53 protein-coding genes (2 of these 53 only partly in view) are annotated in these 57,671 nt (G+C 49.3%); 19 read left to right on the forward strand and 34 right to left on the reverse strand.

What is annotated here, in order from left to right:
• The 4 genes in view from VN23_RS20915 to VN23_RS20930 are tightly spaced (at most 8 nt apart) and all read left to right on the forward strand, a layout consistent with a single transcriptional unit that may run on beyond the window.
• Positions 1-1,130, forward strand: partial view of an efflux transporter outer membrane subunit gene (locus tag VN23_RS20915; protein ID WP_046350351.1) — the 3' portion only. It extends 316 nt beyond the left edge of the window; 1,130 of the gene's 1,446 nt are visible here — the last part of the coding sequence; its start codon lies off the left edge, out of view; the stop codon is at positions 1,128-1,130.
• Positions 1,127-2,200 (forward strand): HlyD family secretion protein, encoded by a 1,074-nt coding sequence (locus tag VN23_RS20920; RefSeq protein WP_046350350.1) that lies wholly within the window; start codon positions 1,127-1,129, stop codon positions 2,198-2,200. Before VN23_RS20915 ends, VN23_RS20920 begins: the two co-directional genes overlap by 4 nt.
• Entirely contained in the window at positions 2,197-5,139 is a 2,943-nt protein-coding gene (rbbA, locus tag VN23_RS20925) for a ribosome-associated ATPase/putative transporter RbbA (protein ID WP_046350349.1), read from the forward strand. Before VN23_RS20920 ends, rbbA begins: the two co-directional genes overlap by 4 nt.
• 8 nt (positions 5,140-5,147) lie before the next feature.
• Entirely contained in the window at positions 5,148-6,284 is a 1,137-nt protein-coding gene (locus VN23_RS20930) for an ABC transporter permease (RefSeq protein ID WP_046350348.1), read from the forward strand.
• A 38-nt stretch (positions 6,285-6,322) separates the two neighbouring features.
• On the opposite strand, the gene VN23_RS20935 is transcribed toward VN23_RS20930, so the two are convergent.
• The 10 genes from VN23_RS20935 to VN23_RS20980 all read right to left on the reverse strand — a co-directional run bounded on the left by VN23_RS20935 (position 6,323) and on the right by VN23_RS20980 (position 14,792).
• Positions 6,323-6,811, reverse strand: coding sequence for a DoxX family protein (locus VN23_RS20935; protein ID WP_197432980.1), 489 nt, complete (start codon positions 6,809-6,811; stop codon positions 6,323-6,325).
• Positions 6,812-6,877: 66 nt separating this feature from the next.
• On the reverse strand, positions 6,878-7,600 hold the full coding sequence (locus VN23_RS20940) for an HvfC/BufC N-terminal domain-containing protein (RefSeq protein ID WP_052746407.1): 723 nt from the start codon (positions 7,598-7,600) through the stop codon (positions 6,878-6,880).
• A complete protein-coding gene (gene bufB, locus VN23_RS20945) occupies positions 7,597-8,433 on the reverse strand; it encodes an MNIO family bufferin maturase (RefSeq protein WP_046350347.1) in 837 nt (278 codons plus the stop codon). Before bufB ends, VN23_RS20940 begins: the two co-directional genes overlap by 4 nt.
• Positions 8,434-8,445: 12 nt before the next feature.
• The gene (locus VN23_RS20950; RefSeq protein WP_046350346.1) at positions 8,446-8,712 is read right to left on the reverse strand and encodes a BufA1 family periplasmic bufferin-type metallophore; all 267 of its coding nucleotides are present in this window, start codon (positions 8,710-8,712) and stop codon (positions 8,446-8,448) included.
• 138 nt (positions 8,713-8,850) lie between these two features.
• On the reverse strand, positions 8,851-9,027 hold the full coding sequence (locus tag VN23_RS22495; RefSeq protein ID WP_082752872.1) for a zf-HC2 domain-containing protein: 177 nt from the start codon (positions 9,025-9,027) through the stop codon (positions 8,851-8,853).
• Positions 9,024-9,590 (reverse strand): sigma-70 family RNA polymerase sigma factor, encoded by a 567-nt coding sequence (locus tag VN23_RS20955; protein ID WP_046350345.1) that lies wholly within the window; start codon positions 9,588-9,590, stop codon positions 9,024-9,026. The genes VN23_RS22495 and VN23_RS20955 overlap by 4 nt, the downstream gene beginning before the upstream one ends.
• A 228-nt stretch (positions 9,591-9,818) precedes the next feature.
• On the reverse strand, positions 9,819-10,664 hold the full coding sequence (locus VN23_RS20965; protein ID WP_046350343.1) for a 23S rRNA (adenine(2030)-N(6))-methyltransferase RlmJ: 846 nt from the start codon (positions 10,662-10,664) through the stop codon (positions 9,819-9,821).
• Positions 10,665-10,949: 285 nt separating this feature from the next.
• Positions 10,950-12,074, reverse strand: coding sequence for a glycosyltransferase (locus VN23_RS20970; protein ID WP_046350342.1), 1,125 nt, complete (start codon positions 12,072-12,074; stop codon positions 10,950-10,952).
• Between the two features lie 157 nt (positions 12,075-12,231).
• Positions 12,232-13,269, reverse strand: coding sequence for a glycosyltransferase family 2 protein (locus tag VN23_RS20975; RefSeq protein ID WP_052746406.1), 1,038 nt, complete (start codon positions 13,267-13,269; stop codon positions 12,232-12,234).
• A gap of 212 nt (positions 13,270-13,481) precedes the next feature.
• A complete protein-coding gene (locus VN23_RS20980; RefSeq protein ID WP_046350341.1) occupies positions 13,482-14,792 on the reverse strand; it encodes a flippase in 1,311 nt (436 codons plus the stop codon).
• 317 nt (positions 14,793-15,109) lie between these two features.
• Between VN23_RS20980 and VN23_RS20985 the strand changes: the two genes are divergently transcribed.
• Positions 15,110-16,801, forward strand: a complete 1,692-nt coding sequence (locus tag VN23_RS20985) for a DUF2813 domain-containing protein (protein ID WP_046350340.1) — start codon at positions 15,110-15,112, stop codon at positions 16,799-16,801.
• 162 nt (positions 16,802-16,963) lie between these two features.
• Here the strand turns inward: VN23_RS20985 and VN23_RS20990 are convergent, their stop codons facing one another.
• The 4 genes from VN23_RS20990 to lptF all read right to left on the reverse strand — a co-directional run bounded on the left by VN23_RS20990 (position 16,964) and on the right by lptF (position 22,224).
• Positions 16,964-18,721 (reverse strand): ATP-binding protein, encoded by a 1,758-nt coding sequence (locus tag VN23_RS20990; protein ID WP_197432981.1) that lies wholly within the window; start codon positions 18,719-18,721, stop codon positions 16,964-16,966.
• Between the two features lie 276 nt (positions 18,722-18,997).
• Complete coding sequence (gene galE / locus VN23_RS20995) at positions 18,998-20,008, reverse strand: UDP-glucose 4-epimerase GalE (protein ID WP_046350339.1); 1,011 nt, start codon at positions 20,006-20,008, stop codon at positions 18,998-19,000.
• A gap of 76 nt (positions 20,009-20,084) precedes the next feature.
• Positions 20,085-21,164 (reverse strand): LPS export ABC transporter permease LptG, encoded by a 1,080-nt coding sequence (gene lptG / locus VN23_RS21000; RefSeq protein WP_046350338.1) that lies wholly within the window; start codon positions 21,162-21,164, stop codon positions 20,085-20,087.
• 1 nt (position 21,165) lies between these two features.
• Positions 21,166-22,224 (reverse strand): LPS export ABC transporter permease LptF, encoded by a 1,059-nt coding sequence (gene lptF, locus VN23_RS21005; protein WP_046350586.1) that lies wholly within the window; start codon positions 22,222-22,224, stop codon positions 21,166-21,168.
• Between the two features lie 83 nt (positions 22,225-22,307).
• Between lptF and VN23_RS21010 the strand changes: the two genes are divergently transcribed.
• From VN23_RS21010 to VN23_RS22010, 3 genes are all read left to right on the forward strand, one after another.
• Positions 22,308-23,777: a leucyl aminopeptidase gene (locus VN23_RS21010; RefSeq protein ID WP_046350337.1), complete on the forward strand. Its 1,470-nt coding sequence runs from the start codon at positions 22,308-22,310 to the stop codon at positions 23,775-23,777.
• A gap of 109 nt (positions 23,778-23,886) precedes the next feature.
• Positions 23,887-24,312 carry a DNA polymerase III subunit chi gene (locus VN23_RS21015; protein WP_046350336.1) on the forward strand — a complete coding sequence of 142 codons (426 nt, stop codon included), beginning with the start codon at positions 23,887-23,889 and terminating at the stop codon, positions 24,310-24,312.
• Complete coding sequence (locus tag VN23_RS22010; protein ID WP_046350335.1) at positions 24,309-25,109, forward strand: hypothetical protein; 801 nt, start codon at positions 24,309-24,311, stop codon at positions 25,107-25,109. Before VN23_RS21015 ends, VN23_RS22010 begins: the two co-directional genes overlap by 4 nt.
• A gap of 103 nt (positions 25,110-25,212) precedes the next feature.
• On the opposite strand, the gene VN23_RS21025 is transcribed toward VN23_RS22010, so the two are convergent.
• A complete protein-coding gene (locus VN23_RS21025) occupies positions 25,213-25,983 on the reverse strand; it encodes an SDR family oxidoreductase (RefSeq protein WP_046350334.1) in 771 nt (256 codons plus the stop codon).
• Positions 25,984-26,120: 137 nt separating this feature from the next.
• Between VN23_RS21025 and VN23_RS21030 the strand changes: the two genes are divergently transcribed.
• Positions 26,121-27,035 (forward strand): LysR family transcriptional regulator, encoded by a 915-nt coding sequence (locus VN23_RS21030; protein WP_046350333.1) that lies wholly within the window; start codon positions 26,121-26,123, stop codon positions 27,033-27,035.
• A gap of 33 nt (positions 27,036-27,068) precedes the next feature.
• On the opposite strand, the gene VN23_RS21035 is transcribed toward VN23_RS21030, so the two are convergent.
• The 6 genes from VN23_RS21035 to VN23_RS21060 all read right to left on the reverse strand — a co-directional run bounded on the left by VN23_RS21035 (position 27,069) and on the right by VN23_RS21060 (position 34,796).
• Entirely contained in the window at positions 27,069-29,330 is a 2,262-nt protein-coding gene (locus tag VN23_RS21035; RefSeq protein ID WP_046350332.1) for a TonB-dependent receptor domain-containing protein, read from the reverse strand.
• A gap of 84 nt (positions 29,331-29,414) precedes the next feature.
• A complete protein-coding gene (locus VN23_RS21040; protein ID WP_082752875.1) occupies positions 29,415-31,535 on the reverse strand; it encodes a S9 family peptidase in 2,121 nt (706 codons plus the stop codon).
• A 52-nt stretch (positions 31,536-31,587) separates the two neighbouring features.
• The gene (locus VN23_RS21045) at positions 31,588-32,355 is read right to left on the reverse strand and encodes an energy transducer TonB (RefSeq protein WP_046350331.1); all 768 of its coding nucleotides are present in this window, start codon (positions 32,353-32,355) and stop codon (positions 31,588-31,590) included.
• Complete coding sequence (gene exbD, locus VN23_RS21050; protein ID WP_046350330.1) at positions 32,355-32,771, reverse strand: TonB system transport protein ExbD; 417 nt, start codon at positions 32,769-32,771, stop codon at positions 32,355-32,357. Before exbD ends, VN23_RS21045 begins: the two co-directional genes overlap by 1 nt.
• Before the next feature lie 3 nt (positions 32,772-32,774).
• Positions 32,775-33,602 (reverse strand): tonB-system energizer ExbB, encoded by an 828-nt coding sequence (gene exbB / locus VN23_RS21055; RefSeq protein ID WP_052746404.1) that lies wholly within the window; start codon positions 33,600-33,602, stop codon positions 32,775-32,777.
• A 315-nt stretch (positions 33,603-33,917) separates the two neighbouring features.
• Entirely contained in the window at positions 33,918-34,796 is an 879-nt protein-coding gene (locus VN23_RS21060; RefSeq protein ID WP_046350329.1) for a ChaN family lipoprotein, read from the reverse strand.
• A gap of 366 nt (positions 34,797-35,162) precedes the next feature.
• Between VN23_RS21060 and VN23_RS21065 the strand changes: the two genes are divergently transcribed.
• The 5 genes from VN23_RS21065 (at position 35,163) to VN23_RS21085 (ending at position 42,594) form a co-directional block, all read left to right on the forward strand.
• Positions 35,163-37,985: a valine--tRNA ligase gene (locus VN23_RS21065; RefSeq protein WP_046350328.1), complete on the forward strand. Its 2,823-nt coding sequence runs from the start codon at positions 35,163-35,165 to the stop codon at positions 37,983-37,985.
• 87 nt (positions 37,986-38,072) lie between these two features.
• Entirely contained in the window at positions 38,073-38,534 is a 462-nt protein-coding gene (locus tag VN23_RS21070) for a DUF1456 family protein (RefSeq protein ID WP_046350327.1), read from the forward strand.
• Between the two features lie 468 nt (positions 38,535-39,002).
• On the forward strand, positions 39,003-39,851 hold the full coding sequence (locus tag VN23_RS21075; protein ID WP_046350326.1) for a Rossmann-like and DUF2520 domain-containing protein: 849 nt from the start codon (positions 39,003-39,005) through the stop codon (positions 39,849-39,851).
• A gap of 189 nt (positions 39,852-40,040) precedes the next feature.
• Positions 40,041-41,660 (forward strand): methyl-accepting chemotaxis protein, encoded by a 1,620-nt coding sequence (locus VN23_RS21080; RefSeq protein ID WP_046350325.1) that lies wholly within the window; start codon positions 40,041-40,043, stop codon positions 41,658-41,660.
• A gap of 244 nt (positions 41,661-41,904) precedes the next feature.
• A complete protein-coding gene (locus VN23_RS21085) occupies positions 41,905-42,594 on the forward strand; it encodes a glycine zipper 2TM domain-containing protein (protein ID WP_052746403.1) in 690 nt (229 codons plus the stop codon).
• Between the two features lie 89 nt (positions 42,595-42,683).
• Here VN23_RS21085 and ntrC read toward each other — a convergent pair whose 3' ends face one another.
• The 12 genes from ntrC to VN23_RS21145 form a co-directional block, all read right to left on the reverse strand.
• Positions 42,684-44,090: a nitrogen regulation protein NR(I) gene (ntrC, locus tag VN23_RS21090; RefSeq protein WP_046350324.1), complete on the reverse strand. Its 1,407-nt coding sequence runs from the start codon at positions 44,088-44,090 to the stop codon at positions 42,684-42,686.
• Positions 44,087-45,154, reverse strand: a complete 1,068-nt coding sequence (glnL, locus tag VN23_RS21095; RefSeq protein ID WP_046350323.1) for a nitrogen regulation protein NR(II) — start codon at positions 45,152-45,154, stop codon at positions 44,087-44,089. Before glnL ends, ntrC begins: the two co-directional genes overlap by 4 nt.
• Before the next feature lie 170 nt (positions 45,155-45,324).
• Positions 45,325-45,804 carry a DUF4124 domain-containing protein gene (locus tag VN23_RS21100; RefSeq protein ID WP_046350322.1) on the reverse strand — a complete coding sequence of 160 codons (480 nt, stop codon included), beginning with the start codon at positions 45,802-45,804 and terminating at the stop codon, positions 45,325-45,327.
• Positions 45,805-45,819: 15 nt separating this feature from the next.
• Complete coding sequence (locus VN23_RS21105; RefSeq protein WP_046350321.1) at positions 45,820-46,113, reverse strand: SelT/SelW/SelH family protein; 294 nt, start codon at positions 46,111-46,113, stop codon at positions 45,820-45,822.
• A complete protein-coding gene (locus VN23_RS21110; RefSeq protein ID WP_046350320.1) occupies positions 46,113-46,736 on the reverse strand; it encodes an HAD family hydrolase in 624 nt (207 codons plus the stop codon). The genes VN23_RS21105 and VN23_RS21110 overlap by 1 nt, the downstream gene beginning before the upstream one ends.
• A gap of 162 nt (positions 46,737-46,898) precedes the next feature.
• Positions 46,899-47,354, reverse strand: coding sequence for a GNAT family N-acetyltransferase (locus VN23_RS21115; protein ID WP_046350319.1), 456 nt, complete (start codon positions 47,352-47,354; stop codon positions 46,899-46,901).
• A gap of 6 nt (positions 47,355-47,360) precedes the next feature.
• Positions 47,361-47,765: a DUF6249 domain-containing protein gene (locus VN23_RS21120; protein WP_052746402.1), complete on the reverse strand. Its 405-nt coding sequence runs from the start codon at positions 47,763-47,765 to the stop codon at positions 47,361-47,363.
• 120 nt (positions 47,766-47,885) lie between these two features.
• Complete coding sequence (locus VN23_RS21125; protein WP_052746401.1) at positions 47,886-49,103, reverse strand: hypothetical protein; 1,218 nt, start codon at positions 49,101-49,103, stop codon at positions 47,886-47,888.
• 11 nt (positions 49,104-49,114) lie between these two features.
• A complete protein-coding gene (locus VN23_RS21130) occupies positions 49,115-49,879 on the reverse strand; it encodes a hypothetical protein (protein ID WP_052746400.1) in 765 nt (254 codons plus the stop codon).
• Positions 49,880-49,962: 83 nt separating this feature from the next.
• Positions 49,963-50,499 carry a hypothetical protein gene (locus VN23_RS21135; RefSeq protein ID WP_046350318.1) on the reverse strand — a complete coding sequence of 179 codons (537 nt, stop codon included), beginning with the start codon at positions 50,497-50,499 and terminating at the stop codon, positions 49,963-49,965.
• Positions 50,496-50,783 (reverse strand): DnaJ domain-containing protein, encoded by a 288-nt coding sequence (locus tag VN23_RS21140; RefSeq protein WP_335339386.1) that lies wholly within the window; start codon positions 50,781-50,783, stop codon positions 50,496-50,498. The genes VN23_RS21135 and VN23_RS21140 overlap by 4 nt, the downstream gene beginning before the upstream one ends.
• Positions 50,784-50,982: 199 nt before the next feature.
• Entirely contained in the window at positions 50,983-52,353 is a 1,371-nt protein-coding gene (locus VN23_RS21145) for an MATE family efflux transporter (RefSeq protein WP_046350578.1), read from the reverse strand.
• Between the two features lie 120 nt (positions 52,354-52,473).
• On the opposite strand from VN23_RS21145, the gene VN23_RS21150 reads away from it, so the two are divergent.
• Positions 52,474-53,118, forward strand: coding sequence for a TetR family transcriptional regulator (locus VN23_RS21150; protein ID WP_046350317.1), 645 nt, complete (start codon positions 52,474-52,476; stop codon positions 53,116-53,118).
• Between the two features lie 58 nt (positions 53,119-53,176).
• Here the strand turns inward: VN23_RS21150 and glnA are convergent, their stop codons facing one another.
• The gene (glnA, locus tag VN23_RS21155) at positions 53,177-54,586 is read right to left on the reverse strand and encodes a type I glutamate--ammonia ligase (RefSeq protein WP_046350316.1); all 1,410 of its coding nucleotides are present in this window, start codon (positions 54,584-54,586) and stop codon (positions 53,177-53,179) included.
• Between the two features lie 406 nt (positions 54,587-54,992).
• On the opposite strand from glnA, the gene VN23_RS21160 reads away from it, so the two are divergent.
• From VN23_RS21160 to VN23_RS21175, 4 genes are all read left to right on the forward strand, one after another.
• The gene (locus VN23_RS21160) at positions 54,993-55,445 is read left to right on the forward strand and encodes a rhodanese-like domain-containing protein (RefSeq protein WP_046350315.1); all 453 of its coding nucleotides are present in this window, start codon (positions 54,993-54,995) and stop codon (positions 55,443-55,445) included.
• 63 nt (positions 55,446-55,508) lie between these two features.
• A complete protein-coding gene (aroE, locus tag VN23_RS21165; RefSeq protein ID WP_046350314.1) occupies positions 55,509-56,321 on the forward strand; it encodes a shikimate dehydrogenase in 813 nt (270 codons plus the stop codon).
• Positions 56,321-57,025 (forward strand): monofunctional biosynthetic peptidoglycan transglycosylase, encoded by a 705-nt coding sequence (gene mtgA / locus VN23_RS21170; RefSeq protein WP_231743322.1) that lies wholly within the window; start codon positions 56,321-56,323, stop codon positions 57,023-57,025. The genes aroE and mtgA overlap by 1 nt, the downstream gene beginning before the upstream one ends.
• Before the next feature lie 125 nt (positions 57,026-57,150).
• Positions 57,151-57,671, forward strand: partial view of a tetratricopeptide repeat protein gene (locus VN23_RS21175; protein ID WP_046350313.1) — the 5' portion only. Its footprint extends 520 nt past the window's final position; only the first 521 of its 1,041 coding nucleotides appear in the window; it begins with the start codon at positions 57,151-57,153; the stop codon falls past the right edge of the window.

The raw sequence follows: 57,671 nt of genomic DNA on the forward strand, positions 1-57,671 counted from the left end.
TGGCGGTGGGGGCAGAGGCAGGGCGGGCTCGTAAGCCAGCTGATTTATCGCCCGTCCGCAAGACTTTGCTGGGAAGTCAGTATCAGGTGGGCTTTAGCCTTGCTACTTATGAGCTGGATTTTTGGGGAAGAGTCAGTAGCTTAAATGAGGCGGCCTTGGCGCAATTTCTGGCGAGCGCAGAAGCTAAACAGGCGTTTCAGATCAGCTTAATTGCCTTAGTGAGCAATAGTTATTTGCAAGATTTAGAGCTGGCCGAGCGGGTGTCTTTAGCAGAAAAAACCTTGGCAAGCCGTGAAGAATCGCTTCGAATTATGCAGCGGCGTGTGGATGTGGGCAGCGCTTCTGATTTGGTTTTGCGACAAGCGCAAATACTGATGTTTTCTACCCGTAGCGAGCTGGCCGTCTTAAAGCGCCAGCAGGCCCAAAATACGGCTTTATTGGCCCAGCTTACAGGGCATGCTGATTTACCAAGAACCACTCATTTAGCTTTAGATCAGCAGGGCTTGGAGCGTGAGATTGCGGCCGGATTGCCGAGCGATCTTTTACTCCAGCGCCCAGATTTGCGCGCCGCCGAGCAAAAGCTTAAAGCCAGCCGAGCCAATGTAAAGGCCGCACGCGCTGCTTTTTTCCCTAGCATTACCCTCACAGGCATGGCGGGAATGGCGAGTAGTGATCTGGACAGGCTCTTTAGCTCTGGCCAGCAAATTTGGAGCTTTCTGCCGCAAATCTCTTTGCCGCTATTTGATGCGGGGCTGACTCAGCACAATTTGGATCTGGCCGAGGCACGTAAACATCTGGCGGTGGCCAATTACGAAAGTACCGTGCGCAGTGCTTTTCGTGATGTATCCAATGCCCTAGCGGCTCAGCACTGGCTGACGGTTCAACTGGCGGAGCAAACCGAGCTGGTGAAATTTGAGGCAGAGCGCACACGGCTGGCTGATCTGCGCTATGAGCATGGCGCAATTACCTACTTAGAAGTATTGGATGCCAAACGCGCCTTATTTAGTGCTGAGCAAGCACTGGTACAGCTGCGGCGTGCCCGATTATCCAGCACCGTGGATCTTTATGTGGCCGTGGGTGGTGGACAAGATGAGTTGCTGACGCCTGCTGGCAAAAAGGAAGAAAAATGAAACTGACACTCAAAAATGGCTTGATTGGCGCGGGCGTGGCACTGGTATTGCTGGTGGCTGGGGTTGCAATTTGGTTTTTTGTGCATAAAGACGATGATGAGCCTAAGGACTTTGCCGCCAGTAATGGGCGTCTGGAAGCCACCGAGGTAAATGTAGCCAGCAAGATGGCAGGGCGGGTGCAGGAAATCTTAGTCAAAGAAGGCGATTTGGTGCAGAAAAATGATGTGCTCGCCAAAATGGATATGTCGGCATTGCAAGCGCAGCTGCTGCAGGCAAGGGCAGAGCTAGCCAATGCGATCAGTCGAAAAGATGCTGCCCAGGCGCAAATTGCCCAACGCGATGCGGATGCCGTTACAGCGCAGGCGATATTGCTGCAAAGAAATTCCGAGCTGGATTTGGCAGGAAAAACAGCGGCCAGATCGAAGGCCTTGCTGCTAGAGCGGGCCACTTCGGTGCAAGAAGCCGATAACGATAGCGCTCGGCTCAATAATTCGCGGGCCGCTGTTACCGTGGCAAAAGCGCAGATTGCCACCGCAGATGCAGGCATTCGTGCTGCCCATGCACAGGTGCAGCAGGCAGAGGCAGGGATACTGGCCGCTGATGCCGGAGTGAAGCGTTTAGAAAGTGATTTAGAAGACGGCGTTCTGCGTGCACCACTGGCTGGGCGCGTTCAGTTTAGGGTGGCGCAGCCGGGTGAAGTGGTGGGCAATGGCGGTAATGTGCTTAGCCTGATTGATTTAAGCGATGTGTATATGACGTTTTTCCTGCCGACCAATTTGGCAGGGCGGGTGGCGCTGGGTGCTGATGTGCGCCTAGTGCTCGATGCGGCAAAGCAATATGTGATCCCGGCTAAGGTGTCTTTTGTGGCTGACGTTGCCCAATTCACACCTAAAACGGTAGAAACAGAAAACGAGCGCGAAAAACTAATGTTTCGCATCAAGGCAAGGATCGATCCTGAGCTATTGAAAAAGAATATTCAAAACGTGAAAACGGGCGTGCCGGGCGTAGCTCATGTGCAGTTGAATGCCTCTCAGCCTTGGGTCAAAGAGCTTAAAGTGAACTTGCCATGAGTAAGCCAGCGTCTGATCCGGTGGTGCGTTTAAGCGGCCTCAGCCATCTGTATGGCGAAACTAAGGCTGCCGATGATGTCTGCCTGGATGTGCCAGCGGGCTGCATGGTTGGCTTGATAGGCCCAGATGGTGTGGGCAAATCAACATGGCTGGGGTTGATTGCAGGCGCACGCAAAATTCAGCAGGGCGGTGTAGAAGTATTGGGTGGCGATATGCGCAGCGCCAGCCACAGGCGCAATGTGTGCAGCCGCATTGCCTATATGCCGCAGGGCTTAGGCAAAAATCTTTACCCCACTTTATCGGTCTTTGAAAATATTGATTTCTTTGGCCACCTGTTTGGGCAATCCCGTAGTGAGCGCAAGCAGCGAATTGAAAAATTACTGGCCAGCACCGGCTTAACAGATTTTTCTGATCGCCCTGCACAAAAACTATCGGGCGGGATGAAACAAAAGCTGGGCCTTTGCTGCGCATTAATTCATGACCCCGATTTATTGATTCTGGATGAGCCCACTACCGGTGTCGATCCTTTATCCCGCCGCCAATTTTGGGAGCTAATTACCGAAATCCGTGAGCGTCGCCCCAGTATGAGTGTGATGGTGGCAACGGCGTATATGGAGGAAGCAGAGCAATACGACTGGCTGGTGGCGGTGGATGACGGCAAGGTTTTGGGCACGGGCAGCCCTGCCGAGCTGAAAGAGAAAACGAAGAAATCCACGCTGGAAGAAGCCTTTCTGGCCATGCTGCCAGAAGAAAAACGCCAGGGGCATGAGGCATTAAAAATCCCCCCTCGCCCTGCAGGCATGGACGAGGTTGTGATCGATGCCAAAGGCTTGCAAATGCGCTTTGGTGATTTTATTGCCGTGGATGATGTCACTCTGCAAGTGGAGAAAGGCGAGATTTTTGGTTTTTTGGGCTCGAATGGCTGTGGCAAATCAACCACGATGAAAATGCTCACCGGCCTGCTGCCACCGACCAAAGGCACGGCCAGCTTATTAGGCCAGCCCATAGACGCGAGCAATATCGAAACCCGCCGCCGCGTGGGCTATATGTCGCAGGCTTTCTCGCTGTATAGCGAGCTGACGGTTGAAAAAAACTTAGATTTACACGCCAAATTATTTCATCTGCCTGAGGACGAAGTGGCCGACCGGCTGGCAGAGCTCACCGAGCATTTTGGTTTGAAATCGGTACTCAAGCAGTTTCCGGAAGACTTGCCGCTGGGCATACGTCAGCGCCTGCAGCTGGCCGTTGCGGTATTACACAAACCTGATGTCTTGATTTTGGATGAGCCCACTTCGGGTGTAGACCCCGTGGCGCGCGATCAGTTTTGGGCTTTGATGATCGATCTGGCGCGTAAAGATGGCGTGACGATTTTTATCTCTACCCACTTTATGAATGAGGCACAGCGCTGCGATCGAATCTCGATGATGCACGCAGGCAAGGTGCTCGATAGCGGCAGCCCCGCAGAGTTGGTGGAAAAGCGTAAAGCAGAAAATCTGGAAGAAGCCTTTATTGGCTATCTGGAAGAAGCAACTGAGGCAGATAAAAAAGATAAATCGACAACCGCCACTGAAGCAAAACCTGCGGCAGAGGATAAACCTGCGGCAGAGGATAAACCTGCGACAGCAGATAAACCTGCGACAGAGGATAAACCTGCGACAGAGGATAAACCTGCGACAGCGGATAAACCTGCGACAGAGGATAAACTTGCCACTGAGGGTAAACCTGGCACAGGGGATAAACCCGCAACAGCGGATAAACCTGCAAGCGCTGATGAATCTGCTCCTGCCAAAGATTCCAGCCGTGAGACGCCACCTCGTTTTAGCCTAGGTCGCCTGCTTTGCTATAGCGCGCGTGAATCGCTTGAGCTGCGGCGCGATCCCATCCGCCTGACCATGGCCCTGATTGGCTCTTTGCTGCTGATGCTGGTGATGGGTTACGGAATTAGCATGGATGTGGAAAATCTAAATTTTGCGGTGCTAGATCAAGATCACAGCGAAGCCAGCCAGGATTATGCCTTGCGGATTGCAGGCTCACGCTATTTTATTGAGCGGCCTGCTTTGCAAAATCTTGAAGAAATCAGCGAAAGGATACGATCGGGCGAGCTGGCATTGGCGATTAATATTCCCCCCAATTTTGGCCGTGATTTAGCCAATGGTGCGAAGCCGGAAGTGGGCGTGTGGATCGATGGCGCAATGCCCATGCGGGCCGAAACGGTAAAAGGCTATGTGCAAGCGATGCATTTAAACACGCTAAGTGATTGGGCGCTGAGCGTCACAGGGCAAGCACCTAAAGCCCTGGCTGATATTCAGGTGCGTTTTCTTTACAACCCAGAGCTACGCAGCTTGGTGGCGATGGTGCCTAAGGTGATTCCGCTGATGCTGGTGTTTATTCCGGCGATGCTAATGGCGCTGGGCGTGGTCAGGGAAAAAGAATTAGGCTCAATTATGAATGTTTATACCACCCCGGTGACCAAGCTGGAATTCCTATTAGGCAAGCAATTGCCCTATATCTTTTTATCGCTGATTAGTTTTATTTTCATGTTTCTATTAGCGATTACGCTATTTAAAGTGCCATTTACAGGCAGCTTTATAACCCTGCTGGTAGCTACTTTTTTATATGTAACTGCCGCAACAGGTTTGGGCTTATTGGCGTCAACCATGACGAATAGTCAGGTTGCAGCGATTGCGGTGGCAACGATAGGCACGATGATTCCGGCGATTCAATACTCCGGCATGATCGATCCTATTTCTTCATTACAAGGCTTGGGCGCATGGGTCGGGAAGATTTATCCAACTTCATATTATTTAACGATCAGCAGCGGCACTTTTTCCAAGGGGCTTGGATTTACTGAATTAAGCAGTGCATTCTTTTCATTAATGCTCATTATTCCAGCGCTCACGTTGGCTTCTGTATTGCTATTGAAAAAGCAGGGGAAATAGGTGAAGGAATGAATAAATTAAATACACATCTGAGTAATATTTTTCACCTGGGGCTAAAAGAGTTTCGCAGCTTGTTTCATGATATTGCCATGTTGGTGATGATTGCCTTTATGTTTACGGCCTCGATTTATTTAGATGCCCGTGCCAAGCCCGATTCGCTTAATCATGCTGCAATTGCCGTGGTGGATGAAGATCAATCGCAATTATCGCGGCGTTTAATAGATGCTATGCAGCCGCCTTATTTCAGGCCTCCTATTTTGCTTTCTTTGGATGAAGTCGATCAGGGGCTGGATTCGGGCAGAGATACCTTTGTTTTAAATATTCCCCCTAATTTTCAACGTGATGTGATGGCGGGGCGAATTCCTGCGCTGCAATTAAATGTAGATGCCACCCGGCAAAGTCAGGCGCTGATAGGCTCGGCCTATATTCAGAAAATTCTAAATGATGAGGCTAAAAACTTTGCATTAAGAGATAAGCCAGGTGCATCCATTCTGCCTGCCGAGCAGGTGATTCATGTCTTGTCTAATCCCAATTTGCATTCGGCGTGGTTTGGCAGCATCACCGCGATTATTAATAATGTCACCCTGTTATCTATTATTTTAAGCGGGGCCGCGCTGATTCGTGAGCGCGAGCATGGCACTATCGAGCATTTATTGGTGATGCCTATTACCCCGCTTGAAATCATGCTTTCTAAAGTGTGGTCGATGGCGGCGGTGGTGCTGATTGCCTCTATTTTTGCCTTGCAGATTATGGTGAAAGGCGTGCTGGATGTAACGGTCAATGGCTCGGGTCTATTATTTGCGCTGGGCACGCTGCTTTATTTATTTGCCACTTCGTCTATCGGCATTTTTATGGGCACACTGGCGCGCACCATGCCGCAATTTGGTTTACTGGCGATTTTAGTGCTGCTGCCGCTGCAAATGTTATCCGGTGCAGTCACCCCGCGTGAAAGCATGCCAGAAATGGTGCAATGGATTATGTCGTTTACGCCTACCGTGCACTTTGTGTCTTTATCGCAGGCTATTTTATTTAGGGCTGCGAATCTCAATGTGGTCTGGCCGCAGATGTTGGCGATTGTGGCGATTGCTGCCGTTTTCTTTATGCTGGCCCATCATCGCCTGCGTCAATCGATAGGCTCGATGTAGTTGGGTGCAGCCCGCTCTGAAGCGGGCTGCGTTAACACTTACAATTGGCCGGAGTTTGATGGTTTAATTTGGCACGCTTGGCAGCGCCGGTTTAGCCATTCATCTACCGACCATTTTCCCGCACCATAAATGGCTACCACAGCTAATAAAGCGCCCCATAAGTAATGATCTTTTACGGCAATAGGCGGCAGAGCAGGGTAAGAAATCACGGCTACGGCATTTAGAATAAATAAACCTACTGCGGCAAACCGGCCTAGTGTGCCGCTGATTAGTAATACAGGCAGAATAAGTTCGCCCCCAGTGGCCATCATTGCAGCTATTTCCGGAGGAATAAGCGGAACTTGGTATTCAAAATTAAACAAAAATAAAGTGCTATCCCAATTTCGTATTTTAGTCAGGCCAGATAAAAAGAACACCTGCGCCAGATAAATGCGTAATCCAAGATTAAATATTGGGCTTAAATGTTGCATGCATAATGATTCGGCACAGCGATAGCCGCCGTAGAGTTGGCATAGTCGTTTTTTCATTGCGATTACCTATTAAATAGCTAGGAATAAAGGGGTATGTAGCATTTTTATGCTGAGGGTGGATGATTAATTAATATTGCAAACCAAGCCACGGTTAAACAATTGAATCAGAATAGGACCGGCATCGTATTCATCATCTGCTGTTGCATGCATGGCACTTTCTATATTTTGGTTTTTTAACAGGCATTCTAAAAATAGCGCATCGCTGGCAGAGATTAATTGCCATTGATCACGCCATACCCATACGTGTTCGCCACCTGCATTTAAATTTGCATCTTTTTCACCGTGGTGCATCATTAATATTTGGTAAATAGGCCACGCTGCAGATTTAACAATAGCGACTGCAGGATGCAGCATAAGGCTTAATTGGCCAAATTGATCCGGTGTATATAAAGCAAGCGTTTCAATTGCGATAAAATTGCAATCCTCACTGTAATGCGCCAGATGAATTGCCCAATCCAGCTTTGCTACATCGCTTAAATAGGGCAAATCGCGTACATGTGGAAAAACGCTTAAGAACTCGGGGAAGCTTTCTCCATCCAGATGTAAATTACCTGAATGCGATTCGCTGTTTTCAACAAATACCCTAGCCATGGCGCTAAAGAATTCTGTTCCGACTAATTCCACTACCGTAGGGTATGTATTGGCAAGATTATTGCTGCGGTTGGCCCATGTATTATTGCGATATACATCTAAAAAAGGTTGGCTGCGGCTTAATACAGATTGTGGTTGATAGTCTGTATTTTTATAAATCTGGCTAAAGTCTTTTAAAGCAGCAAGGTAATTCATGCTATTGCCCCCACACTTTGTGGATGGTTAGCAATCTGTGCTTTTAGCTTGCCGTATTCATCCAGCAGGCAAGAGAGCGGCGGCAGATTAGTATCCCGCTCCAGCAGGACAGGTTTGGGGCCAGTGAACTTGAGGGCATCTTCCAGCAGTTTCCAAACGGCACTGCAAACGGGCGCACCGTGGGTATCAATCACTAAGCCATCGCAATACTCAAAGCCAGCTACATGGATTTCTGCAACTCGGTGTAATGGCAGCCTTGCCAGCTCGGCCCTTGCATCGATGCCATGATTAAGCTGATTTACGTGCATATTGTTTACATCAAGCAAGAGGCCGCAGCCGGTACGGGCGACTAACTCTGCGAGCAGCTCGGCTTCACTGAGCATTTCATCGCTAAAGGCGATATAGCTGGAAACGTTTTCTAACAAGATGATGCGTTTTAAGCGGCTTTGCACCTGATCTATATGGGCGCAAAGGGTGTCAATTGCTCCGGCATAGCGGGGCACAGGCAAGAGATCATTAAACCAGACATCGCCAAAGCGATTCCATGCCAGATGCTCTGAAATGGCCGCGGGCTGAATACGCTCGGCTAACTCTGCCAACTGTGTTAAATGCCGCGCTTCGGGCGGCTCGGCATTGCCAAGGCCTAATCCCACACCGTGCAGGCTGATGGGATAATCACGGCGGATTTTTTCTAAGGTGGCAGGGGCAGCCCCGCCGCCAAAGTAGTTTTCACTATGTACTTCCCACCAAGCCACGTTTGGGCGTGTGGCAAGCACTTCGGCCAAGTGTGGAGACCGAAGTCCTAGGCCTGCTTGAATGGGAAGTGTAGTCATTATGCTGATTCCTTATGCCTTAGGCGCCATCAGTGAGCCTTGCATTTTTTCACATGTGCCTTTTTTTACTGCTTTCCATTCGGCTTTATCCATATCTTTAGCGCTTTGGCCCGCGCAAGCATGGCCATTTGCTGCACAGTCGTTTTGGCCTGCTTTAGCTACGCCATAGCATTTTTCCATTTTCTTCATATCATCAGCACTTGGGGCTGCATTGGCGCTCATTGCTGCGCAGCCAATAACGGCGGCAAGGGCGGAAGATAGCATTAGTGATGTTTTCATGGGTATTGCTCCTTGTTTGGATAGGTTGTCGTGCTTACGGTGATTTTCACCTGCTTACTGAGTCGGGGCAGTGCTTTAAATCTGACAAAATTTTTTAAAAATATTTTGCGAGTGTTTTAGCACAGGCCAGATGCCTGACTATTCCCAGTGTGAAGGTGCACGGGCCGCTTCCCGCATGAAGTGTAGTTGACGATTAAAATTTCGGCAGTTCTTGCACAGCATTAGGTGCAACCGTAAGCGATAGCGTTGGCTAAGGCTGAGAGGACCATCTTGTTGGGCTGATAATAGAATAGAAGCTTGGCGGCAGTTCATCATGGTGAGTTTCCAAACCAGTTTTTTTCTAAACAGAGGCGCAAACTCATTCGGGCACGATAGAGCATGGCTGAACAATTAGTCGCGGTGATCTCTAATTGCTGACAAATTTGCTCAATCTCTAAGCCTAATTCTTCGCGCATGGCAAAGACCATAGCGGTGCGGCGCGGCATAAGTTGGCTGCACCGGGCGTAAACCGCCCAAAATTGTTTGTCTTCCAAGCTGGCATCGGGTTTTTCCCAGCGTCTTGGCGCGTCAGAGCCCCAGTGGCCGGTTTTATTAAACAGCACATCAAAATCGCTGCTGTCTTCTTCCCCTTCGATGCTAGATATCAGCAGGGGATCACGGTAGATACGACGCTGGGTATCGATAATTTTGAATTTTAAAATACCGGTAAGCCAAGTTTTTAAGGACGATTGTCCGCTGTAGGAATCAGGTTTTTCCAGAGCAGCCAGCAGCGTTTCCTGCACGACATCCTCGGCACTGCTGCTGTGTTGTAATTGGAAGAGCGCAAAACGATAGAGGTAATCTCTGAGCGGCTCTAGATCTTCGATACGAATGGCCATGGAGATTGCTCTGCGAGTTTGTGGTTTTGATTATATAGTGCTTGCTTCAATTTTGTAGTGATAATGATTCTTATTTGTTTTTTTGGCTTTATGCCTCTTGGTTAAGGGTTTGCAAAGGCTGATCAGTGTATAGGGTGGGCAAAACGTTTTATCTTGCCCACGCGCGTCCGGCTCAAAAAATGATACGGCAATGATGCGCGGGCACAAAGGCGTGCTCACCCTAAGATATTAAGCTGCTTTCTCTTCCAAAATATACTTCGCGCCCTTGCCTTGCCCGAGTATTTTCACGAGATAAGGCATGGTTTCCCTAAGGGTCGCGGCCAAAGTCCAAGGTGGATTCAAAATAAACATGCCGCTGCCGTGCATGCCAAAACCATCAGCAGAAGGGCTTTGTACGGATAGGGCCACATGCAGCCAGCTATTTACACCCAGTTTTTTTAATTCTTCTGGCAGCTGTTTCGATTCCGCACGTTGTAGCTGAGGATACCAAACTGCATAGGTGCCGGTGGCAAAGCGGCTGAGCGCCTCGTGCAGCATATCGATCACATAGTCGTAATCATTTTTGTCTTCATAAGGCGGATCAATCAGCGTGACACCACGGCGCGGTGGTGGTGGCAGCACGGCTTTAATCCCGGCAAAACCATCGCCAGCAATCACCGCCACACGGCGGCCTGCTTCGGCGAAATTCTCTTTTAGGATTTTGCTATCCGAGCTATGCAGCTCAAACAGGCGCAAGCGATCTGTTGGGCGCAGCAGTTGATCGGCCACATAGGGCGAGCCAGGATAAAGCGTGAGCTTGCCATCAGGATTAAGCGCTTTCACCACATCCACATATTCGGCGATGGATTCAGGCAAATCGTCTCGTTCCCAGAGGCGAGCGATGCCGCTTTCAAACTCGGCATTTTTAGTGGCGTAGCCTTCCCGCAGCGAATAAACCCCCGCGCCAGAATGCGTATCGATATACCAGTAGGATTTATCTTTTTGATTAAAGTACGACAAAATCTGCGTTTGAATATAGTGCTTCAACACATCGGCATGGTTGCCGGCATGAAAAGCGTGGCGGTAGCTAAGCATAACAATCTCTTTTCTTGAAAATTTTTAAAAATATTAAATCTTGAACCACAGAGTAAAAGGAGGCCACAGAGTGCCACAGAGAAAACCTATACCTTGCTTTTTAAATCGCCCATTTCTCCAAAGAGGGGGCAAAGTTTAGCTTGCGAGGTGGCGGGCTAAAACACGCCTTAGGGTTTTCTCTGTGTAACTCTGTGCTCTCGGTGTTCTCTGTGGTGTAAGGTTTTGCATAGGGAGCTCTTCCGCTGAGGTGCACTAACGTCTTGAACTTTTGCTTTCTGTTCTGCCTTATAACTCCCTGTTCTCTGTGTCTACAGACTTTAGCTTTGTCGGTGATGAAGCAAGGCAAAGCCTCATCCATTGTTGCAGGATCTGCTCGGAGGAATAATGTTTTGCCCGCTGTTTCAGCCATATGGATAGCTCAGGTCGGCGTTGTGTGGCGATGAGTTCTGCTAATGCTTCCCCGCTTGCGGTTTCGACAACAAACTCGCTGCGTCTTTTGCCAAATAGCTCATAAACACCGCCTGCATTGGTGGATGCCACGACTAAGCCTAGCGGCATGGCTTCTAGCACCACCAGTGGGCAGCCTTCAAAGCTGGATGTCAGCAGCAGCGCATCGGCGGCGGCTAAGTAATCCCCTACATTGCTTTGGTGGCCTGCAAAGCTGATTTGCTTATCGAGCTGTCTGGCTTTACTGGTATTCTTGAGCCAGTCTTCCAGCGGGCCGTCACCTACCACGGTGAGCTTGGCATGGATGCCTTTTTTATTCAGGCACTCTAAAGTTTCCAGCCATAGATGGGGCTGTTTTTCTACGGCGATACGGCCCACGAACAGCAGTTGCAGAGTATGGCTGGCTGGTTTTTCTGGATAAATTTTGGGCTGCTCTTCATCCACAAAATTAGGCAAAACTTGCCAGCCATCGCCGATCGGCTGTTTTAACCAGCGCGCCAGCGAATCCCTTGCATGCTCGGACACAAACACCAATTCATTTAAGCGCCGGTAGATATATTGGCAAGCCCTGCGGTGAATCGTGTTCATGGTGGCGAATTGGTCTAGCTCAAACAGCGGCCCATGAACCCATCCAATCACTCGCGTCTTTAAGCCACGCGTTACGGCATACGCCATATACAGCGGCATTAAAAAAGTGGCGGGAATCAGGATATCGGCGTCTTTAATCTGCTGCCTTGCCGCGCGCCAGCCTGCCAGCCAAGTCCACGGCTTTTTGCTTTGCCAAGTGGTCGATAAATCGATGACCTTGGCCGAGCCGGTACGTGCCGCCCACAGATTGCGATTGCCGCCCAGCATCACAATGCTAACCTCACAGCCACGCGCAATTAGGCCTTCAGAAACCAAGGCCACACAACGCTCCACGCCACCTAGGCCTAGATCACGGACAAAAAATACAATTTTCATGACGGCCTTTTAAAAGGGGAAAAAATGGCAGCAATTTGCTGGGAGAAAACCCAAACCTTGAACCACTTCGATCCCAGAGGACACGGAGTTTCACGGAGGAAACCTTACTAATTATGTTTTCTCCGTGGCTCTCCGTGCTCTCCTTTTCCTCCGTGGTTCAAGATTTGGGTTTGTTAGTTCTGTTGAGTTTTTTAATCAGTTGCCAAGCCGTATCACCGATTAAACAGCGGATTTTTTGGCGTTTCAGTTTACCCATTTCGCTGGCGGGTGGCGGCAGGGCTTGGTTTAGGGCTTTTACTTTGCCTAGCAAAAATAGATTCACCCCTGAAGTGCGTTGTAGCGTATCGACCCATACTTCACCTAGCGGGCTGCGGCTTTCTGGCCAGTTTTCTGCTAGTTGCAGATAAAAATCGCACATCCAGTCAAATTCGGCACGGTTGAGTTGGCGGGCGGGTTCGGCTAGCTCTACAAAGCGGTCCGCATGTTTTTGCATGGCGGCGGGCAGGGCGAAGCGGGCGTATTTGCTGCGGATAATGTGCGCGGTGGCACGCAGCTCATCCTTTTTACTTTGGGTGATTTGCCCAGCGTGGCAACGATACTGCAGCAGCACTTCCGGCACGGCAGTAAAGGTGGCCCCTGCTTGAGCCAGCTCGCACCACAGCGCGTAATCTTCGGCATGCACCGCATACGGCGAATAAGGATGCGCTTTGAGCAGCGCCGTACGGGCAATCACGCTGGGGTGGGCAAAGGCCGAGTTAAACAGCAGCATGGCCTTGATTGCACCATCGGTAGATGGCGTCATCCACTCGCCACTCTTGTCGCCAAAAAAACGAATCCAGCTGCCGCATACATCGGCCTGGGTGTCGTTCAGGCGTTGGAGTTGTTTTTCAATTCGCTGCGGATCGCAAATATCATCGGCATCCATGCGGGCAATCCACTCGCCTTGCGCTTGGGCTATTGCTTCGTTAAGCGTAGCAATCAGGCCACGATTTTCACGCGTGATGATGAAAAAGCGAGCATCTTTTGCTGCGTGCGCCTGCAAAATCGCCAGCGTGGCGTCGTTCGAGCCATCGTCTATGGCGATACATTCAAAGTCTGTACAACTCTGGCCGCTGATTGAATTCAGCGTCTCTTGTAAATAGGCCGCTGAGTTATAGCAGGGCAGAACAAAGCTGACTTTAGGGGAAGAACTCATTTTTATCTCAATGCATTTGATGCGTACATCGGTGGCCTGTGCTCTGGTAGCGTAAATTGCATCCCAGCATAAAATCCAAATCTTTAACCACTTCGGCCCCAGAGGACACGGAGTTTCACGGAGAAAACCTTTATGCTTTTCTCCGTGGCCCTCTGTGTTCTCCTTTTCCTCCGTGGTTAAAGATTTGGGTTTTGCACACTGCGTACTCGTTTTTATTCATTTTTCCCTTGGCCTAAGCCACCATGCTCCGCGTGGATTTTTCGGGCTTGCCACCAAAACGCCAGCACAATAAAGGCTTCAACCGTCAGCACGCTTTGTGCCGCGCGTAAGCCGCCGTGGGTGGAACCCGGCACCCACCAGCACATTAAAGCCACATTCAGCAGACCTGCCGCCACCAGCACACGGCTGAAATAGCGCTCAAAGCCAAATACCAACAGGGTTTGCTGGCCATAAACTAGGGATAAAGCGCCGAGTAAAATGACGGGAGACAGCCAGATCATCACATCTTGTGAGTTATTGAGTGCCAAAAATGCACGGGATAAGCCAAAGTCTGCGCCAAATAGTTGTACACAAAGTGGGGTAAATAGCGGTAAAAATAGCATCAGCGCGAGCGTCATCACCAAGCCCACCGTTGCTTGAATACGAAAGGCTTTTTTGATCAGTTGGATTGCTGCGGGTTTATCGCTGACCGCCAGCTGGGCAATGCGCGGATACGTTGCTTGTACCAAGGGGCCAATGAGGCCTTGGGCGATATAGACCAGCTTGTTAGCCGCCGCAAATAAGCCGACTTGCAGCGGCGCGGCAAACATCCCTAGTAAAACTGTGGTAGAGGTGGTGTAAAGACTGGTAGAAATCGCCGAAAGGAAAAACGGCCAGCTTGCACGCAGCGCCCCTTTTAGCTCGTGCCATTGCACTCGTACCCACTCTGGTTTTGGCACGCCCCAGCCGCTAAACCACCACAGCAATCCAGCTAAAATTTGCGGCGTGGCCTGCAAAATCACCGCCAGTGCTAGGTCTTGCGGCCCGCTTACCCACAGCAATAAAAAGCCCAGTGTTAAGGCGCGGGCAAATACCATTAAACCTGCTGCAAGCTGAAGCTTCTCTTGTCCCTGGAAATACCAAATAGGAAAGAGCACCGAGCTGACGATATATAGCTGGCTCCACAAAAAGATACTGGCATGTTCCTGCCAGCTACCCAGCGCAAAAGTCATTACCAGCAAAATAAGGCTAGATGCCACCATCAACAGCGTCTTAGCCCAAGTCACCCGCCAGAAAATCCGTGCCGCTTCTTTTGGATTATCCCTAGCCTGTGCCACATCACGCACCGCTGATAAATTAAAACCAAAATCAGTCAGCAATACGCCGTACTGGATGGAGGCAAAGGCAAAATTCATTACCCCAAACCCTTCCGTACCTAGCTGCACCAAGAGGAAAGGAAAGGTAACAAAAGACACCAAGTAATTCAGCCCCTGCACAGCATAGAGGGCAAAGATATTGGATTTAAGACGGGAGTCTGGCGACATGATGCGTTTCTGGATGCGGGGGCACAGATTGTACCGCAGACAGGTGGGCGCGGCGCGGTGCCCACGCGTGGCAATACGACAGTCGCAATATTTAGAATCAGCAGGCTAGCAGCCTGTTGGACTTAGGCGATCGTAGCGAGGGAAAGACCGGTTTGAGATAGATTTCATGCATTTTTGAGGCGAATAGCTGGCTATTTAACGAAAAAATGCATGAAATATGGCCAAATCCGGCTTTTCCGCAGTAGATCAGCCCTAAGTCCGACAGGCTGCTACAACTTGGTGTAGGCTTTCATAAAAGTATCGAATGGACGCAGGCTATGCATTTATTACGCTTACAAATCACCAATTTTCGGGGCATTAGCCAGATTGATTTAAGCCTGGAGCGGGAACGCACCGCGCTGTTTGGCGAAAACAACTGGGGTAAGACTAGCCTGATTACCGCGCTGACTCGCTGCCTGAGCGAGGCGGTGCCGCTGGATGCGCTGTTTACCCATGAAGATTTTCACCGCGTGGCTAATACGCGGGCGACGATTGCGCGGCGTTTAAATATCACGCTGTTTTTCTGTGGAGGAAGCGACGAAGCCTTGCCCGACCCCGCTTTGCAAGATTTAAGCTGGCAGGATGATGAAGGTAGGCGGTGGCTGGCATTGCGTTTTTCTGCCGAGCGTTATGGTCATGGCGAGGTGCGCAGCCACCGCAGTTTTATTGATGCGCAGGGCGCGGAACGGCAGCATGCAGCGAGTGATGAGCTGGCAGTACTGCTGATTCGCCATCACCCTGTGCTGCGTTTTCGCGATATGCAGCTCACCGATTGGTTAGAGCACCCACGCCTTGCACAAAAAAACCGCAGTGATGATCCGCCTCAGCCTGCATCCGCCGCAGTGCGCGCCGTATTCGAGCGTATTCTTACTCTGCCGCATCAGCTGCACCCGCAGGAGCTGACTCAAGGTCTGGATGCGGTTGAGCAGTTTCTGTCCGAGCATGCAGAGCTGCTGCAAGCGCCGGTACCCTTGCAACGCCTTGCCAAGCAAATTGCTAGCACGCCATTTAATTTACGCGATGACGATAGTCTGCTGGATATTGCAGGGCGAGCCGGATCTAGCCAGCGGCGGGTGGCGCTCTTGATGCTGCTGGGCGCGCTGATTAATGCCCGTGGCGATTTACCTTTGCAGCAGGGCGCGCATCCGATTTTATTGATGGAAGACCCTGAAACGCATTTACACCCGATTCAGCTGGCGATGATGTGGGGGCTGATCGAGCAATTGCCGCTGCAAAAACTGATTACCACCAATCATGGCGATCTGCTGGCGAGTTTTCCGCATCAAGCCTTACGTCGTCTGGTGCGCCGTCATCAGCATGTGCACGTTTATCAGGTTGGGGAACAGGCTTTATCGGCCAGCGACGCACGCAAAGTGGCGTTTCATATTCGCGCCAATCGCGCCAGCAGTATGTTTGCCCGAGTTTGGCTGCTGGTGGAGGGCGAAACTGAATTTTGGCTGATGCCTGAGCTGGCGCGGATTTACGGCGTGAATTTCCCTATGGAGGGTATACGTTGCGTCGAATTTGCCCAAGCGGGCTTAACGCCGCTGATTAAATTTGCCGATCGCTTAGGGATAGTCTGGCATTTGATTGCCGATGGCGATGAAGCGGGCCAACGCTATATCGCCAAGGCCAGAAGCCTGCTCAACGACAGGCCAGATGCTCTGCACATCACCGCCATCACCTGCCGCGATATAGAGCATTATCTGTGGGATAACGGTTTTGCCGATACTTACCGCAACGCCGCCAAACCCCGCGGCCCGCTTAATCATTGGCACCAGGCTGCAATGGATGCCGCACCGCCTCGCCCCGATGAAGAAATCATCCAACGCGCGCTGCGCTATCACTCCAAACCTGGCATGGCGCTAGAAATAGCCGAAGCCGCCGAAATTGCTGGCGCAGAGGCTATTCCGCAAGAATTGCAGCAAATGTTTGACACCTTGCAACAGCTGGCGAGCTATAGTGAGTAAGGCTTACGTGATTGAAGCTGATGTTTTGCAGCGAAACCTAAATATTGAAATACGGAGATCATAGGGAATACGGAGGAAAGCATTTTTTGGATTTTCCGATAAAACGGCGCCTAAGTAAGGCCTTTGCAAAACTAATGTAGCGGGTGCATAAAAACTTCCCCCTTAGGTGGTTTCCATCAATTCTGCTAACGCTTGTTTTAATAAAGCAGGCCGTAATGGTTTGGTTAAAAATAAATCCATACCTGCATTAATACATAATTGCCGATCTTCTTCTAAGGCATTCGCCGTTAATGCCATGATGGGCAGGCGTTTGATGGCGGGGTTGGCTTTTTCTTGGGCGCGAATGCTGCGGGTGGCTTCTAAGCCATCCATTTCCGGCATTTGCATATCCATTAAAACTAAATCAACTTGTTCTTTAGCAAGAAAATCTAAGGCTAATTGGCCATTTTCTGCGCTAAATACGGTATGCCCATCATTTTCTAATAAACGGGTAGCTACTAAGCGATTAGTTGGATTATCTTCCGCCAATAGCACACGCAATTTACGCGGCTGGGTATTATTTTCTACAATCACTGTATTTGCTTTTGGCATAAGCCCCTTGGGGCAGTACAGTGTAAATTTAAACTGAGAGCCGATTGTTGGCTCGCTTTGTGCGATTAATTCACCACCCATTGCGCTGACCAAGCGGCGGGCAATGGTTAAGCCTAGCCCTGTGCCGCTATATTCTCGGGTAGATGAGCCATCTGCTTGCACAAAGGCTTCAAAGATATAGGGCAACCTATCTGCCGGTATGCCAATGCCGGTATCAATGACGGCAATATCCAGGCTGTATTTATTTTGAATTAATGTTGCTTCAATTCTGAGCGTTACTTGGCCTTGATTGGTAAATTTAATCGCATTACCTAATAAGTTGACTAACACCTGTCGCAAGCGTAATCCATCACTTAAGATGACGATATTAGCCTCACCTTGGTAATCAACAATCAGGTTTAAGCCTTTATCGCTTGCGATCAGATTGAACATTTGTTGAACTTCATTGAGCAAGGCAGATAAATCAACAGGCTGTTCGGCAATAATAAGGCAATTGGCTTCTATTTTTGATAAATCGAGCACGTCATTGACGAGCGCTAAAAGTAAATCGGCCGAGTTACAAATCACATTCACTGTTTCTTTCTGTGATGGAGATAAATGGCTTTGCTGTAGTAAATGCGCCATACCTAAAATGCCATTCATTGGGGTTCTGATTTCATGGCTGACATTGGCAATAAATTCACTTTTGGCCCGATCGGCTAATTCGGCGTCATTTCTTGCTTTGACGAGGTCTTCTGCAAGGCGGGTTTGATCTAATTCTAAAATCAGGCTTTCTACAATCGTATCGTGATAGGAGCGGGCGCTTTTCATCAGGGTTAGAAAAAAGAATAGATTCATTCCACCCAGAGTGAGATCCATTTGAGTAGGTTTAACGCTGGCATTAATTAAGATAGGCAGCATCATTAAAAATGCATAGATACGCATCGCCGGAATCATAGGGCCTAAAATAGGCAAAGATCCCACTACTAGCCCAGAGAACACAAAGGCAGTAAACATTTTGAGCAAAATGCTGCTGGTGAGCATGAAATACACGCCACCAGCGCACCAAACCAGCCCTGTGGCCGCTACGCCAAATAAGTGAATGCGTCGCCAGTAAGTAAAGTGATGTGCTGCTGAGTTTTGCTGATATTTTTTGAAAACAGAGAGGCGAAATAGAGCCAAGCCGCAGGTGAGAAATAACCAGGTACTCAAAATATAGAGTGAATGATCTTCCCGGTGGGCAATAAATAAAAGACAGGCCGCAATGATGCCAATGATTTGCCCGCTATGGGCATTACGATAGCTAAGTGCGGTGGTGCGCTGTAAGACGGCTGGGTCATTGATATGCATAGATGCTGACTTCTTAAGCGTTTTTTTGATCATTGCGCTGTGATAATGAAGGCATCTTCATGACAACGCCTGAACTAAGGTAGATTGATGCTTAATTTAACATATATATTAAATTACACAAGATTTAAGACTTGCTTGTGAATGAGATGTTACATAGGCAAAATAAATAGCTGCGGCTCAAGAAGTTGAAAACAGCAAAGGCGCATTAAAATGCGCCTTTGCTTGAGCTGACTGTTTACTTGAGCCGCGTTTTTAAAGCGGTGATTGCCATCTTATTTAATTAAACCCATTCGGATTTTGGCTTTGCCATTTCCAGCCATCCTGGCACATATCGTCTAATGTTTTTTCCGCTTTCCAGCCCAACACGGCGAGCGCTGATGCAGGGTTGGCGTAGCAGGCGGCGATATCACCCGCGCGGCGGGCAACAATTTGGTAAGGCACGGCTTTGCCTGAGGCTTTTTCAAAGGCTTTTACCATATCCAGCACAGAGTAACCGACACCTGTGCCGAGGTTCACAGTCACAAGGCCCGGCGCAGTGGCGAGCTTTTGCAGGGCTTTAACGTGGCCACGAGCCAGATCAACCACATGGATGTAATCACGCACGCCCGTGCCATCTGGCGTTGGGTAGTCGTTGCCAAACACGGATAGTTTTTCGCGCTTGCCTACCGCTACCTGTGCCACAAAAGGCATCAGATTGTTTGGAATGCCCTGCGGGTCTTCACCAATCAGGCCAGAGATATGAGCACCTACCGGGTTGAAATAACGCAGCAGGGCAAAATTCCAGCTGGCATCCGCCTTAAAAATATCGCGGACGATATCTTCAACCATCAGCTTGGAGCGGCCATAAGGATTGGTGGCAGATAGTGGGAAATCTTCGGTAATCGGTACAGCGTGCGGGTCGCCATAGACAGTGGCGCTGGATGAGAACACTAGGTTTTTAACACCAGCGTCCTGCATGGCTTCGAGCAGACGCTGGGTGCCCACCACATTGTTATCGTAATACATCAGTGGTTTTTCGACGGATTCGCCAACGGCTTTCAGGCCAGCAAAGTGAATCACTGCGCTAAAATCGTAGCGCTGAAATAGTGCTTTTAAAGCCGCAGCATCGCGTACATCGCCTTCCACATATTCGGCGGCTTGCCCGGTGATCGTGGCAATGCGATTCAGAACTTCTGGCTTGGCATTATAAAAGTTATCAAAAATAACCGGTTTAAAGCCTGCTGCAAGCAATTCGATATAGGTGTGCGAGCCAATATAACCTGCTCCGCCAGTCAGTAAAACGTGCATGGAAAACTCCTATTGATGTGCCGAGAGGACTGCTTGCCTAGATCATGGGCAAGCGGCTTTACAAATTGACTATTTCTTAGCGCCGCTCTTGTCGCCATAGCATCAATCCCGCTGCAGATAGAAACAGCAGAGTAGGGATAGAAACAACGATCGGTGGTGGCCAGTTATATAAATCGCCCAAATAAACCACTATCTGATTGGCAAAGTGAAATACCAAGCCACAGGCAATGCCGATAAACACGCGAACGCCTGCATTACTGCTGCGTTTTTGAGTCTGGGCAAAAGGTAGCGCAATCAGCACCATAGATAAGCAGGCCAATGGGTAAAATAATTTGCCCCAAAGCGCCAGCTCATAGCGTGATGTTTTTTGTTTATTGCGCTTTAAGTGGTCGATATAGCTGAGTAAAGAGGTGGCTGACATTTGTGCAGGCTCTACCAAGAGCACCGCGAGCATGGCAGGGGAGATCGACGTTTGCCAATTAAATACGGCAGGTTTTGTGAGTACAACGCCTGCGTGCTCAGGCAGAAACTGAGTGATGGTGGCTTTTTGCAGCGTCCAGTTGCCCTTGCTTTGAAAGCGGCCGTTATGCCCTTCGATCACCCGATCTAAAGTCAGTGTTTTGCCAAATTCATAAATCCGCGCATTCACTACGGTGAGGTCGGGCAGCATCTCGCCGATATTTACAATTTGCTTGCCATCTTTAATCCACACGCCGGATCGGAAATCCCCTACCAGCATGGATTGCGTGGCGGCTAAGCGATGCTGATTGGCCATGCGTTTGCCCGCAGGGGCAATGTATTCACCCAAGAGCAGGGTAATCACGCCATAAAACGCACCAATCAGGCAAAGCCAGAGCAAGAGACGTTTAAGGGATACACCCGAAGCGCGAATCACCGTCAGCTCGGACGAGCCGGATAAATGCGATAGGCCGAAGATGCCGCCAATCAGCACAGCAATGGGCAGCAACTCGTAGGCATTGGCGGGCGCACGCAGGGCCACGTAAATCAGTGCATCGCTAAGGCGGTAGCCGCCAACGCCTAGGTCGGTGAGCTCGGCAATGAGATCAAAAAAAGTGTAAAGGCCAAGCAGGCCGATCAGGGCAAATAAAATAAACAGCGATAATTCACGCATTAAATAGCGAGATAACAAACTCATTTCAATGGCCTCGCAACTTGCTGCGCCAGGCAAACAGGCCCAGTGTAATCAACAGCGCTGCGGCGTGCAGCGGCCACATGCCGAGCATAGCCGGCACCTTGCCGTCACTAAGCCAAGCCTGTGCAATATTGATGCAGTTGTAATAAAAGAAGTAGGAAAAGACTGCGACCAATAAATTAGAAGCTCGCCCACCACGTGGGTTAAAAAATGCCAGTGGAATGGCTGCCAAGCTAAGAATGAGCGCCGAAATTGGAATCGCTATTCGCCAAGCTAACTCTGCCTTGTGCTCGGGCAAGCTACTATCCCAAAGCGCCATGGTGCTGGTGGCCTGAGTGGATGGGCTGGAGCGCGGGTTTTCACCGGCTTCGATACGCAGCCTTGCATTTTCAAACTCCAGCATTTCGTAGGATGCAGTGCCGGGCAGCCCTTCGTAAGACTTGCCCTTGGCAAGCCATAGCCAGCGGGAGCCGTCGCTATCCAGATAAAGACCGCCTTTTTCCGCCAGAATCACGGTTAACTTATCGTCACGGCGTAATTGCACAAACACATTATTGCCATTGCCACCGGTGAAATTTTCAACAAAATAAACCCGATCCGCTGCAGGGGATTCTCTGAATACGCCTGGAGCGACCTGAGTGACTTCCTGACGGGAGAGTGATTTTTCTTTGTACTCTTGGCCTTTTTCCAAGGCCCAAGGCGAAAGAACCAGTGATAAAAGTGCAATAAGAATCACTACAGGGAGAGTAAACTCAAGCACGGGGCGAATAAAACTATGGATCGAGCGCCCGCTCACAAACCAAATCACCATTTCATGGTCTTTCCATAGCCGGGTTAACACGGCCAATATCGAAAAAAACAACATCAGTGATAAAAGAATGGGCAAATAGCGAACAGCAGCAAAGCCCATCATGGCCCAGACCGCAGAACTAGCGAGAGCACCAATGGCGGCTTGGCCGAGCAGGCGTACAATTTGCGTCGTCATGATTAACATGAGCAACACGAAGAAGGCCCCAAGGGCGACCCAGGACATTTCTTGAATTAGGCTTTTACGAAACAGCATGGGCGTTTTTGACTTTGCGGGGGTACTAGGAAATAATCGAGCGAAATTTTCGCGGCCTTTAAACTTAGCAATAGGAAGCAATAATGGAATTTAGCATAAATCTATCTGTCCCCGAAAAAACAGCAGCGGATTGTTTAGTGCTGCCGGTTTTTGGTACACAACTTGCCGCACTTGCAGCGGGGTTGGACAAAGACGGTTGGTTGGCAGAAACCTGCAATGAATTGGGCGATAGCGTTGGCTCCACTTTATATATTCCCTTGCCTGGTCGCCGTGTTTTATTAGTACAGCTGGGTGATGAGCAAAAGCTTGATGCAGATGCCTTACGTAAGGCAGCACTTGCTGCGGCTAAGGCTTTAGTTGCAGGCAAATCCACTTCCGCAGATATCTTCTTAGCTATTGGCGCAGCAAAAGCCGTCGGTTTAAAAGATGCTGTTGCGATTATCGCTCAAGCACTCGTTTTTGAAAGCTATCGTTTTGTGCAGTTTAAATCTGAGCCAGAAGCCGCCCCAGTTTTGACTGCTGTAAATATTGCCGTCAGCAAAAAATCTGAAGTAGAAAAAGCCGAGCAAGGCTTGCAAGCCGGTGTGGCACTAGGTCACGGCATGAACCTTACGCGTGATCTGGGTAATCTGCCCGGCAATATTTGTACCCCGACTTACTTAGCTAATGCCGCTCATTTGTTGGCTGCCAGCTACAAAATGAAATGCACCGTGCTAGAAAGGCCAGAAATGGAAGCACTGGGCATGGGCTCATTCCTCTCTGTTGCCCAAGGCAGTATCGAGCCACCTAAGCTGATTTGCCTTGAATACCAAGGCGGCAAGAAATCAGAAAAGCCTGTGGTGCTGGTGGGTAAAGGCATTACCTTTGATTCGGGCGGTATTTCGCTAAAGCCCGGCGCAGAAATGGATGAAATGAAGTTTGATATGTGCGGCGCAGCTACGGTAATGGGCGTGATTCGCGCCATTGCCGAGCAAGGCCTGCCAATCAATGTGGTAGGAGTGATCCCGACTTGCGAGAATATGCCTTCCAGCAATGCTGTGAAGCCGGGCGACATCGTCACCTCAATGAGCGGCCAGACGATTGAAATTCTGAATACCGATGCTGAAGGCCGTTTGATTTTGTGCGACGCGCTGACTTATGTAGCACGCTACGAGCCAGAGCTGGTGATCGATATCGCCACACTGACCGGTGCAATCATTATTGGCTTGGGCCATGTGGCGAGTGGTTTATTCACCACCAACGATCAACTGGCCGATGATTTGATCAAAGCATCGCGTGAAACCGGTGACAAAACATGGCGCATGCCGCTATGGGATGATTACCAAGAACAGCTGAAATCCAACTTTGCCGACATGGCCAATATCGGTGGCCGTGCTGCGGGCTCGATCACTGCTGCTGCATTCCTTAGCCGCTTTACTAAGGAATACACATGGGCTCACCTAGATATCGCGGGTGTTGCGCATAAGTCTGGCGCAGCAAAAGGCGCAACAGGCCGTCCGGTCCCATTGCTGGTTGAGTTTTTAACTCAGCGTGCGGCAGCTAAAAAGAAATAAGCAGGTATGTAGGGCGGGTGCTTACCTGCGTATTTATTAAGCATTGCTCGCAGGTAAGCACCCGCCCTACGATGTATTGATTTACAGATGTAATCCTTAGAAACGTTTAATGACTGAAATTTCGTTCTACTTTAATGTACCCAATCGCGAGCATGCGCTTTGCCAGTTGGTGAGCAAAGCCCTAGCAAAGCGCTTAAGTATCAATATCCTGACTGATAGCCAGGCGGCGACTGCTGCGCTGGATGGTTTGCTATGGGAAGTGCCACAAACTGGCTTTTTACCGCATTGCGCTGCCGATGCGGCCATTGTGGCGGATACGCCGATTGTGCTTGATTATCGCCCCGAGCTTTTGCCTGCCCGGCCACTACTTTTTAACTGGACCAATGGTCTGCCACCGGGTTTTGAGCGCTATCAGCGGGTGATTGAAGTGGTATCGATTGATGAAGAGGCGCGTACCTTGGCACGTGAGCGCTGGAAAGCCTATGCGGCTCAGGGGTTTAAGCCTACTTCCTTCGATATGATGGATAGGGCATGAAGCGCGTGTCTGAAAACAGCCCCCTATTCGATAAAATGGATGCGCTACTGGCGCGTCATCGCGGTAGCGCTTCGGCCGAGGCTATCCCTGTCTTGTTGGATGAAGCAGAGGATATTCCGGTATTGACCGAGGTCTTGGACGAAGTTTTAATGTTTCCTCCCGAAGAGCTTTTTGCGGAAGAGGAAGTCGAGATTATTGATCATAAACCCATCGCTGAGCCTGTCGAGGAGCTGACTCTAGCCACCTTGTCGCCCATTGCAGAGTTTATGGATTTACCGCTGCTAGATTTAGATGCCCTCTCGCAAGCAAATCCTTGGGGAGCAAGCTGGGAAGAGGTACCCGCTGCGCCGCCGATAGAGGAAGCTATTGCAGAGCCAGAGCCAGAGCCAGAGCCAGAGCCAGAGCCAGAGCCAGAGCCAGAGCCAGAACTGGAGATCGCAGCTGAAGAAATCGTGCCCATTCAATTAATGAGTATCGAGGACACTGCCGGGTGGGGTGAAGATCCGCTGATTGATTCGCTTGAGCTTCAGCCGCTTGAAGAGGTGATAGAAGTTGCTACTCCGGCTTTGAGCGAGCGGGCCATTGCCGAATTAAGTGCTACGGTTGCAGCGCAGCTTGGCGTTGAAATTGCTACTGAAGTAGAGCAGCTCACCCGTCAGCATTTTGCCAGCCTAATGAGCACTTTTTACGAAGATACTTTGCGCCGCTTAATGAGTGATATGACAGTAGAAATAGAGAATAAGCTTTTACCGCGGGTAGAAGAGCTGGTGAAAGAAGAGCTGCGTAAACATAGCTAAACTGGGAGTGGTGGCTTACACCTACCATTCACAGCGTTATAGCTTAAGTGATTGCGATGTAAAAAAAGCCGTCAGCGGGTTCGCTTGACGGCTTTTTTCATGGTTAACGAGTGGTATAGCCGCCATTAGCAAAAATGGTTTGGCCGGTAATCCACCAGCCATCAGTGACCAGAAATTGAACTAAGGGAACAATATCTTCAATATCAGTTAAACCGGTTTTGCTACGCTTGCCTAAAGGGGCTGCAGATTTATGGTAGGCAACGGCTTGCTCCTGTTCTTGACCATAGAAAAAGGGCGTATCCATAGGGCCGGGGCCTACGCCATTTACTGAAATTCCGCGTGCGCCAAATTCTTTAGATGCGGCTCGGGTATAGTGCTCAACGGGGGCTTTGCTGCCCGCATAAGTGGAATAGTCGCCGGTATATGCAGCAAGTAAAGAGGTCACGATGGTAACAATGCTGCCGTTCTCATTGAGTGATTTTCCAGCTTCACGCATAAAGAAATAGGCCGCTTTATTATTGATGGCATCCATCGTGTCAAATTCGGCTTCTGTGGTTTCTACAATTGGTTTTTTTAGCACCATTCCCACGGTGTTAATGGCGATATCTATGCCGCCATAGCGTTTTTTTGCCTCAGCAAAAACGTTTTCTACATCGCTCACTTTAGTAAAATCGCCCTGAATGGCGAATGCTTCACCGCCTGCGGTTTGAATATGATTCACCATCGCATCGGCTGCAGCACGCGTTGCATCGCTATTGTAATGCACAATAATTTTTGCACCCTCGGCAGCAAAGGTACGGCTGATCAGCCCGCCTAGGTTTTTTGCGCCACCACCAATAACAACTACTTTTCCAGCAAGTGCATGTTTGGACATTTCTGTATTCCTTAAGGAGAGGGAATCTGAAAATCTGCTTTCAGAAAAAGGTAATGCAGTATGCTGCGCAGCGTGGCGGGGATAAATACGGCTAAAATGAAAACACTATTTTGTCTGGCAAAACAATCGGAGTGGCTGTGGATTTGATTCAGGCAATGCGTCTTTTTGTGCAGATCAGCGATAGCGGCAGTTTTACTCGTGCCGCAGAGCTGATGCAGCTGTCGCGGCCTGTGGCATCGACTACCTTGCAGCAGCTGGAAAATCATTTGGGTACGCGATTATTAAGCAGAACCACCCGTCATTTAGAGCTGACGGGGGATGGGCGTAGCTACTATTTGCATTGCCAGCGCCTTCTGGCCGATCTGGATAAAACGGCGCAATCGTTTCGGGATTCAGGTTTGCAGGGGCTATTGCGGATCGACGTGCCCACGCGGATTGCCCGCAGTTTGATTGCGCCTCATTTGCCCGCGTTTTTTCAGCGCTACCCAGATATTCGTATCGAAATGGGCATGAGCGATCATGTGATTGATCTGCTGCGCGAAGGGGTGGATTGCGTGCTGCGGGTAGGGGCATTGCACGAGGAGCGCTTGGTTTCTAAGCGTCTGGGTTTGCTGCCTCAGGGTAATTACGTCAGCCCTGCCTATATCCAACAATGGGGTGTGCCTGATTCTCTGGCTGGATTAAGCCAGCATTATATGGTGGGCTATAGCCGGTCTTTGACTGAGCAAACGGCGCATTGGGAATATATGGAAAACGGCGAAAACCACAGCCTGCCCGTGCCTAGCCGGATAACGGTAAACAATGCAGAAAGCTATCTGGCTTGTGGCTTGGCGGGCTTGGGGCTTATTCAAGTGCCCTCTTATGATGCAGCAGCGTATCTGGCTAGCGGTGAATTACAGGAAGTTTTACCGCAATACCAAGCCGCAGCGCTGCCCGTGTCTGTGCTTTACCCTTATCAGCGCAATAGCTCGCAGCGCGTGCAGGTTTTTGTGGCTTGGGTGGCGGAATTATTGCAAGAGCAACTAGCGGAAGGCGGCTTTGTTTCTAATTAAAAAAGGCCAGAAACTTGGTTTCTGGCCTTTTTTTTACATTCTGAATTCAGCACCCACTAAATAAGTGCGGCCACGCGCCGTATTGGCGGGCGATTCTCCACTTGATTGCGATGGATTAGAATTCAGGCGGTTTAATGCTTCTGAATAATTTTTGTTCATTAGGTTTTGTACCGATAATCTAACTGACAGATTTTTGCTGATTTGGTAATTACTATACAAATCAACAATAACTGGGTTTTTCTCGTTTTTTACTTTTTCTAAAGCGCCGCTTTTTTCGTTGTATTCCTGATCAGGCGATAGCTTGCGATTGGTACCGGTAAATTTAACAAGGCTACCAAATACCAGTTTTTTATCTAGAAAGCGCACACCCGCATCTAAATTAAAGAAATCTTCTGGCAGATCGCCAATATCACCGGCACCAAAAGATCCGCTGGCAATTGATGTTGGCTGGCTGGTGTTTTCATGGCTAAACGATAAGCGAGCATAAGCAAAGCCTGCATCGTAATTGGCTTCTAATTCAAAACCACTGGTTTCAACCGGAGTGGCAGAATTTACATATATATGCATATTGCTTATGTAGTCATCGCTATCAATGGTCCAATCCGAGGAAATAACTTCTTCCATACTGCATTTTCGGCCCCCTGTGCAGACAAGGAATGATTGGCTTGCAATATAGTCTTTAATCTTGCTTCGGAAATAAACGGCTTTAAAGCGTAAAGCATCTTCTTTAAAAAATAAGCCATTGGCACTGGAGTTAAAACCCAATTGATAGGTGTCTGATTTTTCGCCCTTAAGGAAGGGATTCATTGATGCACCACCATCATTTGAAAAGAACACTTCTTGTGGATTTGGGCTGCGCATGGTTTTAGCATAGCTGGCAAAAGGCTGGAACCACGGTGAGATAAAGGCAGACAGCATAATCGATGGATTAAAACCACTTTCTTCCAATGAGATATTGCTACTTCCCTGAGGGAAGCATTGCACGCGTTCATCACATGCAGGCTTATAGCCTGTTAGATTAGAGCTGGTATAATTTGCGCCTAAATTTAGCTGAAAAATACCATGATTAAGTTGCAGTGCAGAATAAAGGCTGGAAATACGCTGATTACCGGCCGGTGCAAAGGTATTGTTTTCAATTGATTCTAGATTTTGCTTTGGGTCTTCTATCAAGCTCTCTACATGCTTTTCAAATTGATTACGCATCAGCTTGCCGCCGTAATTAAATGAAATATCGGTCGTGCCTAAGCTGAAGCGGCTAGTGTTATTGATATCAATAGCATCCGCTTTATTTTCTGTGCTGGTATTGGTAAAGGTAAACAATGAGCCGGGCATATATTTCTGATTGCCATGGCCGCTGCTGGCGATCACGTTTAAATCAATCAGCTCGGAATAAGGAGAATAGTGATACTTTATATAGTAATCATTGCTTTCTATATCTCGTTTGGTAAAGCTGTTTTCATACCGGCGGCCAGAAAATTCGAAGCTATGAAAATCATCTAATTTTATATCTAGTTTTACTAATTGCGATTTAGGGTTTTGCTTATAGGATTGATTGTAACCAAATCCAAACTTTTCGCTACCCGTGCCTTCGGCATTTTTATAACGGCTCTCAATTGAGCTGCTGCTAATGGCGGCCATCATGCCGATGCTGCCGCTATCGCTAAATGCTTTTGTTTTACCCGCGATAGCCATCATTCCGCTACGCCCGGTGCCATTGCTTCCCGCTGAAAATTTGCTTCTGAAACCCAATGAGTTGCCCGCAAAGACAACGTCGTCTACACCGATGGTTCGGAAGTTGGCGCTACCTGCTAAAGCATTAATCCCTGCCGAGCCTTTTTCATCCCCCCGAGTAACATCCACGCCCACAATAAAATTAGGATCGATCAGTGCACCAAACTGGCTGCTTGGAACGCTGCCATGTGAAACCTCGGAAGGAGCGCTGCCGTAGTAGTTTTGGCTAACACCATCCACCATGGTATTCACGCGGCCAAAGCCGCTCATGCCTCGGATATTCACGCTGACTGCGCCTTGGCCCGGATCGATTTGGGTATAGGTGCCGGGCATGCTGCGCATGATTTGATCGATCGGCTCAAGCTTGATGTTTTCGCCACGGCTGCTGGTCGAGCCGGGTTTTTCCAGTGCTTCTTGCTCTGGATTGATGGCCGTTGCAGAAATATTCAGCGGATTAAACACCACACTGCCTTCGCTTGCGGCAGGGGCTTCTGCTGCACGGGCTTGTTGGCCGACGATCAGCATGCTGATGGCAATGGCCTGAGCCATGATCTTAACTCTCATTTCTTCCTCTTTTTATAAATACCAGCCTGTGGCTGGCGTATTTCAAATCTGTGTGAGCTGCTGTCATCAGAAAGCGTTTGTTTGCTACGGCGCTAAGGCACGCTGTGCTTGTGCGTCCAGATGCAAAATAAAGCTGTATTCCATTGCGCTATTTTTAAGCTTGCCCAGTTGACCTGATTTTCCGCCGTGGCCTGCATTCATATCGGTAGAGAGCAGCAGCATGGAATCGCCTTGTTTAAGCGCGCGCAGTTTGGCTACCCATTTGGCGGGCTCCCAGTACTGCACTTGCGAGTCGTGCAAGCCGCTGGTCACGAGCAGATGGGGGTAGGGCTGGGCTGTTACGCCGTCGTAGGGGCTGTAGGATTTGATACGCTGGTAATCGGCTTTGAGCTGTGGATTGCCCCATTCTTCATATTCACCCACCGTTAGCGGCAGGCTAGGGTCGAGCATGGTGGTCAGCACATCCACAAAGGGCACTTGAGCAACCACTGCATTAAAAAGCTTGGGCGCTTGGTTGATGCTGGCCGCAACCAGCAGGCCACCGGCGCTGCTGCCCATAGCGTATAAGCGTCCCGGCTGGCCAAAGCCTGCTTTAACTAAGCCTTGGGTGCTGTCGATAAAATCATTAAAGCTATTTTGTTTATTGGCCAGCTTGCCCTGCTGATACCAAGCCTGGCCCAGCTCGCCACCGCCCCTGACATGCACAATGGCAAACACAAAGCCGCGGTCCAGCAGGCTAAGCCTTGCCGGGCTAAACGAGGCATCCATGCTCATGCCGTAAGCGCCATAGCCGTAAACCAGTAGCGGATTTTTTCCCGGCTTAAGCAGCGATTTTTTATAAACCAGAGAAACCGGCACTTTGACGCCATCACGCGCGCTTAGCCATAACCGCTCGCTGCGGTAATCCTGTGCCTGAAAGGCTTTGATTTGCTGCTGCTTTAATAGGCTGCGCTCACCATTTTGCAGATTCCAGGCAAACGTCGAGGTGGGCGTGGTCATGGACGAGTAGCGGTATTGCAGCGTGGTGCTGTCTGGATCGGGATTATTGCCTAGCCACGCCATATAGCTTGGGTCGTCAAAGCTGAGCTCGCGCTGCAATTTGCCATCCCAGCTCAGCTGGCGAATGCGCGATAAGCCCTGATGACGCTCTTTGGTAATCAGCGCGCTGCGAAATACGGCAAAGCTTTCCAATTCGCGCTCTGTATCGGGGGCGATCAGTACTTGCCACGGCTCTTTGGCCGATGCGGTTTGGTAGAGGCCAAACTGCGGGCTTTGATGATTGGCACGCAGATAAAACTGGCCGCGATAATGATCTAAATAATATTCGCGCCCCGTTTGGCGGGCGGCGAATAGCTCAGGAGCAGCGGCAGGCTGATCGGCATTGATCAGCCGCACTTCAGAAGTGGACGTGCTGTTACTGGTGAGCAGGATGTATTGCCGGGAAGACGAGGTCGACAGGCTTAAATAAAAGCCCTCGTCGTCTTCCTGATAAACCAGTTGGTCGCTGCTGGGCTCGCTGCCGTATTGATGGCGATACAGCTGCCAGGCGCGCAGTGTTTGCGGGTGATTGCGCACATAAAACAAGGATTTGCCATCGTTCGCCCATGCCATATTGCCCGAGGTGTTTTCGATTATCTCTTCATTGCCACCGCTGATATTCTGAATGGCAATGCGGTATTGGCGTCGCCCTGTGTAATCTTCGGCAATGGCCATTAGCGGGCTGTGGCGGCTGATTTCCATGCCTGCCATACGGTAATAGCGCTGGCCAGCGGCGCGTAAATTGGCATCCAGTAAAACTTCCCACTCGCTGTTGGTTTGCTGTTTTTTGCGCTGGTAAATAGCGTATTCCTTACCCGCAATTAATTGCTCGCGGTATTGGTAGCCATCCAGCGTGTAAGGCAGGGATTGGTCCTGCCGATTAATCCGCCCTGCCATTTCCTGATAGAGGGTGTCGCGCAGCGCTGCCGCCGGTTCTAGCATCGCTTCGGTATAGCGATTCTCTGCATTTAGATAATCCAGCACCTTAGGCGCTTTGCGCTGATCGTCACGCAACCAGCCATAGTTATCCACACGCTGCTCGCCATGCGCTTGCAAGGTTTGCGGGATTTGCTCGGCCTTGGGCGGGTTAAGCGCGCTAGCAGTTTGTTGGATAAATAAAGCAACAAGCAGGCTGGCGTGTAGCCAGCGCGAGGAGGGCAGATTCATGGGTTTTCCAAGGGAGGATGCGAGCTGGTTTTAGCCAGCGGGCGGGTTGGATTTAATTTTCTAGATCAAAACGAACCGGCAGCGTGATGACAATGGGTGCTAGTTTTGGCGGCAAGGGCAGCGGCTGGGCACGCTCTAAAATTTGCAGTGCTTCACGGTCCAGAATCAGTGCGCCTGATGAGGCAATCAGCTGCTTATTCAGGACTTTTCCCTCTGCCGTTATGGTGAACTTTACCCACGCAGCACCTGCTTGTTTACGCAGCCTTGCATCGCCCGGATAACGCCTGTATTTGCCCAAGTGGCTTAAAACCTGGCTTTGCCAGTTAAGGCTGGCCGCGCTGTTTGATGGCGAATCGCTATTAAACGGGGCCGCAGTTTGGGCCGATTGAATGGCTGCCGGAGCAGGGGCTGCGCTGCTATTGGCGGCGGCTGCCGTGGGAGGCGTTTCGCTGGGCGGCGTTTTATCGGGCACAGGCTTTTGATCGGCAGCAGGGGTGGGCGCAGTGTGCGTTTTCTCCGCCGCTGCAATAATCACTGGCGCCTGTGCGCCGGCCAAAGAGGGAAGCTTTTCTGGCTTGGTACTATTGGGCTTGGCCGGCTTTACCGCGACCGATTGCTGAGCGCCAACCGCCTGTTGCTGCTTAGTGGCCGATGAGCTGATTTGCGGAGCCATCACCAGCATAACGGCGGCAGCAGGCATGGGGCTGGCGAGCAGAGGGACAGGCTGGCGTAGCAGTATAAACAGCAGTATTAGATAGACCGATGAAACGAGTAAGATGCCGGTGCGCCAACGCATGCCGGGCTGAGGGGCTGTGTGCATTACTCGGCCTCACGCCCAACCAGGCCTACTTTTAAATAGCCTGCTTTGCGCAGCGCATCCATCACGGCGAGTACATCTTCGTATTGCGCTTGCTTATCAGCCTGAAAAAACAGCGTGGTTTGCTTATCTGCACCGGTTTGGCTATCTAGCTGCCCGGCAAGCTGGGTAAGTGAAACCGCTTGCTCTGCAAGATAAAGGCTTTTATCGGCTTTAAGCGAAATAAACACCGGTTTTTCTGGCCGGGGCTCGGGCGCAGCGCTGGCCGCTGGTAAGTCGATTTTGAGATCGACCGTAGCCAGTGGCGACACCACCATAAAAATAATCAGCAGCACCAGCATCACATCAATAAAGGGCGTGACATTGATCTCGTGCACTTCGCTGATTTCATCGTTTTCAGAAGCAAAGAAAGCACCCATGGTTTAATCCTTTGCTTTGGATGAACTGCCGATTTCCAGGCGCTGCGGCACATCCAGATCACGGCTTAGCATCAGCAAAATTTGTGCAGAAGCATCTTTAAGCAATGCTTTGTAATGATTAATGCCTCGGCTGAATAGATTATAAATAATCACGGCAGGGATCGCCGCTACCAGCCCGGCCGCCGTGGCCAGCAGTGCTTCGGCAATACCTGGTGCTACGGTGGCAAGATTGGTGCTTTTGCTGGCCGCAATGCCGATAAAGCTATTCATAATTCCCCATACCGTGCCAAACAGACCCACAAAAGGTGCGACCGAGCCTATGGTGGCCAAGAGGCCAATGCCTTGCGTCATTTGGCGGGCTTTTTGCGCCATGATCTGTTCCTGACGAAATCCTGCCCGCTCTTTTAAGGTTTGCGTGGCCGCGCCTTGATGGGAAAGCGCTAGTTCTTCCTGCACATCATTGAGTAAAAGCTGTGCCAAAGCTTGCTTAGGAGCCGTGGCCGTGCGGGCAATGGCATCGGCTAAAGAGACAGATTGCCTGAGCAAGGCAATGGCGCGATCTGCTTCTTTTTGTGCATAAAACAGCGCCGAGCCTTTAACTAAAAGCACCACCCAAGTGGCGAGCGAGGCCAAAATTAGCCCGATCAATACGCTTTTAACCACATGGTCGGCAGCATAAAACATCCCCAGTGGCGACATATCCGCAGGCAGCAAGGCCGTGAGTGGCGCACTGGCCGGAGCGGCAGCGATTGCGGTGTGGCTAATCAACAATGCTGTAATGCAGGCGATGCTTTTAATGAACGCTGGTAATGGGTTTTGCGTAATAATCATCTGGTTTTATGCTTATGGAATGGTTGGTAAAAGCCAAGGATGTAGGGGCTTAAAGTGCCTGCTGCCAAGATTACATACGTGTAGGGCGGGTTTCATCCGCCCTAAGCCCCTAAGTATCTACACAACTTTAGGCTTCACTTCAGTGCTGCAGCTTCCCCCTTTGTTAAAGGGGGATTGAGGGGGATTTGCCTTTGAATTAGCTGCTGCCTTTTTGTAATGATATGCAGTGCCAAATCCCCCCTAGCCCCCCTTTTACAAGGGGGGGAACAAATGCATCAAACTTATGCCCTAAGTTTTCTGCCTACCGTGCCGCGATCAGTGCTTAGGCACGATGCAGAAGCACGCTTCATTAGCGGCGAGCGGGGTGAGCCATACATAGTCTGCGTGGGCGAGGGCAATTTCAGCGCCTTGTTCGGCCAGCATTAAGACCGTTACTGGTTGCGTGGGGGCTAAATCTTGGGCATGCAGCGGCACGCCTACATCTTTAGCGGCGTGGTAGCCGCCAGCCATAAGCAGGGCAGGTGTGGGGGCTGCGAGCAGGCGTTCTGCCATGCGGCGATCACGCTGCTGCTGTACAGCAATCATGGATAGTAATTGTGGTGTTTCGATTTGATTGTCGTGCATTTCACGCACAATGGTTTCGAGCTTAGCCCTTACCGCTGGCTGGCCTGAGCGCTCGCCAGCCAGCTGTGGTTTGCTGCGATAAATGGCCTGCATTTCGGGCTTGTCTAGGTTGGCCGATAGCAGCGGATAAGGTGCATGCATCAGGCCCACGGCTAAATCACCGTATAAATCCCAATCCCATCCTCCTTGCCAATTGAGCAGCTCGGCGATGCGTTCTGATCTCACCACGGGATTGCCTTGCTGCCATGCTTTTACTTTATCGACCTTGCTTTGTTGATCTGGATTCAGCATCTCTAGCAGCACACTGCCCTGTGGGCGTTGCTTGGCGAGGCTTTGCGCCAACCACAGCTCGATTTGATGATGGTAGCGATTGTCGTGTTGCTCGCCCACGACGACGCGTTGCTGCGATGCAAGCTTATTGAGCAGCTGCTCAGGCGATAAAACATCGCCAGTTTTTAAATCAATAATCTTGCCCAGCTGAGCCATATCAGCCACTACCTTGGGTTTAGCTGGGAGAAGCGAGGTGCAACTGATTAAAAACAGGCTGCAAAGGGAGAGTAAAACTTTCATGGAGGGTGTGCTTTATTTAAGGAGCTGCGGGGTGTTTTTTGCAGAAAATAGCGATGGCTTCGGCATATTGTATTCGTAATGATTATCATATTCAATACTAATTGATAATCAATCTCATAATCAAATGACAATTGGGCATGAATTGCCTTATGAAAATAATGGCTTAATAGGTGGGAGGGATAAGCTGGCAAGATCGACTATCCAGTCGTAAAACTGCGGGCTTAGCGTAGGAAATCACCGCTAAAATTGCTAAATGAGCGCTAAGAACCACTTTTTAAGGTAGTAATCCGCGTGCAGATTCGCTCAGCAAGCGGCGGTTAAGGCTATAATCGCGGGTTAATCTATGAACGACTGAGCCCTTTTCCCATGAGCACCACGCCTAAAGAACTCGCAAAAAGTTTCGAACCCGCTGAGATCGAAAGCCGCTACTACCCAGAGTGGGAGAAAGCCGGTTACTTTCAGCCGAATATGCAAAGCACTGAATCATTCTGCATTCAGCTGCCGCCACCGAATGTGACCGGCACCTTGCATATGGGCCATGCCTTCAATCAAACGATTATGGATGGCTTAACCCGTTACCATCGTATGAAAGGTGAAAACACCCTGTGGCAGCCCGGTACCGATCACGCCGGCATTGCCACGCAAATCGTGGTTGAGCGTCAGCTGGATGCGCAAGGCATTAGCCGCCATGATTTAGGCCGCGAGAAGTTCGTAGAAAAAGTTTGGGAATGGAAAAAAGAATCCGGTGCAACCATCACCGAGCAAATGCGCCGCATGGGTGCATCGGTGGATTGGAAGCGCGAATACTTCACCATGGACGAGCAGTGCTCAGGCTCGGTGACCGAAGTCTTTGTCAGCCTGTTTGAGCAGGGCCTGATTTATCGTGGCAAGCGTTTATCTAATTGGGACCCAAAGCTAGGCACCGCGATCTCCGACCTCGAAGTGGTTTCCGAGGAAGAAGACGGCCATATGTGGCATATCAAATATCCAGTAGTGGGCAGCGATGAGTTTATCGTGGTGGCCACAACCCGCCCTGAAACGCTGCTCGGCGACGTTGCCGTAGCGGTGAATCCAGAAGACGAACGTTTTACTCATCTGCTTGGCAAAACACTTTCACTGCCACTGACTAACCGTGAAATCCCCGTGATCGCCGACGATTATGTGGATGCGGCTTTCGGTACCGGCTTGGTGAAAATCACCCCAGCGCATGATTTTAACGATTACCAAGTGGGTAAGCGGCATAACACTCAGCTGATCAATGTGATGAGCTTAGAAGCAACGATTCTGGCGAAGGCACAGGTATTTAGCTTTGATGGCGATGCACTGGGTAGCATTGATTTACCAGCGGCTTACGCTGGTTTAACGGCTCTGGCAGCGCGTAAAGCGATGCTGGCCGATCTGGATGCGCAGGGCTTATTGCTCGAAACTAAAAAACACAAACTGATGGTGCCACGCGGCGATCGTACTGGCTCGGTGATTGAGCCTTTGCTGACCGATCAGTGGTTTATGGCCATGAGCAAGGCAGATGAAACCGGCCAAAGCATCACCGAAAAAGCGCTGCAAGCCGTGGCAGATGGTGAAGTTAAGTTTGTGCCAGAAAACTGGGTGAACACTTACAACCAGTGGTTGAATAATATTCAAGACTGGTGCATCAGCCGTCAGCTATGGTGGGGTCATCAGATTCCGGCTTGGTACGATGAAGACGGCAAAGTTTATGTAGCCCGCAATCAGGCCGAAGCAGAAGCTCAAGCACCGGGCAAAACACTGCGCCGTGATGTGGACGTGCTCGATACCTGGTTTAGCGCGGCCTTGGTGCCGTTCTCTACTCTGGGCTGGAAGCCGGGCCAGAGTACGCCTGAGCTGGATGCATTTTTGCCTTCATCGGTTTTGGTTACCGGCTTTGACATTATTTTCTTCTGGGTAGCTCGGATGATTATGATGACCAAGCACTTCACCGGCAAAGTGCCGTTTAAGCATGTGTATATCCACGGCTTGGTGCGGGATGGCGAAGGCCAAAAGATGTCTAAATCGGAAGGCAATGTGCTGGATCCGGTTGATCTAATCGACGGGATTGATTTAGAAACGCTGCTGGAAAAACGCACCTCTGGCCTGCGTCGCCCAGAAACTGCGCCTAAAGTAGCGGCTAAAACCAAAAAAGAATTCCCAGAAGGTATTCCAGCCTTTGGTACCGATGCACTGCGCTTTACCTTTGCATCGCTGGCCACCTTGGGCCGCAGTATTAATTTTGATCAGCATCGCTGTGAAGGCTATCGCAACTTCTGCAATAAGCTGTGGAACGCCACTCGCTATGTGCTGATGAATGTGGAAGGCAAAGACGTAGGGCAGGATGAATCCTTACCGCTGGAATACAGCTTTGCCGATCAGTGGATGATAGGGCGCTTGCAGCAGGCAGAGCACGATGTCACTACCGCGCTGGATACCTTCCGCTTCGATCTGGCGGCTCAGGGCATTTACGAATTTGTTTGGAACGATTACTGCGACTGGTATATCGAGCTGGCTAAGGTGCAACTACAAACGGGCAACGAAGCGCAGCAACGTGCCACCCGCCGCACCTTGGTTCGCGTATTAGAAACCACATTGCGTATGGCTCACCCGATTATTCCGTTTATTACTGAAGAGCTATGGCAAGTGGTTGCACCGCTAGCCAACGCGAAAAAGACTGAATCCATTATGGTGGCTGACTGGCCGGTGGCGGACTTAAGCAAGGTCAATGAAGCCGCTGACGCACAGGTTGAAAGCTTAAAAGCACTGGCCTTTGCGGTGCGTAATTTGCGTGGTGAAATGGGCTTGCCACCCTCAGTGAAAACACCGCTCTTGCTAGAAGGTGGCGATGAGCTGGCGCACTTTGCACCGTATCTGATGCCGCTGGCTAAATTAGCGAGCGTGAATATCGTGGCAAAGCTGCCGGACGACGATGCGCCGGTTGCAGTGGCAGGCAATACGCGTTTAATGCTGAAAGTAGAAATTGATAAGGCAGCAGAATCGGCGCGTTTAACCAAAGAAATCGGCAAACTCTCTGAGAATCTGGAAAGAATCAAAGCGAAGTTTGAAAAGCCGGGTTATCTGGATAAAGCGCCAGCTCATCTGGTTGAAAAAGATCAGGGCTTATTGATCGAATTTGCTGAGAAATTGGCTAAATTGCAAAGCCAGCTGGCTAAATTGCAATAGCATTAACTCACAGGCTGCCTTGTGCAGCCTGTTTTTATTTAAGAAATAGTGGACGTTGTGTTCACTCGTAAGGCTTGAGGAAACAAAATGATTAATAACGATATTTTACGTAGCGTGCGCTATATGCTGGATTTAAGCGATGCTCATATTGTGGCAATTGCCAAGTTAGCTGATTTTGATCTGGCTAAAGAAGACGTTGCGGCATTTTTAAAAAAAGAAGATGAAGAAGGTTATTTGGAATGTAGCGATGAAGTAATGGCTTATTTCCTAGATGGTCTGGTATTTCATAAGCGAGGTAAAGATGAAAACCGTCCGGCTCAGCCTATTGAATTGCCAATGAGCAATAATATGGCACTTAAAAAACTGCGCGTGGCTTTTGAATTAAAAGAAGAAGATATGCATAGTATCCTGGATGCGGCAGGCTTTGATGTATCCAAACCAGAATTAAGCGCCTTATTCCGTAAAAAAGATCATAAGCACTATCGCAGCTGTGGCGATCAATTACTGAGAAACTTTTTAAAAGGTTTAACCCTGCGTTTGCGCGGTTAATAGCAAGTATTTGTAGGGCGGGTGAAACCCGCGAGCGATGCATAAAAAATATGCGGGTTTCACCCCATACGTGCTAACCAAAGTCAAAAAGATCTTTTTAGTGCCTTCGGCACGTTGATTTTGGTGCGGCATCCCCGCGGGGGACTCCCTTTCTTGAACGGCCAAGAAAGGAAGCAAAGAAGGCCGCCCCGACCAGCACGAAGGCCCCTCTGCTGCGGACAATCGAGTCGGCGGCGGGCGGGATTGGCTCGTTCCTCGCTCCCTTGCCGAAACCCCGTCCCGCTTGTTCCTCGCTTCGGCGTGCTTCAAGGGGACTTTTAAGCCCTACGCCAAGATTGTGGTCATTACTTTTTTTGTTTGTTGATGCAAAAGCAAATTGCTTAGCGCGTATGGGGTTTCACCCGCCCTACAAATTCGTAAAAGGTTTTGAGCGCAAAGCCAAGTCAGCTAGCTTGCAAAGGTGTCTTCATGCTCACTCTTAATATTATCGGCCCCGGGCGTCTGGGCAAATCAATTGCCCGTTTGGCGCAGCCGCATTACCCAATCGCAGGGGTTTGCGCCAGCTCACTGGCGAGCAGCAGAGATGCTGTAGCGTTTATTGGGGCTGGGCAGGCATGCGCTACATTCGCCGATTTGCCTAGCGCTGATTTATTCCTACTCGCCGTGCCGGATGCCATGATTGTAGAGAAGGCGATCGAGCTAGCGGAGAGTGGTGTGGTGCAGGCTGGCAATGTGGTGTTTCATGCCAGCGGTGCTTCCGAAGCTTCATTACTTCTTCCGCTAAAAGCAGTAGGTGCATTTATTGCAAGTATGCATCCGGCTTTTTCTTTTGCCGATCCGGCAAGGGCCATCAACACTTTTGTGGGCACACTTTGCGCACTGGAGGGTGATTCAAAAGCTTGCAGTATTTTGCATGATTTTGCCCGAGCCTTAGGTGGCAAGCCTTTTTATTTAGCAGAAGGCGGTAAAGCGGCTTATCACGCTTCATTAACGATGGCGGCCAATTTTTTGGTTACGCTGGCTGATTTATCCATAAAAACGGCGCAGCAAGCAGGAATCAGCGATGAAATTGCCCAGAGTCTAGTGATGAATTTAATGCAGCAAACCCTAGAAAATATAAAAGCATTAGGGCCCGCTGCTGCATTAACAGGGCCTATTCTTCGCGCAGATCAAGCAACGATCGAAAAGCATTTAGCGGTTTTAAATAATAAAGTAAGCTATCGCTGCTATCAAAGCTTGGGATTGGCTACGATCAATCTGGCGGGAGATCAGTTGTCTGTTACTCAACAGTTTGCGCTTTCTCAAATATTTTCTTAATGTGTATGATGTATTGGATTGAGAAATAGGCTACTTTGTGTTGTCTCTTGTTTTAATAAAAATAATAGCGATTTGATTGAAAAAATAAAAGGCGAAGCGCTGTTTATTACTTGTTTTACAAATGTGCAAAATAACAGCATACAATGCTTAAAAATATTTATTTAGAAAAGCTCTGGGGAGAGTGATTTTATGACTTTACGTAAAAAGGTATATCTGCTGGCGCTGAGTATTTTGCTCGCTTTAATCGGCATTATGCTGGTTGGGCTATGGACAATGCGTCAAGCGAGTAATGATGATAATAGCGCCCGTATTAAGCAATTAATGGGCAGTACATATAATGGTATTGTGCAGCTGGAAAATCTGGCCGCATCGGGCAAACTGCCTGAAGCACAGGCAAAAGAGATTGCTACGCAATTATTGCGGGAAAATAAATATCATAAGTCCGAATACGTTTATGTGGTGGACGAAAAATTAAACTTTGTTGCCACACCGCTGGATCCGCAATTGCATGGCACAAGTTTTAATGATTTTAAAGATGCAACGGGCAATAGCGTAGGCGCAATTGCTCAGACTGCGCTGGATAAATCAGGCGGTGCACTCACCGAATACTGGTGGACTTCCAAGCGCGATGGCAAGGTGGTTGATTTGCTTTCCGTGGCTCAAAAAACACCGCGCTGGGGCTGGGTCGTGGGTAATGGCATTAGCTTTGCAGAAGCTGATGCCCGCTTCTGGAGTAATGCTCGCTGGCAGGTATTGATTTGCCTTGCGGTTGCTGCGGTGGTGGCTGCAATTATGTTGTCGGCAGTGCGCAATTTATTACGGGATTTGGGTGGCGAGCCCAGCGAAGTGATGGCCTTGGTGCAGGTCGTGGCTAATGGGAATCTGCATATCGACGATGATATGGCCAATGTCTCTGCTCAAAGCATTTATGGCTCGGTGTTACGTATGCGCAAATCATTGCGCGATGTGATTTCTCAGCTTTCATCGGTGGTACATACCTTGCATTCATCCGGCGATGAAATCGTAGCTAAGGCTGAAAGCAGTAATCTATATGTAGGAGCACAAAGCAAGGCCGCCACGCGAATTGCCCAGACTGCAGAAGATTTTACCCAGCAGACTCAGCAGGCAGAGCTGCAAGCTAAAAAAGCCAAGGGGCAAAGCGAAGCGGCTACTGAGATTTCTGCTCAGGGCTTATCGGTGATTTCTGCTGCGGTAGATCGCTTCTCGGAAATCGAGCATTCCGTTGGCGAAACTCAAAGCAGCATTGATGATCTGGCACAGCGTGTAGGTAGTATTTCTGCGGTGATTGCGGTGATCCGCGATGTGGCCGATCAAACTAATTTGCTGGCTTTAAATGCCGCTATCGAAGCCGCCCGTGCAGGCGAGCAGGGCCGTGGTTTTGCGGTGGTGGCCGATGAGGTTCGTAAGCTGGCAGAGCGCACCAGCACCGCCACGCGTGAAATTGGTGAAACCATTAATGCAGTGCAAGATAGCGGCCAGACGGCTAAATCGCGCATGGATGGCATGGTGGTGCAGCTGAAAGAAGGGATACGCCAAACCAAGGAAGGCGGCGAGGCGGTCAAAGCGATTCGCGCAGAATCTGCGGCTACCGCGCTGGTAGTGGGCTTGATTGGTGATGCGCTGGCGGCTCAGGTGCAATCTAGTCAGGCCATTAGAAATGATGTGGATGAAGTGGCGAGTTTTTCCTCAGGCACTTTAGATGCGGCGCAGAGTACGGTGGCGGTGGCTCAATCGATTAAACGGGTTTCTGATCAGCTGGAAATCCTGATTAAACAATTCCGTTTGTAAGCTATTCTGAGTGTTGCCAGGGCCGTGTAGAACACGGCCTTTTTTGTATAATAAAAAAACAATCAGTAACAAGTACTTACAGTAATCATCAGGTGAAAAATACCTTCATGTTAGTGTCGATTTTCACTGCATTTTTTATAAAAAAGCGGCAGGATAGCGGCATAGGGTTGTTCAGGAACAAGCTTAGGCTTGTACGCAAGTTGCGTGTTTGAGCTGCCCAACTATTACTCTATGGAGATGCACGATGTCAGAGCCTAAAACTCATCCGCTTTTTTTGGCTGCGGCCGTTTCAGTTATTTTGGCTTCAGGGGTAGGTATGGCCAATTGGCTGGGCTTTATTGGCAAACCTCCTGTTGAGCCGCAGGCGGTAGTGGCGTCTGCCTCGGCGGTGGCCAGTGCGCCTGTACTGGCGCTTGTGGCCACTCCAGTACCGACTGCCGTACCTACTCCGGTAGCAACACCTGCTCCAACGGCTGTGCCAAAACCAGCGCCTGCTCCTAAGCCGCATCCAACGCCAAAACCTAAACCTAAGCCTGTGGCTAAGCCTGCCGAAGTGGCTCAGCCAGAACCTACTTTACGCCCAACACCAGTAAAAGAAGTATGCCGCAGCTGTGGGCGAGTGATTTCGATTCGCACTGTAGAGAAAAGAGGCGAAGGCTCGGGTGGCGGAGCGATTGCCGGCGGTGTTTTAGGTGGAGTGGTGGGGCATCAGATTGGTGGCGGTAATGGCCGTACCGTGGCCGAAGTGCTGGGTGTGATTGGCGGTGCGGTTGCTGGTCATCAGGCAGAAAAGCAATATCGCAGCGTAACGGCTTATGAAGTGCGTGTATCGTTTGAAGACGAAAGCGAGCGTACTTACAGCTTCCAGCAGCGTCCGCCGTTTAATCAGGGTGATCGCGTTCGTACCAGTGGCGATAGCATTGTGCAAAATTAATTAAGCTGATCAAAATAACAAAAGCCGCAGCAATGCGGCTTTTGTTATTAAGGGCTCATGATTTTACTGCCGGATTGAGCAGATTAAAATTAGCTGTTTTCCATCCCTAATTCCTGGATTTTCCGAGTAAGGGTATTGCGCCCCCAGCCCAGTAACTCTGCGGCTTCAATGCGCTTACCACCGGTATGGGCGAGGGCACGCTCGATCACTACGCGCTCAAAAGCGGGGGTCAGCTCATCCAAAATACGGCTATCACCACGGCTAAGCCGCTGGCTGATTTCGGCACCTAAATGGCTTAACCAATCTCCGCTGCGAATCGCTATTTCACCCTTTTCTGTGCTGAGCTCTGGTGGCAGATCGCCGGGCTGAACCAAGGCTCCGGGTGCCATCACGGTAATCCAGTGGCATAGGTTTTCTAGCTGGCGCACATTGCCAGGAAAACTAAACGCAGCCAGTTTAGCCATTGCATCGTCAGTGAGGCGCTTGGCTTCAATGCCTAACTCGCTGGCTGATTTGCCAAGGAAGAAGCGCGCCAGCAAGGGAATATCTTCTGATCGCTCACGCAACGCAGGTAAACGCAGGCGGATGACATTAAGGCGGTGAAACAAGTCTTCCCGAAATTGCCCTTGTTTGACGCGTTCTTCTAAATGCTGATGCGTGGCGGCAATGACTCGTACATTGGCTTTAATAGGCTGATGGCCGCCTACCCGGTAATAAAAGCCATCCGAAAGTACACGTAATAAACGCGTTTGCAGTTCGGAAGGCATATCACCAATTTCATCTAAAAATAGCGTGCCGTTTTCTGCCTGCTCAAAGCGACCCTGCCGCTTGGCGTCCGCGCCGGTAAAGGCGCCTCTTTCATGGCCAAATAATTCGGATTCCAGTAAGTCTTTAGGGATGGCCGCGGTGTTAATGGCAACAAAGGGACGGGCAGAGCGCGGGCTGTGCCGGTGCAAGGCGCGGGCGACCAGCTCTTTTCCGCTACCCGATTCGCCGGTGATTAAAACGGTAGCAGCAGACTGGCTTAAGCGGCCAATCGCTCTGAAGACGTCTTGCATGGCCGGAGCCTGGCCGAGGATTTCTGGCGCAGGCGACGCTGCTTGAGCTGGGCTGCCTTCTTGGTGGGTAAATCGCTGGCTTTCTTCGATCGCCCGTCTGACCAGCGCAGTGGCCTGATCTACATCAAAGGGCTTGGGCAGGTATTCAAATGCGCCGCCTTGAAATGCCGAAACGGCACTATCCAAATCTGAATGGGCGGTCATGATAATGACGGGCAGATTAGGCCAGTCTTGCTTGACGATCTCTAAAAATTGCAGCCCGGATTCGCCGGGCATGCGGATATCGCAAACGATGGCTTGGGGCTGTTCCTGCGTGAGCTTGGCAAGGGCTTCGGTGGCAGAGGAAAAGCTGCTATGCGAGATATTTTCTCTGGCAAGGGCTTTTTCAAATACCCAACGAATAGATCGGTCATCATCAATAATCCAGACAGCGCTCATGGTTTTTCCTGTGTGGAGTCGTGTTGCCAGCCATTGAGTGGCAGAAGCAGGCTAAAGCAGGTTTGGCCGGGGCGGCTTTCAAATTCGATGGTGCCGTGGTGCTGCACCACAAAGGTATGGGCCAGATGCAGGCCAATGCCTGTGCCACCGGGGCGGCCAGAGACCAGCGGGTAAAAGAGTGTTTCTTTGAGTGAGTCGGGAATCCCAGGCCCGTTATCAATAATTTGAATTTGTAGTGCAAGCGGAAAGCGGCGGCGATTGAGCGTTACTTGCCTTGCGATGCGGGTGCGCAAGAAAATCTCGCCCACTCCTGCCATAGCCTGCACGGCATTGCGAACAATATTGAGCACGGCTTGTATCAGCTGCTCCTGATCGGCAATCAGGCTGGGCAGGCTGGTGTCGTAATCCCGCTTAACGGATAAGCCATTGGGGGTTTCGGCCAAAGCAAGGCTGCGTACGCGCTCCAATACCTCATGAATATTGAGCTCGGTCAGTTTAGGCAGGCGGTGCGGGGTAAGCAGGCGGTCGAGCAGCCTTTGCAGGCGCTGCGATTCATCAATGATTACCTGCGTGTATTCTTGCAGCTCACGGCTATGCAGCTCGCTTGATAGCAATTGGGCTGCGCCACGTATTCCACCAAGTGGATTTTTAATTTCGTGTGCCAGATTGCGGATCAGCTCACGGTTGGCTTGTTGCTGCGCTTGCAGCCTCGCTTCATTCACAATTTTGCGTTGTTGATCCATCTGGCGGATTTCAACCAAGGCTGCTGCCGCACTGGTTTCGATGGGGCTGGCGGTGAGCGTGACATAAACATCGCCATGATTGGTGGAAAGCAGTAGTTCGTGCTCTGTAATGCTGATGTTTTCGGTGCAAGCGGTGATCACCGCGCTCACAATCGGGCTGTGTGGCTCTAAACAGGCAGAGAGCGTCATCCCGATATCATCCTGGCGTAGGCTGAGCAGGTCGGTAGCAGCAGGATTAACGTAAACCAGCGTGCCATTGGCTGCAACGGCAATGACAGCATCGTCTAAAAACTCAAGGCCGGAGAATGGAGTGTGGCTCATGGCTGCGTGGCCCCCTAGATCGTATCTTCAGATGTGTAGCAATTTGCGGGCCAGCTGAAAAGTGGCGCAGTCTGGTGCTTTAGAGATAAGCATACACGAGCAATGCACCATGGTGGTGCATTGCTCGTCTGGGTGGTGCGTAAGTGTTTGCTAAGAGGGGAATGGTTGTTTTAGCGCAGGCGGCTGATTTCAGATTGCAGAGCGCTGATGTTTTTTTCGTGCAGGGTCATGTTATTGCGAATACGGCCTATTTTTTCCACATACTTTTGCGGGCTGGCTTTTTCTTCAGGCGTTTTGCTGCTTTCGGCCTCAGATAATAAACGGCGTGCATTGGCGAGGTTTTTTTGTTCGTTGCTGAGCTCTTCATTCAAAATTAAATGGCGATTACTATCACGGCTTTTTTGTGTGGCAGCATCTACGCGGGGGAAATTACCGGGTGTGGCTGTTTGCGGGCTGCGCTCTCTTGGGGCCGCATTACCGCGTGAACGAGGCGCAGGGATCATCGCGCCTGGCTCGGCCAAAATACGTTGCGCATTACGCATGGGAATATTGGAAAAAGTGACATTACCTTGCTCGTCCACATACTTATAAATATCAGCGTGGGCTAGCGGGGCAATGTAGATGATGGATATTAAAAGATACTTTAGCATGGGCGTAACTTAACATTAATCAGACTTGTATTCACTATGGCCTAATGGTTTTTCGGGCGCAATTAAATCCCTAACGCGTTGTTTTAGTTCTTTTGCTTCAGGGAAACGGCCTTCTGTTTTTCTATCCCAGATGATCTGCTCCATGCAAGTCACCACAAAAATACCGCCTGTGCCCGGCTGCAAAGCGACTTCACCCAGCTCTTCAGCAAAGGTGGAAAGCAGCTCTTGCGCTAACCACGCCGAGCGCAGCAACCAGTTGCACTGGGTGCAATACAAAATACTGATACGTGGTTGCCTGATTGAGGTCATTAAAATTTAAGGCCTAGTTGATGCAATTGCGCTGCGGTATGGGCGGCGCTGGTGTGGTGAATGCCATGCCAGCCTAATTGTGTCGCTGCATAAGCATTTTTGGCCACATCGTCAATAAAAACCAGCTCATTAGGGTGTAAATCAGGAATCGCTTGGGCTATTCGCTCAAACATAGCCTGATAAATGGCCGGATCGGGTTTGATTAAGCCTAAGCGGCCAGAAACCACAATATCTTTAAAGCGATGCAAGAGGGGATAGTTTTCCCAAGCATAAGGGAAAGTCTCATCCGACCAATTGGTCAGGCCATAAAGCGGGATTTCGGCAGCTTCTAATTGCTCCATCAGTGCAACACCCTCAGCGAGCGTGCCGCGTAATGTTTCTGGCCAGCGGGCATAAAATGCATTTATCCATTCTGCATATTCAGGAAATTCGGCCTGTTTGATTTGATTGGCTTTCGCAATACTTCGGCCACGGTCTTGTTCGATATTCCATTCACCATTACAGACATGGCTTAAGAAAAATTCCCGCTCTTTTTCATCGACAATTAATTTTCGATAAAGATAATCAGGATTCCAATCAAATAAAACACCACCAAAATCAAACACTACGGCACGAATAGCCATGATGAAATGCTCAATGGATAAGAGAAGACTCTATTGTACCCGTCAGCTTGGCAGATTGTATGACACTGAGGCTTATTTGATATTCAGTGTCCAATGTATTTACAGGGGAGGTAAAACCTGCGGCTTGTGCGATTCAACGCCGCCGGTTTCATTTGATTGGCTTTAGATCTCTAAGCTGTAATAGCGATAAGTTTGATCGAGCTGATAGCCCAGTGATTCATATAAAGCCTGTGCGCGTTGATTATCGTGGGCTGTGGATAAATCAAGGCGCACTGCGCCGGTTTGCTTGGCATGCAGGCGGGCTTTGTCCATCAGCAGGCGCGATACACCTATGCCTCTTGCGGATTCATCAACAAATAAATCGTATAAAACCCAGACTCTGGCTGCTGCTATTGAGCAAAATGAAGGGTAAAGCTGGATAAACCCAAGCCCTTTTCCTTCATGATTACTGGCCAGTAAAATGACACTTTCATTTAATGCGAGCCGTTGCTGCAAAAAATCATGCGCGATTTGTAGATTGCTCTCTTGCTGATAAAAAACACGATAAGCATTAAATAAAGGCGCTAATTGATTTAGATCATCTAAATTGGCATAGCGGATAAAGCATGGTTTAGTCATCAATACTTACCTTTTTGATACGAGAGGATCAAGAAAAACACCGACTAATTGAGCAAGGCCAATGGCCAGTGGAATAGCGCCTGTCCAGCAGAAGATGGATGGAAAGTCGCTATAGCGGAAAAACATCAGCAAGCCAACTCCTAAGCCAATCAGGGTGAATGCCCGGTGTAAGCGAGTGCTGGGATTCATTTGTTTTGATGAAATTGTTTCTAATAGTGTTTTAGACTGGGCAGTGAGCAGCTCTGGCGGTATGGGCAAATCTTTAGCCAGCATTTTTTGAATTGTTTCATGCTGCAGCTGAAGCCGCTGATGGCGAAAGTAGAATACGATTGCCACGATAAAAACCGGCATCAGAATCGATACAATAGGAATAATAATCTCAGGCGAGAAGAAGGCTTGCAGGGCATTCATGATATTTTCCTTTGCTCGTTATAGGTGCTTATTCTGACGTCATAACGATGTTTTTGGCAAGGGAATCGCGTGTTTTCCTGCAAGCTGCTTTTAATAGTAAGCCATGTTAATTCTTACTTTTTAGCTGCGTTCTTTCCAGGTTGTATTGCAGGTCGTTTGTAAGTATTTAAGCGCACGTTCCATGTAAAAGTCAGGTCGATCTGGATCATTATCGGCGAGGGCATCGCTGGCGGCATTTTTTAAATCGTTGTACCAGAATTTTTTGAGCTCATCTTTATAGATGTCAGGAATATTATTCTCAATAAAGTTATGGATAGATTCTAAGTTAAATCCTGATGTTCTAAAGTGGCTAATGACTTCTTTTGCCTCACGTTTTAGCATGCAGGGCTTTAAAGGCAGGCCGCTTGCTGCAAATAAAAATAAGGTGGAAATAACGCTGTCGTCATCGTTATTTTGATGAGTGAGTTTTCGCCAACTATTGGCGACTTCATGATCATGATTACTAATTTCACTGATATCGCCATCACAAATATAGTAAGCCTCAGGCATAAACTGAGGCGTTTTCATTTTTGTTAGCTCATTAGCTATAAAAAAATCCATTTCTATTTGTGCAGTTTGCTGAATAGAAGTGGGGGCTGCTGCAAAAAATAGCTTAAATCGCTCTGTATTTAATGTGGATTTTTTATTTGTTGCAGATTTAATGAGTTTACTGATTTCAGCCCGATTAGGTAGTTTTAATTTAGCTTCTTTCACCCATAAAATGAGCATTACGCTTTGAATTAACGATTCTGCATCACAAAAGGCATCTGCAGTTAAGCTCATTTTCTTTGCCAGCCAAAAACCTAAATCTATTTTTTTCTGATAGCCGGATCTTTTATTGATCTCTGCCTGATATTTAGCTAAGGAGATTTGCTCAGCCGAAGTTTGCTGATTTAAATATGATTGTTGCTCTTCGGCAGATTCATTCTGTGGCTGAATTAGCAGCGTTTCACGAGGCATGGCGTGTAGTTTTCTGAGCATATCTGCCCCTGCTTTTGAATGAGATAGCAGGGTATTGTTGCGCAATGACAGGGCCGCAGTTTGAAGATCGCCCTGAGAAATACTTTCAAGGTAGAGGCTAATTAAATTAACGGTACGAATTAATGCCAGCTCAATATCCGGGCGCAGATAGGCAGTGCCAAAGTAATTGGCAATCTGTACCATGCCTTTAGCTAAATCTGCGTGAATGATCTGTATGCGTTCAGGCGTAATCATTCCTTGCGCTACGCCGTAGCTTAAGGCTTTTTCAAAGAAACGGCGGCTATCAAAAGTGGATAGTGTGGTAGACACTACGCTCATGTATTTTCCTTTTAGATTGCAGATTCTTCGGCGTCATTTTCAAGATCAATGCTTTTTAGCAAATCTTCAATCAGTGCATTGCTGATCGTTTTGCTTTCTTGCTTGATATATTTAGCGAGTAAGCGGCCTTGCAGTTCCAGAATAAGGTGGTCGAATACATCGGCCAACTCATGAAATAAGACCCAAATGGCTTCTTTCCAATCACTATCAGCAATTTCTGCGCGGGAAATATTCCATTTTAATTTATCGATAATATGTTCTGTGGAGTGAAACACTTCAAAGAATTCTTTGATTTCATCAAGCGTGCTACTGCCATCGTCACAGATAAAAGGCAGTGTTGTGCTGGCATTACAGGCGTGCAGCACAAAGTTAAATACGTCTTCGTGATAGTCATTAAAATAATCCGCTAATGTTTCTATGCCCGCTGGTTTGGTCTGGTAAATGGCGTCTAAATAATCCGCTGTTTCATCGGCGCTTTTATAAATGACCAGATTAATCATGGCTCGCAGTTTATCTTTGGTGCGATCGCCATATTGCGTATCTAGCACAATGGCGCGGGCAAATTGCTCAGGCGTGACCATCAGGCTGAGTACCGATTCTTTGGATGAGTCGTATTCACGCATAATGGCGAGTAAGTCTTTAGCCGGTACTTCTTCTAAAATTTCAGCTAGCGCATAATCACCGTGCTGATCTGCAATATCTGATAGCTCTTTTTCTGCACCGATAATATCGCCGACTAGAATTAGTTTTGATGCATTGATGATTGCTGGATGCATTTCAAATCCTTTATCTCTTTAATTTTTGTGCTTAGCAAAAGTCTTTTGGCGACTTTGAGCCGCCTTGCTGAAAGCGTAACGATTTAGTTGTTTTCAGTTTCTACTGATTCAAAACCCTGCTCGCTCAGCCAATCTGATCCCGATTCATTTAATTGAAGCGCACCATCTTCGTCATCGTCAAAATCGTCGTTTTCAATGACTTCGGCGTGGGCGGTGTGGGTACCATTGCTGCGTATAAATTCTAATGCAGCGGCCATGACCATAAAGAAATCGCCACCTTCTGCTTCTAAAGTGGCATTGATTAGTTTTTCTGCCCAGCTGGCGATGCTTAAATGGCTGCTTAGCTCATCCCATGAAATAAAATCATCGCCATAGCCTTCCGGCTCGCTAAAAATAATGCTCTGCATTACTTTAGGACTATTAAAGCTAAACGCATTGTGAAAAATAACTGCGACCATTTCAGGAGCAAATTCAATCATCGGCAGGATGTGGGCAATTTCCCGGCGCTTTTCATCAAGTCGTTTTTTAAGTGCAGATCTGCCTTCAGAATCGCTGGATAAATCGTCTAACTCGGCTTCATAGCTGGCGTAAAGATCGGCAAAGTAAGGGGCAATGCTCACTGGATGATTCCTTTAATGTATTTTTCGGCAATGTCGCGGGCAATCTCTAATGGATTGTCGATAAGGCTGCGTTGCCGGTAGTCGTCGTATGCTTGGCGGCGATGCACATCGGTCAGTACTTCATAAGCTTCTTGAATCGCCCGAAATTGCGCTACTGCAGCTGGGTCAGGATTTTTGTCGGGGTGGTATTTGGCGGCATTTTTACGGTAAGCGGATTTAATTAAATCAATGCTGGCAGTGGGGGAGATGCCTAATTTTGCATAATGATCTTGAATAACAGACATGTGGGCTTTCTTTCCTATGGCGCATTGGCGGCATTGTTAAGCGCTGGCTAGTGTTGATGCAAGGGTCTTGTTAAAGAGATGCTTGCGATACCGTTATATTCCGAGCTGATTTTGTGTGTATTTTAAACGAAAAACAGCAAAGCACCCTTGCAATATCAACTACTTATTGCAAGGGTGCTTTGCTTACCGCTCAGGCTGGCTAGGCGGCAGAGTAAGTGTGACTGGCTTGTTTCAGATGGCGCAATTCGCGCCATAATACGCCAGCAATCATAATACCAATCACTGTATTGACTAATGGTAGTGCAATATATACACCATTGACGCCCCACCACATTGGGATCAGCCAGAGTGCCGGTATTAACAGCAGCGTTTTACCTAAGGTGCCAAGCATCGACAGGCGCGTGAGTGCCATGGCTTGCAATGCAATCACACCTACAATAATCGCGCCATCAAAAGGCAGCGCAAACAGGTGGATTTGCAAGGCATTTGTTGCTGCCTCGATAAGCGCCTGATCTTTGCCTGCGTAGAGCGTAGCGATGGTATGCGGGAAAAACTGCACTACGGCTAGCAGCGCCAGGCTGATCGCTAAGCTTACCTTTAAGCCATAGGATAAAGTTTGCGCCAGTCTTTGCGGTTGATTTGCACCGGTAGCATGGCTTAATAATGGCTGCATTCCCAATGCCAAGCCGTGTATCAGTAAAATAAAGACGGCTTCGGTATAGCCCGCCACCGCATAAGCGGCCACATCGCTGCCCTTACCGTATTCCAGCAGCTGATAGTTATGTGCAAATAGCAGAAAGGCTAAGTTGGCTTCCATTAAAAAACTGGAGATACCAAGGCCCATCATGGATGGCATGCTTTGCCAGTGCGGGCGCAGATCTTTCAGAGCAATCCGTAAGCGGGCAAAAGGGCTAAAGAAATAGATCAGCCCCACTAGTGTTATCAGTGTTTCAACCAGCAAGGTGGCGCCTGCTGATCCCGCCAAACCCCAGCCTAAGATCACAACAAAGAAGTAATTCAGAGCAATATTAGCTAAGCCGCCAATCACCACCATATAGGTAATGAATTGTGGCCTGCCATCGTTCCTTACTAAATAAATGACCGCCATTTGGCCTATCGTCACGAGGCCACCCCAGAGCATGATCGATAAGTACGAACGCGCTTCTTGCAGCACGGCCGGATCATTATCTGCATTCAGCAGTGCCAGTAGCTTCTCGATCTGGTTAATGCCGATCAGGGGCAAAATAATTCCCAGTGCCGCGATAATCAGTATGGTGTTACTTAGCGCTTGGCGCGCTTCTTGCGTTTTTCCCGCTCCTTGCAAGATGGAAATCCGGGTTGCTGCGCCCATGCTGATCATGGCACCTAAGCCCACTTGCAACAAAATAACCGGGTAGACCAGATTAATGGCCGCAAGGGCATGGGCACCGACATAGCGACCCACAAAGATGCCATCGACCACGGTGTATAAGCCGATGACCAGCATACCGGCGACGGAGGGAATCACGTAGCGCCAGAATAGGGTGGCAACGGGTAAGGTATTAAGATCCTGTAGATTTTGTTGACTCATAAAAGCTCGATTGGCAATTTTTTGCGGCAGGATGAAAGAATTCGCCATACTAGCATTTAATCAGTCATGCGTGATTAATTAATTTTGTGTCATAATTCCGGGAACTTAAGAGGAATCGTCATGGCAAGAAAGACCAAAGAGGATGCGCAAAAAACGCGTGATGCCATTTTGGATGGGGCAGAGCTGGTATTTTTGGATAAGGGCGTAGCACAGGCCACGATGGCCGATATAGCGGATGCCGCCGGTGTTTCCCGTGGCGCGGTTTATGGCCATTACCCGAACAAAATTGATGTATGTAAAGCCATGAGCGAGCGGATGTTTGCGCTCGAAACCATGCACTTTAGCCCCGACAGCAGCAATGCAATGGAGGCGCTGGTGCAAACCGGTATGTACTATTTAAATTTATTTTGCCAGCCGGGTACGGCCCAATCTGTGATTGCCATTCTGTATTTTAAGTGTGAGCGCAGCCATGAAAATACCTCATTGATCCGGCACCGGGATCTGATTACCAAGCTAGCGATGCACTACAGCCTGCGCCTTTTGCGTCGTGCCGTGCAAAATCAAGAGTTGCCCAACACGCTTGATTTACGCCTGAGTAATTTATATCTGCATGCGGTCTTTGATGGCATGTATGACATGCTGCAAGATCTTTACCCTGATCGCCCGCAAGCCGCCCTGCCAGATTGCGAGCGCATGCTGCGTACCGCGGTGACGAGTCTGGTGCAAGCCCCCCATTTGCAGCGCGATGAATTGCGTGTTCTTTAGCCAATAAAAAACCCCGCGCTGAAACCAGTGCGGGGTTTTTAACATTTAATCGGGCAGATTAAAGGCTGTAGTACATATCGAACTCAACCGGGTGAGTGCTCATGCGGATGCGGTTTACTTCTTGCATCTTCAATTCGATATAGCTGTCGATCCAGTCATTGCTAAATACGCCGCCACGAGTTAGGAACTCACGGTCTTTATCTAGCGCATCCAGTGCTTCATCCAAAGATGAGCAAACTGTTGGGATCAGTTTGTCTTCTTCTGGTGGCAAGTCGTACAGGTTTTTGTCTGCAGGATCGCCTGGATGAATCTTGTTTTGCACGCCATCCAAGCCCGCCATCAAGAGGGCAGAGAAGCACAGGTATGGGTTAGCCAATGGATCTGGGAAACGCGCTTCAATACGACGGCCTTTGTCGCTTGATACGTGTGGAATACGGATCGAAGCAGAGCGGTTGCGTGCTGAGTAAGCCAATTTAACCGGCGCTTCATAATGCGGAACCAAGCGCTTGTAGCTGTTTGTGCCCGGATTAGTAATCGCATTCAAAGCTTTGGCGTGCTTGATGATACCGCCGATATAAAACAGGGCGAATTCGCTCAAACCAGCGTAGGCATTACCTGCAAACAGGTTTTTGCCGTCTTTCCAAACCGATTGGTGAACGTGCATACCGCTACCGTTATCGCCAACGATAGGCTTAGGCATAAAGGTAGCTGTTTTGCCGTATTGGTCTGCAACATTGTGCACTACGTATTTCAGGATTTGAGTCCAGTCTGCGCGTTGTACCAAGGTGCTGAATTTAGTACCAATTTCATTCTGGCCCGCGTTCGCCACTTCGTGGTGGAACACTTCAACAGGTACACCTAGCTCTTCCAGAATCAGTACCATGGTGGCACGGATATCCTGGTGGCTATCGACAGGAGGAACTGGGAAGTAACCGCCTTTGAGACGTGGACGGTGGCCTTTATTACCGCCTTCTACTTTATTGGCAGTCGCCCAAGCGCCTTCGTCGGATTCAATTTTGTAGAAGCAGCCTGACAAATCGGAGCCAAAACGGATGCCGTCAAAAATAAAGAATTCTGGTTCTGGGCCAAAGTAAGCAGTGTCACCCAAGCCAGTGGCTTTCAGGTATTGCTCAGCACGCTTAGCAACCGAGCGTGGATCACGATCGTAGCCCTTACCTGTATCTGGCTCGACTACATCACAAGTCATAAACAGAGTAGGTTCGTCGTAGAAAGGATCAATGTTGGCAGTCGATGCATCTGGCATCAACAGCATGTCGGAGGCTTGAATGCCTTTCCAGCCAGCAATGGAAGAGCCGTCGAAAGCATGGCCAGTCGTGAACCATTCTTCGTCAACTACGTGCGACGGAACAGTAACGTGCTGCTCTTTGCCCATAGTGTCGGTGAAACGCAGGTCAACAAACTTGAGGCCGTTTTCCTGGATAAGGTTGAGAACGTCGGCTACTGCCATCTTGGTATTCTCCAAAATTGTTGCGAGGGTAAAAGTAATAAGGTGTCCGGCATTGGCCGGTATAGGGATTCATTTAGCAATAACTATGCCAATGTTTAAAACGTTTGAATCCATTGTGCCATAAACGATAATCGTGAACTACCTATGCACCATTATGGTGAGCCAAACGTATCTTGCGTGCTTTTTTGGTGCGATGCCAGCACTGTTTCGTGCCGATCTTATCTTAGGTTTTTAGAGCTGCTGAAATCTAGGCTGCTGTGTGAAGTTTTTTTTAAAGCTGGATGGATTGTAATCCGACTTATAGCTTTGGGCTTTGGTTCCTTTCTTGTAAAACAAACTTATCTAACAGGCGATGCAGCTCGGGGTAAAATATGCGGATTAAACGCCACACAAAGAGAGAAGTGCGATGAGCCATGCCGATACCATTTTGCAACAAGCCCATGAGCGTGCAGTACTTTCAAGTTTATCTTACCGTGGGGCATTAAGCCCCTCAGAAGCCGCCGCTCTATTAGCAGCGCTGCCTGATGCAAAGCTGGTGGATGTGCGCACTCATGCGGAATGGCAGTTTGTAGGCTTTGTACCTGATTCAGAAATGAATGAGTGGAAGCATTATCCAAAAATGGACCTAAACCCTAATTTCTTAAGCACCTTGCAAGCGACAGTTGATCCACAAGCGGTGGTGATGTTTTTGTGCCGCACCGGTGCGCGCTCGCATGATGCTGCTGAGCTGGCAGCAGCTAATGGCTATAGCAATGCTTTTAATATTCTGGAAGGTTTTGAAGGCGATAAAAATGCCGCTGGCCAGCGTGGTCAGGTCAATGGCTGGAAAGCGGCGGGTTTGCCGTGGACGCAAGGCTGATCTTGCTAAAGTGATCAAATATGCTTAGCTTGCGCATCGCCGCCGGCTTTATATGGACGCGTTATGAAATATCTTGTACTGGGTAATCCAATTGCGCACAGCAAATCGCCGCAGATTCATCAAGCCTTTGCCGCACAATTTCATTTAGAAAACTTTGTTTACGAGCGCTGCCTTGCACCACTCGACGGTTTTTCTGCCGTTGTGGCTGATTTTGTGGCTGCTGGAGGCAAAGGCGCAAATGTGACCGTGCCATTTAAAGAAGATGCTTTTCGCCTTAGCGCCGTGCTTACTCCGCGTGCGGCGGCTGCAGGAGCGGTCAATACGCTGAAAGTAAATGCTGATGGCAGCTTGCTGGGGGACAACACCGATGGTGCTGGCTTGGTGAGTGATTTACTCCGATACGGCTCTCTTGCTGGTAAGCGGATATTGCTTCTAGGCGCTGGCGGCGCGGCAGCAGGTGTTTTGCAGCCTCTATTGGCCGAGCAGCCGAGCAGTCTTTGCATTGCTAATCGTAGCCCAGAGCGGGCTCAGGCTTTGGCGCAACGCTTTACCAGCCAGGCGCTCCCTGTGCAATCGTCTGCTTTTGAGGCGATTACCGGGCCATTTGATGTGGTGATCAATGCCACCTCAGCCAGCCTATCCGGGCAAAATTTGGCTTTGCCTGCCGGTATTTTTGCTAGCGGTTCTTTGGCTTACGACATGATGTATGGCAAGGGTGAGACGCCCTTTTTAGCTGAGGCAAGGCTTGGCGGGGCTCTGCAATGTGTCGATGGCCTTGGGATGCTGGTGGGGCAGGCTGCAGAAGCGTTTTATCTATGGACAGGTTTGCGTGCTGATGTGGAGCCGGTCTTGACGAGCATGAGGGCGGCTTTGTAATGGCCAAACAACGCTCAATGGCGGGCTGGATAGGGCGGGGTGTGCTTTGCATACTGTTGCTTTTTTTACTGTGGAATCTATGGATATTGGGCCACATCTTAGCGTGGAAATGGATGGATCCATCTGCTACCTCTTTTATGCGCGAGCAGCTTAGCCAAATTCAAAAAGAAAACCCGGAGGCTGAGCTACGCCATCAATGGGTGAGCTATGCGCAAATTTCCCCTAATCTAAAGCGGGCTTTAGTGGCGAGTGAGGATGCTAAATTTCTGGACCATGAAGGCTTTGATTGGGAAGGGATACAGATCGCTTGGGAAAAAAATGTTAAAAAAGGCCGCATTGTGGCGGGCGGCTCGACGATTAGTCAGCAGTTGGCTAAAAACTTGTTTTTATCGAGCGGCCGCAATCCTTTACGTAAGGCAGAAGAAGCCATTATTACAGTCATGCTCGAGGCCATATTAGATAAGCGACGGATTTTTGAGATTTACCTGAATGTAATCGAGTGGGGCAACGGTGTATTTGGAGCCGAGGCTGCGGCACGCTATTACTATAAAACGTCGGCTGCTCGCTTGGGGGCAAGCCAATCGGCCAAATTAGCCTCGATGGTAACCAACCCGCGTTATTACGATAAAAATCGATCTGATCGTAAGTTACTTCGTAAAAGTAGTATCGTTTTACGCAGAATGCCTTACGCAGATATTCCTTAATATAAAATTATTTAGTCAAACTGTGTATTAATTTTCAATTAATTAGTCAGTTTTTGCGAAAGATATTGAGTCAGGGAATCAAACAGAATACTCTGCACAGACTTATCTTTCCGATGGCTTTTTACATGCCTCAACATGCTGAAATATTAAGCTTATTAAGTAAGTGTCACCGCCTGATTGTTCCTGATCCGGAGCTGGCCTTGCGGTCTGTGGAAGAAGCTTATTTTCTATTTGATGATTGTAAGCTTAATGATGTTGAGCTGCTGGTACGCATTACGCTTCCCTATGCCCGCTTGCTTTTTTCTTTTGGCAGAGTCGATGAATCGCTTGCTGTTCTGTTTAAAGCCTTAACTCAAGCTGCGCTTTGTAGTCATTTATCTGTGCAGGAAGAGCTGCTGCAAGAGATTGCTTTAACTTACTACACCTTGGGCGATTATCAGGAAGCAGGTGAATACTGGGCCGACTGCTTATCTCAAGATGCTTTTTCTGACGTGGCCAAGTTAAATGCCCTGATCGGCATGGGAATGATTCAGTTTGCACATGGGCATATTGAGCAGGCTCTAGCGCTTCATCAACGTGCGGTTTCCCTGCTAAATAGTCAAATGCCCGCTGTGCTTCATGCACGGGCCTGGATTAATCTGGCGTC

Origin of the sequence: Janthinobacterium sp. B9-8 (assembly GCF_000969645.2) — a bacterium.
Classification (GTDB): domain Bacteria; phylum Pseudomonadota; class Gammaproteobacteria; order Burkholderiales; family Chitinibacteraceae; genus Iodobacter.

What these genes read in the sequence shown, in the direction of transcription:
- VN23_RS20920 (WP_046350350.1), top strand. Translation starts at nt 1,127, where the DNA reads ATGAAACTGACACTCAAAAATGGCTTGATTGGCGCGGGCGTGGCACTG.
- rbbA (WP_046350349.1), top strand. Translation starts at nt 2,197, where the DNA reads ATGAGTAAGCCAGCGTCTGATCCGGTGGTGCGTTTAAGCGGCCTCAGC.
- VN23_RS20930 (WP_046350348.1), top strand. Translation starts at nt 5,148, where the DNA reads ATGAATAAATTAAATACACATCTGAGTAATATTTTTCACCTGGGGCTA.
- VN23_RS20935 (WP_197432980.1), bottom strand. Translation starts at nt 6,811, where the DNA reads ATGAAAAAACGACTATGCCAACTCTACGGCGGCTATCGCTGTGCCGAA.
- VN23_RS20940 (WP_052746407.1), bottom strand. Translation starts at nt 7,600, where the DNA reads ATGAATTACCTTGCTGCTTTAAAAGACTTTAGCCAGATTTATAAAAAT.
- bufB (WP_046350347.1), bottom strand. Translation starts at nt 8,433, where the DNA reads ATGACTACACTTCCCATTCAAGCAGGCCTAGGACTTCGGTCTCCACAC.
- VN23_RS20950 (WP_046350346.1), bottom strand. Translation starts at nt 8,712, where the DNA reads ATGAAAACATCACTAATGCTATCTTCCGCCCTTGCCGCCGTTATTGGC.
- VN23_RS22495 (WP_082752872.1), bottom strand. Translation starts at nt 9,027, where the DNA reads ATGATGAACTGCCGCCAAGCTTCTATTCTATTATCAGCCCAACAAGAT.
- VN23_RS20955 (WP_046350345.1), bottom strand. Translation starts at nt 9,590, where the DNA reads ATGGCCATTCGTATCGAAGATCTAGAGCCGCTCAGAGATTACCTCTAT.
- VN23_RS20965 (WP_046350343.1), bottom strand. Translation starts at nt 10,664, where the DNA reads ATGCTTAGCTACCGCCACGCTTTTCATGCCGGCAACCATGCCGATGTG.
- VN23_RS20970 (WP_046350342.1), bottom strand. Translation starts at nt 12,074, where the DNA reads ATGAAAATTGTATTTTTTGTCCGTGATCTAGGCCTAGGTGGCGTGGAG.
- VN23_RS20975 (WP_052746406.1), bottom strand. Translation starts at nt 13,269, where the DNA reads ATGAGTTCTTCCCCTAAAGTCAGCTTTGTTCTGCCCTGCTATAACTCA.
- VN23_RS20980 (WP_046350341.1), bottom strand. Translation starts at nt 14,792, where the DNA reads ATGTCGCCAGACTCCCGTCTTAAATCCAATATCTTTGCCCTCTATGCT.
- VN23_RS20985 (WP_046350340.1), top strand. Translation starts at nt 15,110, where the DNA reads ATGCATTTATTACGCTTACAAATCACCAATTTTCGGGGCATTAGCCAG.
- VN23_RS20990 (WP_197432981.1), bottom strand. Translation starts at nt 18,721, where the DNA reads ATGCATATCAATGACCCAGCCGTCTTACAGCGCACCACCGCACTTAGC.
- galE (WP_046350339.1), bottom strand. Translation starts at nt 20,008, where the DNA reads ATGCACGTTTTACTGACTGGCGGAGCAGGTTATATTGGCTCGCACACC.
- lptG (WP_046350338.1), bottom strand. Translation starts at nt 21,164, where the DNA reads ATGAGTTTGTTATCTCGCTATTTAATGCGTGAATTATCGCTGTTTATT.
- lptF (WP_046350586.1), bottom strand. Translation starts at nt 22,224, where the DNA reads ATGCTGTTTCGTAAAAGCCTAATTCAAGAAATGTCCTGGGTCGCCCTT.
- VN23_RS21010 (WP_046350337.1), top strand. Translation starts at nt 22,308, where the DNA reads ATGGAATTTAGCATAAATCTATCTGTCCCCGAAAAAACAGCAGCGGAT.
- VN23_RS21015 (WP_046350336.1), top strand. Translation starts at nt 23,887, where the DNA reads ATGACTGAAATTTCGTTCTACTTTAATGTACCCAATCGCGAGCATGCG.
- VN23_RS22010 (WP_046350335.1), top strand. Translation starts at nt 24,309, where the DNA reads ATGAAGCGCGTGTCTGAAAACAGCCCCCTATTCGATAAAATGGATGCG.
- VN23_RS21025 (WP_046350334.1), bottom strand. Translation starts at nt 25,983, where the DNA reads ATGTCCAAACATGCACTTGCTGGAAAAGTAGTTGTTATTGGTGGTGGC.
- VN23_RS21035 (WP_046350332.1), bottom strand. Translation starts at nt 29,330, where the DNA reads ATGAGAGTTAAGATCATGGCTCAGGCCATTGCCATCAGCATGCTGATC.
- VN23_RS21040 (WP_082752875.1), bottom strand. Translation starts at nt 31,535, where the DNA reads ATGAATCTGCCCTCCTCGCGCTGGCTACACGCCAGCCTGCTTGTTGCT.
- VN23_RS21045 (WP_046350331.1), bottom strand. Translation starts at nt 32,355, where the DNA reads ATGCACACAGCCCCTCAGCCCGGCATGCGTTGGCGCACCGGCATCTTA.
- exbD (WP_046350330.1), bottom strand. Translation starts at nt 32,771, where the DNA reads ATGGGTGCTTTCTTTGCTTCTGAAAACGATGAAATCAGCGAAGTGCAC.
- exbB (WP_052746404.1), bottom strand. Translation starts at nt 33,602, where the DNA reads ATGATTATTACGCAAAACCCATTACCAGCGTTCATTAAAAGCATCGCC.
- VN23_RS21060 (WP_046350329.1), bottom strand. Translation starts at nt 34,796, where the DNA reads ATGAAAGTTTTACTCTCCCTTTGCAGCCTGTTTTTAATCAGTTGCACC.
- VN23_RS21065 (WP_046350328.1), top strand. Translation starts at nt 35,163, where the DNA reads ATGAGCACCACGCCTAAAGAACTCGCAAAAAGTTTCGAACCCGCTGAG.
- VN23_RS21070 (WP_046350327.1), top strand. Translation starts at nt 38,073, where the DNA reads ATGATTAATAACGATATTTTACGTAGCGTGCGCTATATGCTGGATTTA.
- VN23_RS21075 (WP_046350326.1), top strand. Translation starts at nt 39,003, where the DNA reads ATGCTCACTCTTAATATTATCGGCCCCGGGCGTCTGGGCAAATCAATT.
- VN23_RS21080 (WP_046350325.1), top strand. Translation starts at nt 40,041, where the DNA reads ATGACTTTACGTAAAAAGGTATATCTGCTGGCGCTGAGTATTTTGCTC.
- VN23_RS21085 (WP_052746403.1), top strand. Translation starts at nt 41,905, where the DNA reads ATGTCAGAGCCTAAAACTCATCCGCTTTTTTTGGCTGCGGCCGTTTCA.
- ntrC (WP_046350324.1), bottom strand. Translation starts at nt 44,090, where the DNA reads ATGAGCGCTGTCTGGATTATTGATGATGACCGATCTATTCGTTGGGTA.
- glnL (WP_046350323.1), bottom strand. Translation starts at nt 45,154, where the DNA reads ATGAGCCACACTCCATTCTCCGGCCTTGAGTTTTTAGACGATGCTGTC.
- VN23_RS21100 (WP_046350322.1), bottom strand. Translation starts at nt 45,804, where the DNA reads ATGCTAAAGTATCTTTTAATATCCATCATCTACATTGCCCCGCTAGCC.
- VN23_RS21105 (WP_046350321.1), bottom strand. Translation starts at nt 46,113, where the DNA reads ATGACCTCAATCAGGCAACCACGTATCAGTATTTTGTATTGCACCCAG.
- VN23_RS21110 (WP_046350320.1), bottom strand. Translation starts at nt 46,736, where the DNA reads ATGGCTATTCGTGCCGTAGTGTTTGATTTTGGTGGTGTTTTATTTGAT.
- VN23_RS21115 (WP_046350319.1), bottom strand. Translation starts at nt 47,354, where the DNA reads ATGACTAAACCATGCTTTATCCGCTATGCCAATTTAGATGATCTAAAT.
- VN23_RS21120 (WP_052746402.1), bottom strand. Translation starts at nt 47,765, where the DNA reads ATGAATGCCCTGCAAGCCTTCTTCTCGCCTGAGATTATTATTCCTATT.
- VN23_RS21125 (WP_052746401.1), bottom strand. Translation starts at nt 49,103, where the DNA reads ATGAGCGTAGTGTCTACCACACTATCCACTTTTGATAGCCGCCGTTTC.
- VN23_RS21130 (WP_052746400.1), bottom strand. Translation starts at nt 49,879, where the DNA reads ATGCATCCAGCAATCATCAATGCATCAAAACTAATTCTAGTCGGCGAT.
- VN23_RS21140 (WP_335339386.1), bottom strand. Translation starts at nt 50,783, where the DNA reads ATGTCTGTTATTCAAGATCATTATGCAAAATTAGGCATCTCCCCCACT.
- VN23_RS21145 (WP_046350578.1), bottom strand. Translation starts at nt 52,353, where the DNA reads ATGAGTCAACAAAATCTACAGGATCTTAATACCTTACCCGTTGCCACC.
- VN23_RS21150 (WP_046350317.1), top strand. Translation starts at nt 52,474, where the DNA reads ATGGCAAGAAAGACCAAAGAGGATGCGCAAAAAACGCGTGATGCCATT.
- glnA (WP_046350316.1), bottom strand. Translation starts at nt 54,586, where the DNA reads ATGGCAGTAGCCGACGTTCTCAACCTTATCCAGGAAAACGGCCTCAAG.
- VN23_RS21160 (WP_046350315.1), top strand. Translation starts at nt 54,993, where the DNA reads ATGAGCCATGCCGATACCATTTTGCAACAAGCCCATGAGCGTGCAGTA.
- aroE (WP_046350314.1), top strand. Translation starts at nt 55,509, where the DNA reads ATGAAATATCTTGTACTGGGTAATCCAATTGCGCACAGCAAATCGCCG.
- mtgA (WP_231743322.1), top strand. Translation starts at nt 56,321, where the DNA reads ATGGCCAAACAACGCTCAATGGCGGGCTGGATAGGGCGGGGTGTGCTT.